Source organism: Commensalibacter sp. M0268 (assembly GCF_016101925.1).
Classification (GTDB): Bacteria; Pseudomonadota; Alphaproteobacteria; order Acetobacterales; family Acetobacteraceae; genus Commensalibacter; species Commensalibacter melissae.
Window position 1 is genome coordinate 115,343 of the sequence record NZ_JACFPQ010000004.1, and the last position, 57,671, is coordinate 173,013.

The 57,671-nt window shown below is 35.0% G+C and carries 54 protein-coding genes, 2 tRNA genes and 1 pseudogene (1 of these 57 cut by a window edge); 35 read left to right on the top strand and 22 right to left on the bottom strand.

Annotated elements, in window-relative coordinates:
* Positions 1 to 312 precede the first annotated feature (312 nt).
* The 8 genes from H3R28_RS07695 to H3R28_RS07730 all read left to right on the top strand — a co-directional run bounded on the left by H3R28_RS07695 (position 313) and on the right by H3R28_RS07730 (position 8,792).
* Positions 313 to 1,938 carry an NAD(P)/FAD-dependent oxidoreductase gene (locus H3R28_RS07695; RefSeq protein WP_198210567.1) on the top strand — a complete coding sequence of 542 codons (1,626 nt, stop codon included), beginning with the start codon at positions 313 to 315 and terminating at the stop codon, positions 1,936 to 1,938.
* 169 nt (positions 1,939 to 2,107) lie between these two features.
* The gene (locus H3R28_RS07700; protein WP_198210568.1) at positions 2,108 to 2,620 is read left to right on the top strand and encodes a GNAT family N-acetyltransferase; all 513 of its coding nucleotides are present in this window, start codon (positions 2,108 to 2,110) and stop codon (positions 2,618 to 2,620) included.
* A gap of 9 nt (positions 2,621 to 2,629) precedes the next feature.
* Positions 2,630 to 2,953, top strand: coding sequence for a YnfA family protein (locus H3R28_RS07705; protein ID WP_198210569.1), 324 nt, complete (start codon positions 2,630 to 2,632; stop codon positions 2,951 to 2,953).
* Between the two features lie 1,394 nt (positions 2,954 to 4,347).
* The gene (locus H3R28_RS07710; RefSeq protein ID WP_162988538.1) at positions 4,348 to 4,659 is read left to right on the top strand and encodes a DUF3892 domain-containing protein; all 312 of its coding nucleotides are present in this window, start codon (positions 4,348 to 4,350) and stop codon (positions 4,657 to 4,659) included.
* A 714-nt stretch (positions 4,660 to 5,373) separates the two neighbouring features.
* Entirely contained in the window at positions 5,374 to 5,682 is a 309-nt protein-coding gene (gene gatC / locus H3R28_RS07715; protein WP_198210570.1) for an Asp-tRNA(Asn)/Glu-tRNA(Gln) amidotransferase subunit GatC, read from the top strand.
* Entirely contained in the window at positions 5,682 to 7,163 is a 1,482-nt protein-coding gene (gene gatA, locus H3R28_RS07720) for an Asp-tRNA(Asn)/Glu-tRNA(Gln) amidotransferase subunit GatA (protein WP_198210571.1), read from the top strand. Before gatC ends, gatA begins: the two co-directional genes overlap by 1 nt.
* Entirely contained in the window at positions 7,160 to 8,611 is a 1,452-nt protein-coding gene (gene gatB, locus H3R28_RS07725) for an Asp-tRNA(Asn)/Glu-tRNA(Gln) amidotransferase subunit GatB (RefSeq protein WP_198210572.1), read from the top strand. Before gatA ends, gatB begins: the two co-directional genes overlap by 4 nt.
* 89 nt (positions 8,612 to 8,700) lie before the next feature.
* Positions 8,701 to 8,792, top strand: a tRNA-Ser gene (locus H3R28_RS07730).
* Between the two features lie 952 nt (positions 8,793 to 9,744).
* Here H3R28_RS07730 and H3R28_RS07735 read toward each other — a convergent pair.
* The 4 genes from H3R28_RS07735 to H3R28_RS07750 all read right to left on the bottom strand — a co-directional run bounded on the left by H3R28_RS07735 (position 9,745) and on the right by H3R28_RS07750 (position 15,957).
* Complete coding sequence (locus H3R28_RS07735; protein ID WP_198210573.1) at positions 9,745 to 10,953, bottom strand: GIY-YIG nuclease family protein; 1,209 nt, start codon at positions 10,951 to 10,953, stop codon at positions 9,745 to 9,747.
* Positions 10,954 to 10,963: 10 nt separating this feature from the next.
* Complete coding sequence (locus tag H3R28_RS07740) at positions 10,964 to 12,982, bottom strand: DEAD/DEAH box helicase (RefSeq protein ID WP_198210574.1); 2,019 nt, start codon at positions 12,980 to 12,982, stop codon at positions 10,964 to 10,966.
* A 3-nt stretch (positions 12,983 to 12,985) separates the two neighbouring features.
* Positions 12,986 to 15,730, bottom strand: coding sequence for a DNA methyltransferase (locus tag H3R28_RS07745; protein ID WP_198210575.1), 2,745 nt, complete (start codon positions 15,728 to 15,730; stop codon positions 12,986 to 12,988).
* An 80-nt stretch (positions 15,731 to 15,810) separates the two neighbouring features.
* On the bottom strand, positions 15,811 to 15,957 hold the full coding sequence (locus tag H3R28_RS07750) for a hypothetical protein (RefSeq protein ID WP_198210576.1): 147 nt from the start codon (positions 15,955 to 15,957) through the stop codon (positions 15,811 to 15,813).
* 189 nt (positions 15,958 to 16,146) lie between these two features.
* Here H3R28_RS07750 and H3R28_RS07755 point away from each other — a divergent pair, with 189 nt between their 5' ends.
* Entirely contained in the window at positions 16,147 to 16,455 is a 309-nt protein-coding gene (locus H3R28_RS07755; RefSeq protein ID WP_198210577.1) for a hypothetical protein, read from the top strand.
* A 30-nt stretch (positions 16,456 to 16,485) separates the two neighbouring features.
* On the opposite strand, the gene H3R28_RS07760 is transcribed toward H3R28_RS07755, so the two are convergent.
* Both H3R28_RS07760 and H3R28_RS09085 read right to left on the bottom strand, forming a co-directional pair.
* A complete protein-coding gene (locus tag H3R28_RS07760; RefSeq protein WP_198210578.1) occupies positions 16,486 to 16,851 on the bottom strand; it encodes a hypothetical protein in 366 nt (121 codons plus the stop codon).
* Positions 16,852 to 17,576: 725 nt separating this feature from the next.
* Complete coding sequence (locus tag H3R28_RS09085; RefSeq protein WP_198210611.1) at positions 17,577 to 17,771, bottom strand: helix-turn-helix domain-containing protein; 195 nt, start codon at positions 17,769 to 17,771, stop codon at positions 17,577 to 17,579.
* Positions 17,772 to 17,836: 65 nt separating this feature from the next.
* Here H3R28_RS09085 and H3R28_RS07770 point away from each other — a divergent pair, with 65 nt between their 5' ends.
* Positions 17,837 to 18,025 carry a hypothetical protein gene (locus H3R28_RS07770; protein ID WP_198210579.1) on the top strand — a complete coding sequence of 63 codons (189 nt, stop codon included), beginning with the start codon at positions 17,837 to 17,839 and terminating at the stop codon, positions 18,023 to 18,025.
* A gap of 269 nt (positions 18,026 to 18,294) precedes the next feature.
* Positions 18,295 to 19,848, top strand: a complete 1,554-nt coding sequence (locus tag H3R28_RS07775; RefSeq protein WP_408869246.1) for a S8 family peptidase — start codon at positions 18,295 to 18,297, stop codon at positions 19,846 to 19,848.
* A gap of 118 nt (positions 19,849 to 19,966) precedes the next feature.
* On the opposite strand, the gene H3R28_RS07780 is transcribed toward H3R28_RS07775, so the two are convergent.
* The 3 genes from H3R28_RS07780 to H3R28_RS07790 all read right to left on the bottom strand — a co-directional run bounded on the left by H3R28_RS07780 (position 19,967) and on the right by H3R28_RS07790 (position 21,034).
* Entirely contained in the window at positions 19,967 to 20,104 is a 138-nt protein-coding gene (locus H3R28_RS07780; protein WP_198210580.1) for a hypothetical protein, read from the bottom strand.
* 37 nt (positions 20,105 to 20,141) lie between these two features.
* Entirely contained in the window at positions 20,142 to 20,291 is a 150-nt protein-coding gene (locus H3R28_RS07785) for a hypothetical protein (RefSeq protein ID WP_155566442.1), read from the bottom strand.
* A 125-nt stretch (positions 20,292 to 20,416) separates the two neighbouring features.
* Complete coding sequence (locus tag H3R28_RS07790; protein WP_110439447.1) at positions 20,417 to 21,034, bottom strand: LysE/ArgO family amino acid transporter; 618 nt, start codon at positions 21,032 to 21,034, stop codon at positions 20,417 to 20,419.
* 447 nt (positions 21,035 to 21,481) lie between these two features.
* On the opposite strand from H3R28_RS07790, the pseudogene H3R28_RS07795 reads away from it, so the two are divergent.
* The 3 genes and pseudogenes from H3R28_RS07795 to nrdG form a co-directional block, all read left to right on the top strand.
* A pseudogene (locus H3R28_RS07795) lies at positions 21,482 to 23,536 on the top strand (anaerobic ribonucleoside triphosphate reductase); the annotation flags it as partial.
* A 27-nt stretch (positions 23,537 to 23,563) separates the two neighbouring features.
* On the top strand, positions 23,564 to 23,731 hold the full coding sequence (nrdD, locus tag H3R28_RS07800) for an anaerobic ribonucleoside-triphosphate reductase (protein WP_198185489.1): 168 nt from the start codon (positions 23,564 to 23,566) through the stop codon (positions 23,729 to 23,731).
* Complete coding sequence (gene nrdG, locus H3R28_RS07805; RefSeq protein ID WP_198195125.1) at positions 23,718 to 24,224, top strand: anaerobic ribonucleoside-triphosphate reductase activating protein; 507 nt, start codon at positions 23,718 to 23,720, stop codon at positions 24,222 to 24,224. The genes nrdD and nrdG overlap by 14 nt, the downstream gene beginning before the upstream one ends.
* A gap of 77 nt (positions 24,225 to 24,301) precedes the next feature.
* On the opposite strand, the gene cynS is transcribed toward nrdG, so the two are convergent.
* Entirely contained in the window at positions 24,302 to 24,745 is a 444-nt protein-coding gene (gene cynS, locus H3R28_RS07810; protein ID WP_110439450.1) for a cyanase, read from the bottom strand.
* 328 nt (positions 24,746 to 25,073) lie between these two features.
* Here cynS and H3R28_RS07815 point away from each other — a divergent pair, with 328 nt between their 5' ends.
* Genes H3R28_RS07815 through H3R28_RS07835 form a run of 5 tightly spaced genes read left to right on the top strand, consistent with a single transcriptional unit; the run spans position 25,074 to position 28,528 of the window.
* Positions 25,074 to 25,991, top strand: a complete 918-nt coding sequence (locus H3R28_RS07815; RefSeq protein WP_155565034.1) for an FAD-dependent oxidoreductase — start codon at positions 25,074 to 25,076, stop codon at positions 25,989 to 25,991.
* A gap of 5 nt (positions 25,992 to 25,996) precedes the next feature.
* A complete protein-coding gene (gene thiS, locus H3R28_RS07820; RefSeq protein WP_155565035.1) occupies positions 25,997 to 26,194 on the top strand; it encodes a sulfur carrier protein ThiS in 198 nt (65 codons plus the stop codon).
* 2 nt (positions 26,195 to 26,196) lie between these two features.
* Positions 26,197 to 26,961 (top strand): thiazole synthase, encoded by a 765-nt coding sequence (locus H3R28_RS07825; RefSeq protein ID WP_198185492.1) that lies wholly within the window; start codon positions 26,197 to 26,199, stop codon positions 26,959 to 26,961.
* Positions 26,961 to 27,566, top strand: coding sequence for a thiamine phosphate synthase (locus tag H3R28_RS07830; RefSeq protein ID WP_232342216.1), 606 nt, complete (start codon positions 26,961 to 26,963; stop codon positions 27,564 to 27,566). The genes H3R28_RS07825 and H3R28_RS07830 overlap by 1 nt, the downstream gene beginning before the upstream one ends.
* Positions 27,563 to 28,528, top strand: coding sequence for a HesA/MoeB/ThiF family protein (locus H3R28_RS07835; RefSeq protein ID WP_198185493.1), 966 nt, complete (start codon positions 27,563 to 27,565; stop codon positions 28,526 to 28,528). Before H3R28_RS07830 ends, H3R28_RS07835 begins: the two co-directional genes overlap by 4 nt.
* Positions 28,529 to 28,915: 387 nt before the next feature.
* Here H3R28_RS07835 and H3R28_RS07840 read toward each other — a convergent pair whose 3' ends face one another.
* From H3R28_RS07840 to H3R28_RS07850, 3 genes are all read right to left on the bottom strand, one after another.
* Positions 28,916 to 29,227, bottom strand: coding sequence for a MarR family winged helix-turn-helix transcriptional regulator (locus H3R28_RS07840; protein WP_198185494.1), 312 nt, complete (start codon positions 29,225 to 29,227; stop codon positions 28,916 to 28,918).
* A 174-nt stretch (positions 29,228 to 29,401) separates the two neighbouring features.
* A complete protein-coding gene (locus H3R28_RS07845) occupies positions 29,402 to 30,142 on the bottom strand; it encodes a LexA family transcriptional regulator (protein ID WP_198185495.1) in 741 nt (246 codons plus the stop codon).
* A gap of 250 nt (positions 30,143 to 30,392) precedes the next feature.
* Positions 30,393 to 30,911 (bottom strand): flavin reductase, encoded by a 519-nt coding sequence (locus H3R28_RS07850; RefSeq protein WP_110439457.1) that lies wholly within the window; start codon positions 30,909 to 30,911, stop codon positions 30,393 to 30,395.
* A gap of 510 nt (positions 30,912 to 31,421) precedes the next feature.
* Here H3R28_RS07850 and ssb point away from each other — a divergent pair.
* From ssb to H3R28_RS07870, 4 genes are all read left to right on the top strand, one after another.
* A complete protein-coding gene (gene ssb / locus H3R28_RS07855) occupies positions 31,422 to 31,817 on the top strand; it encodes a single-stranded DNA-binding protein (RefSeq protein ID WP_198210582.1) in 396 nt (131 codons plus the stop codon).
* A gap of 16 nt (positions 31,818 to 31,833) precedes the next feature.
* Positions 31,834 to 32,376, top strand: coding sequence for a hypothetical protein (locus H3R28_RS07860; RefSeq protein ID WP_198210583.1), 543 nt, complete (start codon positions 31,834 to 31,836; stop codon positions 32,374 to 32,376).
* A gap of 448 nt (positions 32,377 to 32,824) precedes the next feature.
* Positions 32,825 to 32,974, top strand: coding sequence for a hypothetical protein (locus H3R28_RS07865; RefSeq protein ID WP_156188443.1), 150 nt, complete (start codon positions 32,825 to 32,827; stop codon positions 32,972 to 32,974).
* A 307-nt stretch (positions 32,975 to 33,281) separates the two neighbouring features.
* Positions 33,282 to 34,721 (top strand): glycoside hydrolase family 32 protein, encoded by a 1,440-nt coding sequence (locus tag H3R28_RS07870; RefSeq protein ID WP_198210584.1) that lies wholly within the window; start codon positions 33,282 to 33,284, stop codon positions 34,719 to 34,721.
* A gap of 89 nt (positions 34,722 to 34,810) precedes the next feature.
* On the opposite strand, the gene H3R28_RS07875 is transcribed toward H3R28_RS07870, so the two are convergent.
* Complete coding sequence (locus H3R28_RS07875; protein ID WP_122123136.1) at positions 34,811 to 36,355, bottom strand: phosphoenolpyruvate carboxykinase; 1,545 nt, start codon at positions 36,353 to 36,355, stop codon at positions 34,811 to 34,813.
* Positions 36,356 to 36,836: 481 nt separating this feature from the next.
* Between H3R28_RS07875 and H3R28_RS07880 the strand changes: the two genes are divergently transcribed.
* Positions 36,837 to 38,117, top strand: a complete 1,281-nt coding sequence (locus tag H3R28_RS07880; protein WP_198210585.1) for an O-acetylhomoserine aminocarboxypropyltransferase — start codon at positions 36,837 to 36,839, stop codon at positions 38,115 to 38,117.
* 52 nt (positions 38,118 to 38,169) lie between these two features.
* On the opposite strand, the gene H3R28_RS07885 is transcribed toward H3R28_RS07880, so the two are convergent.
* Both H3R28_RS07885 and H3R28_RS07890 read right to left on the bottom strand, forming a co-directional pair.
* Entirely contained in the window at positions 38,170 to 38,556 is a 387-nt protein-coding gene (locus tag H3R28_RS07885; RefSeq protein WP_155568924.1) for a VOC family protein, read from the bottom strand.
* A gap of 217 nt (positions 38,557 to 38,773) precedes the next feature.
* A tRNA-Tyr gene (locus tag H3R28_RS07890) sits at positions 38,774 to 38,859 on the bottom strand.
* Between the two features lie 133 nt (positions 38,860 to 38,992).
* Here H3R28_RS07890 and rlmB point away from each other — a divergent pair.
* Both rlmB and H3R28_RS07900 read left to right on the top strand, forming a co-directional pair.
* On the top strand, positions 38,993 to 39,745 hold the full coding sequence (gene rlmB / locus H3R28_RS07895; protein WP_155568925.1) for a 23S rRNA (guanosine(2251)-2'-O)-methyltransferase RlmB: 753 nt from the start codon (positions 38,993 to 38,995) through the stop codon (positions 39,743 to 39,745).
* A 62-nt stretch (positions 39,746 to 39,807) separates the two neighbouring features.
* Positions 39,808 to 40,953, top strand: a complete 1,146-nt coding sequence (locus H3R28_RS07900) for a DUF563 domain-containing protein (protein WP_155567771.1) — start codon at positions 39,808 to 39,810, stop codon at positions 40,951 to 40,953.
* On the opposite strand, the gene cysE is transcribed toward H3R28_RS07900, so the two are convergent.
* On the bottom strand, positions 40,946 to 41,782 hold the full coding sequence (gene cysE / locus H3R28_RS07905; RefSeq protein WP_110439502.1) for a serine O-acetyltransferase: 837 nt from the start codon (positions 41,780 to 41,782) through the stop codon (positions 40,946 to 40,948). The genes H3R28_RS07900 and cysE overlap by 8 nt on opposite strands.
* 388 nt (positions 41,783 to 42,170) lie before the next feature.
* Here cysE and H3R28_RS07910 point away from each other — a divergent pair, with 388 nt between their 5' ends.
* Together H3R28_RS07910 and H3R28_RS07915 are read left to right on the top strand one after the other, a co-directional pair.
* A complete protein-coding gene (locus tag H3R28_RS07910; protein ID WP_198210613.1) occupies positions 42,171 to 43,493 on the top strand; it encodes an ammonium transporter in 1,323 nt (440 codons plus the stop codon).
* Between the two features lie 99 nt (positions 43,494 to 43,592).
* Positions 43,593 to 44,114 (top strand): hypothetical protein, encoded by a 522-nt coding sequence (locus tag H3R28_RS07915; RefSeq protein WP_196424091.1) that lies wholly within the window; start codon positions 43,593 to 43,595, stop codon positions 44,112 to 44,114.
* Between the two features lie 186 nt (positions 44,115 to 44,300).
* On the opposite strand, the gene H3R28_RS07920 is transcribed toward H3R28_RS07915, so the two are convergent.
* From H3R28_RS07920 to H3R28_RS07935, 4 genes are all read right to left on the bottom strand, one after another.
* On the bottom strand, positions 44,301 to 46,496 hold the full coding sequence (locus tag H3R28_RS07920; RefSeq protein ID WP_198210586.1) for a peptidase domain-containing ABC transporter: 2,196 nt from the start codon (positions 46,494 to 46,496) through the stop codon (positions 44,301 to 44,303).
* Complete coding sequence (locus H3R28_RS07925) at positions 46,493 to 47,803, bottom strand: HlyD family efflux transporter periplasmic adaptor subunit (protein WP_198193941.1); 1,311 nt, start codon at positions 47,801 to 47,803, stop codon at positions 46,493 to 46,495. Before H3R28_RS07925 ends, H3R28_RS07920 begins: the two co-directional genes overlap by 4 nt.
* Before the next feature lie 210 nt (positions 47,804 to 48,013).
* On the bottom strand, positions 48,014 to 48,373 hold the full coding sequence (locus H3R28_RS07930; protein WP_198193943.1) for a hypothetical protein: 360 nt from the start codon (positions 48,371 to 48,373) through the stop codon (positions 48,014 to 48,016).
* A 152-nt stretch (positions 48,374 to 48,525) separates the two neighbouring features.
* On the bottom strand, positions 48,526 to 49,314 hold the full coding sequence (locus H3R28_RS07935) for a phosphatase PAP2 family protein (RefSeq protein WP_198210587.1): 789 nt from the start codon (positions 49,312 to 49,314) through the stop codon (positions 48,526 to 48,528).
* A 425-nt stretch (positions 49,315 to 49,739) separates the two neighbouring features.
* Between H3R28_RS07935 and H3R28_RS07940 the strand changes: the two genes are divergently transcribed.
* Together H3R28_RS07940 and H3R28_RS07945 are read left to right on the top strand one after the other, a co-directional pair.
* A complete protein-coding gene (locus H3R28_RS07940) occupies positions 49,740 to 50,711 on the top strand; it encodes a GlxA family transcriptional regulator (protein WP_198210588.1) in 972 nt (323 codons plus the stop codon).
* Positions 50,712 to 51,197: 486 nt separating this feature from the next.
* Positions 51,198 to 51,452, top strand: a complete 255-nt coding sequence (locus tag H3R28_RS07945) for a hypothetical protein (RefSeq protein WP_198210589.1) — start codon at positions 51,198 to 51,200, stop codon at positions 51,450 to 51,452.
* A 77-nt stretch (positions 51,453 to 51,529) separates the two neighbouring features.
* On the opposite strand, the gene H3R28_RS07950 is transcribed toward H3R28_RS07945, so the two are convergent.
* Positions 51,530 to 51,802 (bottom strand): hypothetical protein, encoded by a 273-nt coding sequence (locus H3R28_RS07950; RefSeq protein ID WP_155566463.1) that lies wholly within the window; start codon positions 51,800 to 51,802, stop codon positions 51,530 to 51,532.
* Positions 51,803 to 51,948: 146 nt separating this feature from the next.
* On the opposite strand from H3R28_RS07950, the gene terL reads away from it, so the two are divergent.
* The 5 genes from terL to H3R28_RS07975 all read left to right on the top strand — a co-directional run.
* Entirely contained in the window at positions 51,949 to 53,382 is a 1,434-nt protein-coding gene (terL, locus tag H3R28_RS07955; RefSeq protein WP_198210590.1) for a phage terminase large subunit, read from the top strand.
* A gap of 471 nt (positions 53,383 to 53,853) precedes the next feature.
* Positions 53,854 to 55,149, top strand: a complete 1,296-nt coding sequence (locus tag H3R28_RS07960) for a DUF1073 domain-containing protein (RefSeq protein ID WP_198210591.1) — start codon at positions 53,854 to 53,856, stop codon at positions 55,147 to 55,149.
* 128 nt (positions 55,150 to 55,277) lie between these two features.
* Entirely contained in the window at positions 55,278 to 56,546 is a 1,269-nt protein-coding gene (locus H3R28_RS07965) for a DUF2213 domain-containing protein (protein WP_198210592.1), read from the top strand.
* A gap of 2 nt (positions 56,547 to 56,548) precedes the next feature.
* Entirely contained in the window at positions 56,549 to 57,028 is a 480-nt protein-coding gene (locus H3R28_RS07970) for a hypothetical protein (protein WP_155565058.1), read from the top strand.
* An 11-nt stretch (positions 57,029 to 57,039) separates the two neighbouring features.
* A protein-coding gene (locus H3R28_RS07975; RefSeq protein ID WP_198210593.1) for a major capsid family protein crosses the window boundary here: on the top strand, positions 57,040 to 57,671 show its 5' portion. 412 nt of this gene lie beyond the right edge of the window; the window shows 632 of its 1,044 coding nt (coding positions 1-632); the start codon lies at positions 57,040 to 57,042; its stop codon lies off the right edge, out of view.

A 57,671-nucleotide genomic window follows, 5' to 3' on the forward strand; every position in this document is an offset into this window, starting at 1 on the left:
AAGTCAATTAATCATTATTTATATGACAAGATTGTTGATATGTATAATGGATTATTATTATGGACAGCATAAATATTTCGATACAATATGAAATAATGTTTGATGTAAAGTGTGGATGGAGGACTTTGTGTCTTTGATTGGTCATTTCCCTGTTTTGTCAATCTGTGGAAATTGTATTGAATATGGGTATTTGAATCCTAATTTTAATGATTGTCTTTTAGGGATTATTCAGGATATAAACAGCGACATCCTGCAATCAGGGATTTAAGAGGATAAGAACAATTAGGATGAAAAGAAAATCTGGTTTTAAAGATGATTAGAGTTACAGAAGTGAAACTGCCCTTGGATCATGATGAAGCAGATTTGAAACAGGCCTTGTATAATCGTCTAAAACAATTTCCCAGCGAGTATCAGGTAATAAGGCGGGGATATGATGCACGCCGACGGGGGGACATTCAACTGGTGTATACCATTGACTGTTCCATTGATAATGAAGAGGAATTTTTACGTAATCATTCCCTGGATCGCAATTTATTAAAAACACCAGAGGTTCGGTATAAGTTCGTGATGTCCCGGCAGACTGGTGAAAAAATTGCTAGTCAGGCCAGCTATGTTCGTCCCGTCGTTATTGGTGCGGGGCCTTGCGGGTTTATGGCGGGATTGTTACTGGCACAGATGGGCTTGCGTCCTTTGATTCTTGAACGTGGAAAACCGGTCAGGGAAAGGACAGTCGACACTTTTGCATTTTGGCGTCAGTCAAAATTCAATCCTGACAGCAATGTCCAATATGGAGAGGGAGGTGCGGGAACTTTTTCCGATGGCAAACTTCATACGCAGATCAGTGATCCGTATCATTATGGTCACAAGGTCTTGACAGAATTTGTCAGGGCAGGTGCACCAGAGGAAATTCTTTATGTATCCAAACCCCATATTGGTACATTTCGGTTGGTCAGTATGGTTGAGAAAATTCGTCAGGAAATAGAATCTTTTGGTGGTCAGTACCGGTTTAATACTTATGTACAAAAGATTTTGATGAATAAAAATCGCCAGATTGTCGGGATTCGATTGGTGGATGGGCAGGAAATACAGACAAATCACATTATTCTTGCGACTGGACACAGTGCGCGGGAGATGATGCATGCCCTTTATGAAGATGGCGTGGAGATTCAGGCAAAACCTTTTTCTGTTGGTGTTAGAATTGAGCATCCGCAAACCCTAATTGATAAGGCCCGTTTTGGTTCACAGGCGGGACATCAGCTGTTGGGGGCGGCCGATTATAAATTGGTGCATCATGATGCAGACAAGCGGGGGGTTTATTCCTTTTGTATGTGTCCGGGGGGGACGGTGATTGCGGCAGCCTCGGAAGAGGGTGGAATAGTTACAAACGGAATGAGCCAGTATTCCAGGGCGGAAAGAAATGCCAATGCTGCAATCGTGGTGGGTGTTCAGCCGGAACGGGATTATGCAGGCCATCCCTTGGCAGGTATTGCCTTTCAGAGAAATCTGGAGCGGAAAGCTTTTCAGCTGGGGGGTGCGAATTACAAAGCACCGTTTCAGCGGGTGGAGGATTTTTTGCTTGGAAGGGCAACCCGGACATTGGGTTCGGTTGTTCCCTCTTATAAACCGGGGGTGGAACCCGATGATCTTGCGGAGATATTGCCTTCATTTGTTATCAATGGAATACGGGAGGCATTACCTGCATTTAATCGTAAATTGTCCGGATTCAATTTTGCTGATGCTGTAATGACCGGTGTGGAAACGCGAACATCCTCGCCAGTTCGTATTCCAAGAATGGATGATGGGCAAAGTGTCAATACTTCCGGACTTTATCCTGCGGGAGAGGGGGCTGGATATGCGGGCGGTATCATGTCTGCGGCCATTGACGGGATAAAGATTGCCGAAAAAGTTGCCCAGAATATCCACGACAATCATCAGTAGATCCGGGGATTACATCCCTACAGACAAACTGTTGGCTTGGGATGTGATCCGGATTCATCTTTGCAACCTTCATAATTAATGTTTCAATGTTCACTTTGATGATTTTTGAATATTGGGTTAAAGTCGGATGATGGGAATGATGAGACAATAAAGGAAAGAAATCTGCATAATGAAAATTCATGCCGCTCAATTGGCTGATCTTGATCAGATAATGGCCATTCAAATGTTATGTTATTATGCGATTGAGCCTGAATCACGGCTCTCTATGGTTTCAAAAATCATTGCCAGTCCGGATACCTGTTTTGTGGTGAAAGAGCGGGACATGGTCAGGGGGTATTTGCTGGCCATTCCCGTCATGTCGGGTGAACCTCCCGCCCTGGATAGCGAAGCTTGCGATTTGGCAGAAGGGGCGGATTGCCTTTATCTGCATGATTTGGCCGTTCATCCAGAATCAAGAGGGCTGGGAGTTGGATGTATTTTGGTGCGGCAATTCATGAATATTGCTCATAAGAAAAAATTTCGTCATGCATCCCTTGTTTCCATTCAGGATTCCTTCCGCTTTTGGCAGAAACAGGGATTTGGAGCAATTGTTCCCTCCGAAAAGTTGCAGAGTAAATTGATGACCTATGGTCAGGATGCAATTTATATGGAAAAACTTCTGATTGACATTCCTCAGGAGTAGGATGATTTTATGAAATCCCTGTTTTTTTATTGTATTGCGGCCTTTGCCGAGATTGCCGGTTGCTTTTCTTTTTGGTTATGGGCACGATTGGGGAAGTCGCCCTTGTGGCTCGTACCCGGAATGGTCAGTTTGGTATTTTTTGCCCTGATGCTGACGTTGGTGGAGGTTGATCTGGCGGGGCGTGCCTATGCTGTATATGGTGGAATTTATATTTTATGTTCCCTGTTCTGGTTATGGATTGTTGAAAATACACGACCGGATCGGTGGGATATTCTGGGAATGCTGATTTGTTTGGCTGGGGTATCCATTATCTTGTTCATGCCCAGGGGGTGATCAACTGCAGGGATCAATGGAATGTGGTTTTGGGACAAAGCGGGTTGAATATCTAAACTTAAAAAAATCCCAGGCAAATAATAATAAAATGCCTGGGTAAAAAAGTGCTTAAAATAAATATCAACGTAATAAAAGATATTTCACAAAAGGTTATTAATGAATTCAGTTATAAGAAATTTCTCGATGAAAAAATCAGCCTATAAATTTGAACTCAAACAATGAAATACCAACTACTATGAGCTAATATATGAAATCACATGACTTTTATACAATTTATGACCAGTTGCGTCAATATTGATACCCATGATTTTCCTATAAAAGTTAGTAAAATAAAAGAGATAACGCTTAGAAAACAATGGTTTTTTTTATAAAAATGTCAAAATTTCAAAAAAAATTGATCGTTTTTGAAGCAATAATAAATATTTCGGAATCGAAAAATAACAGGGTCTTTTATACCACAAGATTTTATTGAAAAATGATGGGAACTGATATCCAGATTTTCAATTTTATCCAGTGACAGGATCATGTCGGATTTATCAAAATAAATTCCTTGAAAAAAAGATTTTATGAAATGAAAAAGGAAAATCTGGAGACAAAATTCTGGTCAATACAATATTTGCATGAATGAAAATAACACTGTTTATAAAAATATGGAAAAAACCTGAAAATCATTGAAAAATTTCATATATCCCCCCGGTAGAAAATGGCTTCTTCAGGGTCATAAAACCAGGGGAAATAAAATTTTTGTATTTTAAAAACAATTAAGCAAGGGAACGGCCACTTACGTGAATCCTGATGGAAATGGTAAATATACGGGTAAATTCATTCGTTGGTTTTCCTTAACAATTTAATGGAAATTAAATAAATGCGGCAACCAGCGAACAAACGGCCCTGTTCCCCAAATGTGCAGTAAACTGCAGAATGAGAGGATTGGTTTCTGAATAAAATTTATTTTTGGTGATAGCGAAAGGGCTAACAGTGTGATATAAATTCAAATCAGTCATTGTAGATTTCGTTCAAAACTTGGTCTGTGATGATTAGGTTGGGTAAGATGTTGTCGCATCTTATTCAACCGCATCAAGGCGTTATTCGCCGGATGCTCCTGTTACCATACGTGTAAAATTCCCTTTTGCAAATAATTTTTTAAACGAATTAAAATTTGTCCCGTTCACTTTATTGCGGATAAAAAGATTATTCGTGTTGGAATAGATTCTATATCTGAAATTCGAATTAATGAATTATTTCAAATATATATTAAAATCTGTTTAATTATTGTCCATTCAGTTTAATGGCGCAAATGTTATTTCTCCTAACAAAAATTTGATAATTTCGTGATTTGATCGTTTCATGTAGTTAATATATTGTTAAAGATCGTTATATTTATGGAGTATTTTATGATGAATAAATGGGTGGATTACGTAATTACCGAAGTAAGATACAATAATGAACGTTCACATATCGTTGCATTCAAGTGCTGGCGACATATCGGAGCCGAACTGATTGGCCCGGATATACGGTCAAGGGCTGATATCATTAATGCCATTGACAATGAGAACCTGGTTTTTATCACCGAATACAAAGGTGAGGATGGGAAATGGGAAAAGGGCGGTGATGTCGGTATTGTAACGGTTGGAAATGAAAAATTTCTGCGAACCGATGCCAATCCGGAAACCCGTGACAATCTGGGAAATTTGCCCGAATTGTAATGTTCACGTAAATATGTCCAATACATCCAGTTTATCCATTTATCGGTTATTTTCATTTAAGCAAATTTTATTAATTTTACCTAGTTATAATGTTAAACAGTTGTGATTAGATCGTTGCGGTGAAATAATGTATTATTTAATATCATTAATTTAAGGAGTATTTATCATGAGTAAATGCACAAACTAAATTTTTACAGCATTAAGTTACAATATTGATCATTCTCATATTGTCAAATTACAAATCTGGGAATGTGATAAAAACTTTGTAACTAAAAGATAATTTAGGTAATTTACCTGAATTTTGATTTGATTTTAATGTAATTGTAATTTATTACTTTAATTTCTTAGGTTATTTAACGTTAATTTTATATTTATAGATTCAATATTATCATTGATACAAGGGATTTGTACCTAGCATTAATGGAAATATTTTTATCAATAAATTTCAGGCTGGATGATTTTGCTTATTAGGTATTCTTGAATCAGATTCTGGAATATCGAGTGAAAAAATCATTCAGTTTTTTTATCCTTTTTGCACGGTCTGGTTTTCGCAAACCGTTATTCTTTTGCCCCCTTTAATATTGTAATCCCATCCGGCCAATTTAAATAACTAATATGAATATTTGGGAAAAAGGTTTGTTTTGATCTTTTGATATAGATGGATTAAAATTGATTTTTTCATTTTGAAATTTTATTACTATTGTGAGGGAAGAAATGACTGATAAGCAAAAGGATGATTCCTTGGACATGAAGATTGTCCAACGGGTCGCTAAATTATCTGCACTTGCCGTCAAGGAAAAAGAACTGGCAACCTATGCCCGGGATTTGGGGGGTATAATACACTGGGTTGAGCAGTTGAACGAGCTGGATGTTTCTGCGGTTGAACCAATGGTTGGGGCAGAAAATGCACAATTGAGAATGCGTGATGATGAGGTTACCGATGGCAATTGCCGTGAGGCTGTTTTATCCAATGCTCCAGAACGTATCGCCGATTTTTATGCTGTTCCGAAAGTGGTTGAATAATGCTGACAGAAATGACGATTACAGACGCGGTCGAGGGCCTGCGTCAAAAGAAATTCAGCGCGGAGGAATTGACACGGGATCATCTGAAGGCGGTTGGTCAGTTAAACAGCCGGATCAATGCCTATATCACGGTAACGGAAGAGGTCGCCCTTGGTCAGGCCAGGGCGGCAGATGAAAAACTGGCTTCGGGGGATGCGCCGGTACTGACCGGTATTCCTTTGGCGATCAAGGATCTTTTTTGTACAAGGGACATTCCAACAACCGCCGCCAGCCGTATCTTGGAAAATTTTGTTCCACCCTATGAAAGTACGGTGACCTCGAATTTATTGAGGAATGGAGCCGTTTTTTTGGGCAAGACCAATCTTGATGAATTCGCGATGGGATCCGGCAACCTGAATTCGGCATTCGGTGCCGTTGAAAATCCATGGAAACGCAAAAATGATGATGCGTTTCTGGTTCCCGGCGGCTCTTCTGGTGGTTCCGCGGCTGCCGTGGCGGCGCGGATGGCTCTGGGGGCAACTGGAACGGATACGGGTGGCTCCATTCGTCAGCCGGCAGCATATTGCGGTATCACCGGAATCAAGCCAACCTATGGACGGTGCAGTCGTTGGGGCATTATTGCCTTTGCCAGCTCGCTTGATCAGGCTGGGCCCATGGCAAAAACTGTTGAGGATTGTGCAATCTTGTTGCAATCAATGGCCGGTTTTGATCCAAAAGACAGCACAAGCGTGGACAGGGCGGTTCCGGATTATCGTGCGGCCTGTAACCGTACATTGAAGGGGTTGCGTGTGGGTATTCCAGAAGAATATCGCGCTCCTGGCATGTCATCTGAAATAGAGGCAATCTGGCAGCAGGGAATTGACTGGTTGAAAGAGGCCGGTTGCGAGATCGTGGATGTTTCCTTGCCTCATACTAAATACGGATTGGCCACCTATTATATCATTGCCCCTGCTGAAGCCTCATCCAATCTGGCCCGTTATGACGGGGTGCGATATGGTCGTCGTGTCAGTGGAAAAAGTCTTGAGGAACTCTATGCGAATACACGCGGAGAGGGTTTTGGTACAGAGGTGAAACGCCGTATTTTGATGGGTACTTATGTGTTGTCGACCGGTTATTACGATGCCTATTATCTCCGGGCGCAGAAGGTTCGCAAACTTATCTATCAGGATTTCATGAATGTCTATGAAAAGGTGGATGTTCTCTTGACACCAACGGCACCATCAGCCGCTTTTGCCAAAGGTGAACATCAGGATGATCCCGTACAAATGTATCTGAATGATATTTTCACCGTTCCCGCCAGTATGGCCGGAGTGCCTGGTCTGGCCTTGCCGGCCGGGTTAAATGACCAGGGTCTTCCCCTGGGTTTGCAGTTGCTGGGTCGTCCATTTGATGAGGAGACCCTGATTGCTGTTGGGTCAGCAATGGAAAAAGCTGCCAATTTCACATATAAACCCGCCATTCGTTCTGGAGTTTCCCTATGAGTTATGTGATTGAAGGGTCAACAGGATCCTGGGAAGTTGTTATTGGTCTTGAAGTCCATGCCCAGGTTATCAGTAAGGCCAAATTGTTTTCAGGTGCCTCCACGCATTTTGGTGGTGAACCCAATACGCAGGTCAGTCTTGTTGATGCCGCTTTTCCCGGTATGTTGCCCGTCATCAATCGTGAATGTGTTGATCAGGCCATTCGTACAGGATTTGGGTTAAATGCCCAGATTAATCTGGTAAGCCGTTTTGACCGCAAGAATTATTTTTATGCCGATTTGCCACAGGGATACCAGATTTCTCAATTTACGCATCCTATTGTTGGCAAGGGTGAAATCGAGATTGAACTGGATGACGGTACGGTCAAGAAGATTGGTATTACCCGTTTGCATCTTGAACAGGATGCGGGAAAATCCATTCATGACCTTGCCCCAAAAGAGACCTGTATTGATTTAAATCGTTCTGGTGTGGCTTTGATGGAGATTGTCAGTGAGCCGGATATGCGCTCACCGGAAGAGGCAGGTGCCTACTTACGCAAAATCCGTGCGATTGTGCGCTATTTGGGTACTTGTGATGGAAATATGGAGGAGGGATCAATGCGTGCGGATGTGAATGTGTCTGTCCGTAAGCCCGGTGAGGAATATCGTACGCGTTGCGAATTGAAAAATATCAACTCCATTCGGTATGTCATGCAGGCAATTGAAATTGAAGCCAAAAGACATGTGGAAATTTATGAAAATGGGGGAGAGGTGGATCAGGAAACCCGTTTATTCGATGTTGCCAGGGGGGAAACCCGTACGATGCGCAGCAAGGAAGACGCCCATGATTACCGTTATTTCCCAGATCCGGACTTGCTGCCTCTGGTCGTTGAGCAATCTCATGTTGACCATCTCAAGGCAACCCTGACTGAATTGCCGGATGCAAAACGAGACCGTTTCCAGAATGAGTATGGATTGCTCCGTTATGATGCCAATGTTCTGGTAGCTGAAAAAGACATTGCCGATTTTTTTGAAATTGTTGCAAAGGGTCGGGATGGGCGTTTGGCCGCTAATTGGGTCACAGGCGAACTGTTTGCCGTATTGAATAAAAAGGGGCTGTCAATCCATGAAAGTCCTGTAAAGGCTGAGGTAATTGGTGCTTTGTTGGACTTGATCGCTGATAAAACCATCAATGTTAAGATTGCCAAGGAGGTTTTTGAGGATATGGTTGAAACAGGTGATATGCCTGCGGATATCGTGGAACGCAAAGGTTTGAGACAGGTAACGGATACTACGGCAATTGACAAAGTGATTGCGGATATCCTGTCAGCCAATGCAGATAAGGTTGAACAATATAAATCAGGTAAAGACAAGCTTTTTGGTTTCTTTGTCGGACAGGTTATGAAGGAAATGAAGGGTAAAGCCAATCCCGCAATAGTCAATGAGCTTTTAAAAAAGCATTTATCTTGATAAAAATTAAAAAAGGAAATTGACAGTCCTCGAATAAATGATTAGAAACGGTAAAAGCAAACGTCGTGTTATAGGTAGGCTCTTCTTGCGGAGGGGTGGCCGAGTGGCTGAAGGCGACGGTTTGCTAAACCGTTGTACGGTGTAAGCCGTACCGTGGGTTCGAATCCCATCCCCTCCGCCAGTCAACAAAACATTATCCCACATTATAAAACATTTGAATGCATTTAATATTGGGGTATATCGATGTTAACGGATAAAGCCATAAAACAGGAAATATGTATCTTTATTAAAAAATATTGATAAAGACGTAAATCTAGAAAATTTGTCAGAATTATTTGGTGTTTCTAAAAATGCGATGTATTTTCGTATGAAAGATTTGGGCTTTGTCTGATAGTACAGAGTCAAAATATTATAATCGTGAACTAAGACGGCTTTCGAATATTGATAGCAATAAAGAAAATGATAATATCAGTAAGGAATATAAATGTAGGAAATATATTCAAGAATTACAAGTTGAACTTAATTCTAAACAGAAATATTATGAAGAACAATTTTAACAATTGATAAACAAAAATAAGATTTGGGGATTGAGTCCAAGGGAAGAAAAGATTTCTATAAGTTACGTAAAAATTGGCCCAAAACGATTATTACATGGATACCAATCCTTATAGGATTCAATATAGTATTAACATGTTTTATTGGTGGCATTTTTTTGATTTTGAAAAATATTAATGGTTTATAGTTTTAGTTACTGTAGAAACGTTTTTGAAGATAGTTGGATTGGGATATGTAGCGATTCATTTTTTTCAAAATAGGATAATTTTATTAAGTAAAGACCAGAGTTGGTGATACATAATGATCACATTTATTTATATTCAAAATTAATATTAAGATTTTCCATCGTCATATATTAATTAATTTATCCATTTTATATTTATAAAATTCAATAAAATAAGAATATGTCTAAATTTATGGGGACATAAGGTGCGTTAGGCTCTTTCTTCGGCCCTCCGCAACAGGAGTCATTCGCAAGCTCGATATATCTCTAGCTATTAGATTTAATTTTGTTATATATTTTTCTAAAAGTTAAACCTAACCCAATATAAAACCTATATTAGAGAATTTATCGAATTTTACTTCCTTACAATGGAATTTGTTTTTGAATCGTATCTATATTGATGAATCGTGGAATTGGATAATAATTTAATAGCTTGCTCAATAATATCTAAAGAAAGCACAAACCATTCTTTTGGTTTTATTATTTTTCCAAAACGATCTTTAATATCTATTTCTAATTGGGCATGCCCAAAAAAACGATGTAATAAATTTTCAAATGAAGCTAAATTAATATTTTTAACTTTATACTTATGCACAAGTTGTACGGGTGCCAATAGATATGTAGCCTCATATTGTGCGTTCTGGATACGTTGCTGCACGTCATTTGACGTTGTATATCCAATTTTAAATAATCCACCGTCTAACTCTTGAATGATTTCATTTTTAGAAAGGCTTTTTAAAATATAAATATATCCAGAAATTTCTTTTTCAGGAATGGTTATTATATGGTTTGAGCTAAAGATTTCTGTTTCAGGTTTGGAAATACGTCTTCCTTGTGGATCTTTATACAATTCAGTAGCCAAAGAGCGTAATAAATTTTCACCTTCCATACCATTACTAAAAATCAATCTTAAACGTGCGTTTTTTCGTCCATTTCTGATTTGACGCTCTGTTACTTCTGCAACTAAAACCATAATTCCGTTTAAGATAAAGAAATCACCAGTATCAATTTCTTGCTCTCTACGAAAACGTATACTGACTCTTTTTCCACTCACGAGATCATTAACACAAGAATCAAATAAGGGTTTAAATTGATTAAAATCATGGCATTTAATGCGCTTTGAAACGCGATCTGTCTTGGAGATAAGTCGTTTAGGTGTTTTTGTAGAATAGAAAATATCTGTTGCAGATGAGGTATCTGTTGATAACAAAGCATGTTCTTTATTAAAAATATCATCCAAAGAATTTGGAATATCTTCTATTTCTTTTTCCTCTTGATAGTTCAGTAGAAAATGCCGATCCTGTGTCTTTAAGATACGAGCATATTGATTATTTTTATGATATTGTTCCAATCGTGCAGCCAGTTTACGTTCATTTAAACTTAATCGATGCCCATCATTCACATCACCTGGTGCATAACCATTAGCATCAATAAAAAGATTAATCTCTTCAAAATCATGCAAGATTTTATCATCTTCACTTGGACGTTGATTTCTTTTTTTCTGATTGGTTAATCCCATTGCTTGCATGCGGGTGAAAATTTCATCGAGGGTTGCTTTAGTCATTATATGATACTTAATTTTCTGGAGTAATAGAACGTTTACGTTGTGCTTCTTTTAACCAAGCCAAAGCTTCAGCCAAGCGTCGTTCGATTGGATTATTACTATTGATATTCGGCTCTTTTTGATGCTCGTTATAAAATATTTCAATTTTTGGCCATAATGCAATTGCCTCGCCTTCGGTCATGCTTATTTTGGAAGATATAATATAAGTATGCAGTGCGTTCAATGTTTTTGCATCCAGGGTTTTTGATAAAATTTCATAAGCACGCTGAAAAGGATTAATCGTTTCAATGAGATCAATATCCAGCTCTGAAACATGAATTAACTTGTTGGCCATGCGAATGAACTGATCTCTTTTAACCATTGCCTGAGGGTATTTTTGTCTAAGTTCCTGCTCCTCCTCTGGAGATAATTCGGGTTCCATTTCTACAGAAGGAGAACTTATCACCATTTTTGTGGCCAGGCGTTGGCTGATTGCTTCTACTTCTTTCTCATTACAGTTAGGGTATTTTTCTCTGATAATTCCAGGTAAAACGGTTTGCATTAAAATTTCTGGGGGATATTCTTTGATATTCATTCCAGCTTTTAAAACAATGCTATCTTGTAAAGTAATGGCGACTAAATCATTCAAATCATTTTCGCAAATTTCTTCGGCACGTACAGAAGGATAAGGGGCAAGTCCCTTGATAGATAAAATAGACCCTCCATCTAGGCTATTTTGGATAAACCCTTCGATTGTGTCGCTGTCTGTACGGTTTTTAAAACTATAGGAAGGAGCCAGAACTTGTTCCATTAATAATGAACAGGCAATGGCTTTAAGGAAATTATTGACGGATTCCTGCACACGATCATCCTCGGCATCAGGTTGAGCGATAAGGTTGGTAAATTGCGCATGGTTTTTACCAGGGGCATCACGGGTTGCCCGTCCAATAATCTGGATAATTTCAGTAAGAGATCCACGATAACCCACCGTCAAGGCATGTTCGCACCATATCCAGTCAAATCCTTCTTTGGCCATAGCCATGGCAATGATGATATCAACGTCATCTCGTCCATCGACATTACGCAAAGAGGCAATAACCTTTTCACGTTTATTGGGATCATCATCAACCAAATCAGCAACCTTGAGTGTTCTTCCATCGGCGGCAGTAATCCGGTAAAACCCTGTTGCCTCATCAACCCCTTGATATTCACCAATAATATCGCAAATTCTATCAACCTCTTCATATTTGTTTTCAGTTGCTTCGGCTGAATTGGTATGCGGAATATGGATAATGGTTTTCAGGTTCAGATTTAAAACCTCACCAATGGCATCCAGATATCGTCCCCGATAAAAATGATATCCCATACCCAACGTTTTTAAATAATGATAGCCATTGAGCTGCTCGTAATAGGTGTATGTCACACGGGTAAAACGTTCTTCGTCCTCTGGGGACAGGATGGATTCCGTATCTCCACGAAAATAAGAGCCTGTCATGGCAATAATATGGGCCTTATCGCGTTCAATCAGTTGATGCACGACATCGCCAAGGCGGCTTTCCTGTTTCGAGGAAACATGGTGGAATTCATCAATGGCAATGAGACAGTCATCAAACCCCTCCACCCCAATTTCATTATAAGCATATCTTAACGTAGCATGGGTGCATAACAGGATTTGATCATCGGATGCCAGGAAATGTTGTAAAGCCTTGGTTTTGGCATTGTTACTGGAAATATCGGTTAAATCCCATTGAGGATTTAACACCCAATCAGCAAAAAAACCATTGGTTTTTAAATCAGTAGAGGCAAAAGATTTGCCAATAGATCGTTCAGGAACGGCGATAATGACTTTCTCCAATCCCTGGTGATGGAGTTTATCCAAACCCAAAAACATCAAAGCACGTGATTTTCCTGATGCGGGTGGAGATTTGATCAGCAAATATTGAGCATGACGCGCGGCATAGGCACGCTTTTGCATTTCCCGCATACCCATAGCGTCCAGTTTCTGGCTGCTTCCGGTTTGATGATAAGCAATCGTGGTAAAATCAACCATTTTTTATCCCTTTTTGTTCTTTTGTGATGCTCTGGTAGAAGTTTTTTTTGCCGCTTTCTTTTTGATATCTGCTTTTAACAGACGTTCATACTGTTTGAATAAAAAGGTCAAGCGTTCTGTATCATCAAGAAAAACTTTGCCATTATAGAAGGTTTCCAGGAGTTCATCACATTGTTGATGGGCTTGCAAAAGATTGGCAGGCATGGTTTGGGGATTATAGAGGGTGGCAATGGTCTTGCCTGGATGTTCCTCTCTGGCAGCCAGAATATTCCCTGCACATTCAGCCAATTGCTCTTCCTGATCAGACGTTAAGGGAAGAAATGGGAAGGTGTTATAGACAATGGTGTTGGAGTAACTGTAACTCATACCTAATCTTCCTCCAATATTGGCTAACCATACTGCATGTAGACGAGAAGATAAAATGGCAAATAAATAATCAGGTGGATCAAAAATAATAAAATTACGATCACTAATAATAACATCAGCAGGCATAAATCCGATGGATAAATAGCGGCGTTGCTCCGAAGAAACGCGAGGGATTAAAAATGCATGACTTTGAACAGTCTGTTCATTAATAAATTCAAAACGATGTGGTATTCTGGCAAGTTCGTGAGTTGCTTGTTTAGGACTGGCTAGACGGGATTGTTTAACTTTTTCAAATCGTTCCATAATTGGAGAAATAGATTGTGCCAAAGGTAAATCCTGATCATGAATCCACAAGCAAAAACGTTCTTCCCCACGAATAAATTCCTGTGATCCATAAATACGTTTGACCAAAGGTGCAGTCTGAGGATATTGAGTTAATAACTCCTTTTTTTCTTGTGTGGATAACATTAAATGCCCGCCGTCAGTGGGCTTATTACCAAAAATCATAATAGGCACTTTTCCCAAAGGTTTACTGCGTTTTTGTACAATAATATCATTATTGACAGGCAATAAATAAGGGGAAATATGAGGGATATCATTACTATGATTCTCGAAATATAATGTCTTTATAGTTGATGATGCACGGCGTAATCCCACAATAATACAAGTCACCCCCGCATTATGGGTGGCATTATTTTTCCATTTAAAGGATGGCCAGGCAAAGCCAATTTCAATATTAAGGCCTAAAATTAACGGCCAAAGAAGCTCCACTTGGGTTCCTTGGCAAATCGAATTGGTACTGACCAATGCCCCTCCACATATCGTGGTATTTTCGTCAAGTAATTGTGCTGTTTTGAAAAACCATCCAGCACTATAGTCCAGTGTTTTATATTTTTTAGTATGTGGAGAGAAAAGTTGGGCAATATCTTCCTTTTGTTCTTTACTTTGCCAGGTGCTGCCATGAAATGGCGGATTGCCCGCTATATAAATTTCTGTTTTCGGATCAATATCTTTTACAGGACAGATCTTTGTCCAATCCAATTGTAACGCATTCCCACAAATGATATGACCATTTTCTGTTAAGGGCAAGGTTGCTGGGGAATCCCCGAATATTTCTTTCATCTTGGCATTCATCTGATATTGTGCAATCCATAACGATAATCGTGCTGTTTGTGTCGCAAAATCATCCAGCTCTATTCCATAAAAATGATCCAGTTGAATAGATGTAAACCCCAAAGGTGCCGCGATTTGTTGTTTTAACCGCTTTAATACCTCGAATTCCAGTTCTCTTAACCGACGATAGGCAATAATTAAAAAGTTACCTGATCCACAGGCTGGGTCAAAAATACGAATACGTGCCAAATGATCGTGAAATTTCTTTAATTTTGATAAATCATCACCAGCCTCGGTTAATTCTATGTTTAATTGATTAAATAATAACGGATTGAGTAACCTATTAATATTCGGAACCGAGGTATAATGCATCCCATTATCTTTGCGTAACTCTTTGTTCGCAATGGCTTGCATCATTGATCCAAAAATATCAGGATTAATTTCTTTCCAATCATAATTTCCGCAATCACTGAAAAAGCGTAATGCTTGATCTGAAAATCTGGGGATACGAATTTCATCGTTAAATAATCCCCCATTCACATAGGGAAAATCCAAAACCCATTTCGGAAAATTCTTCGTTTGTCTTTGGGTTGGGCTGGTCGCCATTCCCTCAAAAAGCTGGTGCAAAATATCTGCTGTGTTTAATCCATCTGATGATGAATAAGTCATTACTGTTTTAGTAAATTGATTTTTTGGAAAAATGCTAGTATCTTCGGCAAAAAAACAGAATAGCAACCGCATTATAAACAGATTTAATTCATGTTCTGCCCTGGGGTTGTTAATCCAGTCCATATTTTCATCCAGTAATGCTGTATAAAGTTTGTTAATCCGTCCGGTAGCCTTGATATCAGCAATATTTTCCTGCTCAATCTCGTATCGCTCTATCCCAGCCAAATATGCAAAAAAATCAAAATAATCATTTAGCTTTGCAAATGGAATGTCCAAATACTGATCCTGTTTGCTGTTCCATGCCCTGATCGTTTTTCCATTTGTCACCATGAATAAACGGGGTATGTTTTTGTGCTTGCTATATTTCTCTTTTAATTTATCTTCGACCAATAATAAATCATCATGATCAATGGCTATAAAGGCTAGTTTTTTAGGAATAAAAACCGGGGCGTTAAATTGATAGGATTTTTGAATTTCCGTAATGGTCTTTTGTGGAATGTTATAAATCTCTAGAAACTTGGTAATAAAAGCAGAGCCATCTTCAAAAGATTGCTCTGTCAATAATTTTAGCTCTGGTTCAAGTTCGTAAAGGTTTAACATTAATATCTTCCGTATGATAATTATGATTAGCTATATCATCAACAAATTATATTTAATTTTAATGATTATATCTAAATTTTTTATTGAATATTAATAATTTTAAAACGGGCGAGTGGGGAACGCGGGATTTGTATGGTAACATATTGATATATAGTGATATTTTGTTCTCTTGTTTTCTTTCGCTCGTTTTTTTTGTTCGGGATTAGTGGGGGTTGGTTTTCTGCCATTCTCCCGCTTTTCCCGTAAATTCCGCTGTATTTTGATGGTTTTATTTTTTATTCATAATTTAGGATATCACCATTGTTGATGTATCACCGAATATCTCCATTTAATGGAATTGTTACTTTTTTGCTTTATTTAATCAGGTCGGGAAAAATCAAGGAAGTGATGATCTCTTAATATTCTAGCCCTTTGTAATGGATCAAACCCTTTACAAACTTTTTTCCAGGCTTCAGATAAGATTAAATAATCGAACACGTCGTTGGTATTTTCTTTTTATATCCAACGCGGTAGGGAGTTTGGTCAGTGTCTGCAAAGATGATATTGATAAAGTGATTGGTTCCATATGTTTCAAGGTAATGTTCGATATGCAAGATCATGTGTATTTCTTCATGTTCTTGCATATTGGGATTATGAATGATCCAATCTTTGAAACATTGTTCTATACTCTGGGTAATGGTTCTAATCGTAACCCCTTTGCTCGTTATATTATGGTTTTATTATGAGCTCTTGCGTGCGTTGTTTTATAGTATCGGTTAATTCTCGTTTGAATTGTTCTTCATTATTTTGACGTGCTTTACATAGAGCATCAATAAAGAATAATTAAACTGTGTTATATATTCAGAGGATTGTGTTTGTAGGTAAGAAGCAAATAACCCAGCCTCTTTAAACGCGTGAACATTCTTAAATAATCCCATATTTGTTCCAGCGTCAGCAAGGATTTCTATAATTCTGACTTTTTGCCCTATTTTACTGGATCGTTGATCTTTTCCCATTTTTTGGTCAAGGATAATTTCTCCAGAGGTTAGGAATATTGACCATGTTTTCACAGAACATGTATTACCTAATTGATTGGTTCTGCCTTTATCAAGCCATTGGTCAACATATAAAAATATCCTCAATCTCTTTGGTTAAGGTCTTTTCAAATTTATCCAAGATCAAACAGAGATCAAAATTTTTATTGGCAATCCCTTTTAATCCATACCTGTATGTTGTCAGCTCCTGATTTGCCTATCTCTTGCACTTTTTCTCCAAATTGATGCTGCAACAAATAAAGTTGTGCTTTTACCTAATTGGCTTTTTACCAATCAGATGCCATCCATTCCCAGCGATATCGGTTAGTTCTAATAAACTCTCTGCCAGTGATGCACATGCAAAGAAGAGTAATCGAGAATTGCCAACTAAATATTGTCTGATCTGATCTTGCTAGTTTGATAAAGTGCCGTTTGGATAAAGATGCCCTTAATGAATATTCTATGTTTGTAGGGTTAAGCTATCGCCTGTCTGTGGTAATGAACCTATAACATTTTCATTAGACATCATAAACAAAGTTTGGTTGCTTAAATGGTGCCAATCTGTTAGTGGAATGATTTAGATAAGCCAGTAATGCAATTAAATTTTCACTATAATCAGAGGTTGCTAAATCTGACCAAATTCCAGAATGTATATTAACTCTAAACAATCCTAAATGCTGATCATGTATAGTAGAATTTAACACAATATATTTATACGCTTTTACAATTCCATTGGATATTATAGAGTTAAGAGAGAATGATTATTGATTCTTTTCTTTTTTTTGATTTCTTTATAATCAATCAAAGATTTATAAGGTGTAGTTCTAAAGTTATTAGTTTTTACATAAATGCTCATGAAGTTTAGGTAAGCTATGAATGTAAGCTTTAATAGACGCATAAGGGATGCGGGTATTGCGTCTTTTTCTGATGACTTCTAACTTTTCAGCTTGTAATAAGCGATACAGATTCGCCTGTGAAGTGCTTAAGTAAGCACATGTATCTTTGATGCTAAATGATAAAAAGTTTATATATTGCTATAATTAATTTACTCTTTTATTATTAACAGATCGTTATAAATACAAGAGGCATAAACATGCATTTTCTTCAAAAATCTGCAAAAAGAACAAAGAGAAAAATTAGTAAATATCCAAGTAACGCTAAATATAATTTCATAAAGGGCGTTTGGCAATATAATGATGGATGTTTGGTTATAGAAGGTAAAGATGGCCCATGCACCAAAAAAGAAGATATAGAAACGGGAGAAGATCAAAAAGGATTTTGATATCATGCGTAATGTAGATGTATTAATTTTATCTAGCTTACTTGATTTATCCACAGATAAAATTTGCAATCTTTTAAATAAAAAAAACATTTCTTTCCTAAGAATTAATAGAGATAATATAAAAGACAATATATTTAACCTTAGATCCTTTGACTTCATGTATGACATGTCAATATGATAATGAGACGTGGTATTCGAGGATGATTTAAGATCAGTATGGTGGAGAAATCCAACTTTTTTAAGAAATACATCCTTTATTAAAATCTGCAATAGGAGATAGTTATAATTTTACACAAACTCAAAACGCATTTGATCAGTGTGGTCATGGAACTGCTGTTGCAAGTGTTGCATTATATGGAGATCTAGAAGCATGTAATGAAAGTGGTTTATGGAGACCAGAATTATTTATTTTAAATGGTAAAATTCTTGATGACAATGGCGATTTTGATATTTCGTTAGCTGAAAATACTATTGATAAAGCAGTCCGATATTTTGTTGAGGAGTATGAATGTAAAATATTTAATTTTTCTGTTGGTAATGAAAATGCACCATATAGTGGTTCTCATATTCGTGGAATAGCATATATTCTAGATAAATTAGCCAGAGAATTAGATGTGCTTTTTGTAGTCTCTGTAGGTAATTTTAGTGATATTTTTTGTCACAATACAGTGCAAAATTTTTCGGATAGATATCCAGAATATTTACTCGAAAATGAAACGATTATTATTGATCCTGCTCCTGCGGCAAATGTGTTAACAATAGGAGCTATATCTAGGCATGAAGCAACAGACAATGCTCAAAAAAGGATTAATGATATATCAGGAATACCCATTGCAAAATCTGGGCAACCTTCTCCGTTTACTAGGCACGGTCCATCTAACCAGGGTATGATCAAACCTGATTTAATTGCCATAGGTGGAAATGTAGCTGTTAATCGTGGAAATCGGGCAACGGATAGACGATTAGGAGTATTGACTTGCAAATATAACTTTACAGAAAATACTATATTTAATGAAATGAGTGGAACTAGTTTTTCAGCGCCTTATATTGCTCATTTGGCAGGACGTTTATTAAATAATTATCCAAATGCGTCGGCTAATTTATTGAGAGCATTATTAGTTAATCATGCAAATGTGCCTCAGATAATTAAAGAAATTTTTAATAAGAATAATGTTGATAACAATAAAGATGATAAAAATAAACAATCAGAAGTTTCGTATTTAGATGTTGCAGGTTATGGTTTAATTGATGAAAGTGAATTATTTAAATCAACAGATAATGTTGTAGGATTATTGGCTGAAGAGCAGATTGAAAATGATAAAAGTCAATTTTATGAATTGCCTATCCCTGATGATTTTATAAAAGGTAAAAGAAGAATAAGAGAAATTCGAGTGACTTTGGCCTATTATTCGGAGGTCAGAACGACTAGAAAAAATTACATTGCTAGTCGAATTTCTTTTAGAGTGGTCACGGGTAATTCATTACAAGAAATTACAAATGCATTTAATAATGAAAATAAAAAGACGGTATCTTCTATAGAGGAGATAGATACAAAAAAAACAGTTCCTATCGGACGTAGAGGTAAAGGAACAGTTCAGTCTACTACTTTTAGTATGATCCAGAAGAATAAATATATTAATAAAAAGTATTTTTTTATTGTCGTAACAAGACAAGATTCAGATTGGGGAAAAAAAATTAGTAAAAAATATGAAAATTATGCTTTGGTTATAACCCTTGCAGATAGAGAAAATGAAAATGCACAATTATATACGCAGATAAAAGAACGTTTAGAACTTAAAAATCAAACAGTTATTAGAGTTTAATCATGTAAAAATAATTTAATTAATCATATTAATAATGTTTATAATACGTTGCTTTTTTTAATTTTAAATACAAATAAAGGGAATTAAACAAGACGACTTTATTTGTATTTAATCAGGTTTATTTATTTTTTTTGTTGATTTTGTCAACCAAAGGTTTATCAGGAATCAGCTTATCATTTTTATTATTATTGGGCATGTTGTCGGTTTTTTTTGAGGGGGCAATTTTATCTACTTTAGGTTTTTTATTTTTGGTCATGATTTGAACTTTCCCAACGAATGAATAGATCAAGAGTTTATTTCTGAACTAATGGATGTGTTTTAAAATCAATATCAAAGGACCAGCCATTCTCCTTTTGTGACAATGTAATTGTGGCTTTGCCCAGTCGGTAAACCAATAGAACAAATAAAGTAAATAAAATAAGTTTTTCCAGTTTTCTTAGCATAATTGAATTCCTTATATTATGATACAGTTACATTATAATGCTATTTCGTTAAATTAATAAGTGTTTTATCATTTATATTAAATGAATTACGGTTTTTATTGTGATCAATCAGATTTCTGGATTTATCAGTTTGTTGAATGAAAAATTAACATATAGCTCAAGAAAAACATAAGCAATGCAATAAATCCCTCAAGCAATTTCCAGGTCAGGGGATTTTGAAAAAAGGGTTGTAAAAACTTTGCGCCATATCCAAGCAATGTAAACCAGGTGACACTTGCCATACAGGCCCCCATGCCAAAGAACCATTTGCCAATACCTGCAAAACGTGTTGAAATGCTGCCGATCAGAATCATTGTATCTAAATAAACATGCGGATTTAAAAAGGTAAACGCCAAACAGGTCAATATTATTTTATTTCGGCTTGCCGTTTTTTCTTTTGTCGGATTTAGGGTTTCAACGGTTGACAGAGCTCTTTTGGCTGCCATTAAACCATAGGCAGCCAAAAACAATGCCCCTCCATAACGGAAGAATTGAAGCAGTTGAGGGCAGGTTTGAACAATCTTGCCAATTCCTGCAATGCCTGATGAAATCAGTAAAATATCGGACAGGGAACAGATAATGATGATTAAGCCAACAAAATTCTGTTGCAATCCCTGTCGCAGTATAAAGGCATTTTGCGCACCAATTGCCATAATCAGACTGGCGGTTGTAAGGAAACCAGATATGACAGCTGATAAATTCATGAACGGTCTCTTAAGGATAATAATCAATAGATATAATGATGTATAAAATGAGGTTGGATCTGGCCAGGATTATATATATCTGGAAAATTTTATCCATGTGTCTAGGTCAAATGAATGAATAAATTTTCAATATTTAGTCGCTCTGGCAGAGGTTTCAAATAGATCAGATGGATAGGATAAAATGAAATTCAACAGTCAAGTAAAAATAGATAATTTAATAAAAAATATCTATAAATAGTTCTTTAAAAATTTTTACATACAATATATAGTATTAAAGAAAGGTTTCGAAAATATTTATATAAAAGGGTTCAATTGTTTTTTGAGTTATTTTTCTGGTGAATTCGGTAGACTTGAATATACAAAGTAGGCCTGTTTGAATTTTTAGTTTCGATCCCACAAAATAGGAATTGATTATTTGTAGAGTAAAATAAATACCAGGGAGTTGTTTGGAATATGTTAACGCGTTATGAAGATGTCAAAATTGCGATGAAGCCTGTTCTAAGCACCCAGAAACCTGATCCGGTGTTCTCAAATGAAACTGGATTGATGGATATTTATAAGAAATTGACTTTTACAGCGGCCCAGGATGAAGATATTAAGCGGGAAAATGCGAATATTGATGGGGATACCGCCATGGGCACAATGTTGAAATACGGTTCCGAAGGATCAAAATTCTTTATAGATCAATACATATTGCCTGAAGAAATTGCACATGCCCATCAGAATGGTGACATTCATATTCATGACAAGGATTTTTACATGTTGACCGAAACATGTTGTCAGATTGATTTGGTTAAATTGTTCAAAAAAGGCTTTTCAACGGGGCATGGTTATTTAAGAGAACCTAATTCAATCGAGAGTTATTCAGCTCTTGCCTGTATTGCCATTCAGGCCAATCAAAATGAAATGCATGGAGGGCAAAGTGTTCCCAACTTTGATTATGCAATGGCAGATGGAGTTAAAAAAACATTCAGACAAGAATTTTGGAAGGTTTTTTCAATTTTTTTGCAAATTGAAACACAATTGGGAAATGTGGAAATTGATGTTTTTCAAGATCAGGTTGAGCATCGGATAGGTGTTATTGGCCTTCAATTTTTAGAATCTTATGGAGAAAAATTATATCAACTTGGGAATTTGGGTGTTGATTTAGAAATAATAAGGAAAGCTTATAACTTTGCATGTAAAAAGGCGCTCGGTACAACAGAGAGACGCACTTATCAGGCGATGGAAGCGTTTATACATAATCTGAACACAATGAATTCACGTGCTGGGGCACAGGTTCCCTTTAGTTCAATTAATTATGGAACGGATACTTCTGAAGAAGGTCGCATGGCTATTCGAAATCTTCTGCTGGCAACGAAAGCGGGGCTTGGTAATGGTGAGACACCTATTTTCCCTGTCCAGATTTTTAAAGTAAAGGAAGGAATCAATTTTAATCCGATAGATAAAAACTATGATCTATTCAAATTGGCGATGGAAACGTCCGCTTTACGTCTTTTTCCAAATTTCAGTTTTATCGATGCTCCCTTTAATAAAGTGTTTTATAAACAGGGTGATTATAAAACGGAAGTTGCATATATGGGATGTCGTACACGTGTTTTGGGAAATGTTTATGATCCGGACAGACAAACAATATGTGGCCGTGGAAATTTAAGCTTTACGTCAATCAATTTGCCCCGGCTAGCTCTGAAAGCAAAAGGTAATACAGATTTATTTTTTCAGTTGCTTGATGAAATGATTCATCTATCTTTTCGTCAACTTATACATCGGTTTCAAATTCAGTGTCGTAAGAAAGTGAAAAATTACCCTTTTTTAATGGGACAAGGGATATGGATCGATTCAGAAAATTTATCAGAAAATGATGAAGTTGCTGAAGTTCTAAAGCATGGCACTTTAACGGTTGGTTTTATTGGTTTGGCTGAAACCCTGAAAGCTTTGGTGGGTTTTCATCACGGGGAAAGCGAGGTTGCGCAGGAGTTGGGGCTAAAAATTGTCAGTTATATGCGTAAAAAAACAGATGAGGCGGCAAAAAGAACAAAACTTAATTTTTCATTGATTGCCACGCCTGCCGAGGGTCTAAGTGGCCGTTTTGTTTTTATGGATCGTGAAAAATATGGTGTCATATCTGGGGTGACAGATCGGGATTATTATACGAATTCTTTTCATGTTCCTGTTTATTATCCAGTAAAAGCGCATGAAAAAATTCAACTTGAAGCACCCTATCATGAATTAACCAATGGTGGTCACATAACCTATATCGAACTTGATGGTGATATATGTAAAAATTTGGATGCGTTTGAAATAATTATCCGTTACATGAAACAATCTGGAATTGGTTATGGGGCGATTAATCATCCTTTAGATAGAGATCCTGTTTGTGGGTATGTTGGTGTTATTGATAATGAATGTCCACGTTGCGGGCGTAAAGATGGTGAGGAGGTCAGTATCGCGAAACTGAACGAATTAAGACAGATTTATTCGAATGTTCCAGATTATAATTAGAAAGGGTTAATAATGGGCAAATGCAATATGGTTAAACCTATAGAACATGTTCAAAAAAATTTAAAAATGATGGGAAAAGATATAAGTTTTGCCAGGACACGCCGCATAACGGGATATTTGGTTGGTACATTGGATCGTTTTAATAATGCCAAACGTGCCGAAGAAAAAGATCGTGTCAAGCATGGCTGTAGCTAAACTGCGTATCAGTGGTATAGAAGCAGAATCTATCGTGGATGGGCCTGGGTTGAGGTATGTTGTTTTTACCCAGGGTTGCCCTCATCAATGTTTCGGATGCCATAATCCTGAAACACATGCACTAAACAGTGGTTATGAAATTTCTATTCAAGAAATTATCAATGACTTTTTGAATAATCCACTTTTATCAGGCATGACGTTTTCGGGTGGGGAACCGTTTTTGCAGGCGGAAAGTCTTGTTTTACTTGCCAATATTGTAAAGAAAACAGGAAAAACGCTGGTTACTTATACGGGTTATACGTATGAACGATTATTGGAACTGGGAAAATGCAATCCTTTAATTATCCATCTATTGGAATTGACTGATATTTTGATTGACGGTCCATTTCAGATCAGTCAACGGGATTTGCAATTGTCTTTTCGAGGCAGCGCCAATCAAAGAATTCTATATAGAATGGATCGGCAACGAATAAAAGATCAATTAAAATATTGATTTAAATTAATGAAAAATGATCCTCGATAGATGGATAAAGGATCATTTATAGTATAATACTGATATTTTTGAAAAATCTAGTATTTTTTATAAGGTAAGAATTTACCGCTAAGTTGAATATTAACACGATCCCCATTGGGATTAGGTTCTCTGGTTATATTCATTGAAAAATCAATGGCGCTCATTATACCATCTCCAAATTCTTCGTGAATAAGTTCCTTGATGGCTGATCCATATACATTAATTAGTTCATAAAAACGATATATTGTTGGATCAGAAGGAATGGCAGTTGGAAGACTTCCTCTATTGGGTGGAACGGTCAACCAATTGGTTTCCTCCTCTGTCAGATCAAAAATAGAAGCGATCAGAACGGCCTGTTCTTTATTTAAAGGCATTTGCCCGAGACAGGCGGCTGTAACATATTCCTTACTTAATCCTAAGGTTTCGGCAACAAAAGACCATTTAATGTCTTTACTAATTTTGGTTTGAATTATTTTTTCTGTGATTTGTAGACGGTTCATGATAATTTCCAAATAAAAAATGTTACATTGAGTTGAATATTCTTAAATTTGATAATCTAATGACATGTGATATTTGGATATTTTATTTTTACTATCAATAGTTTTAAAGTATATATTTTGTTTTTTGTTATAATTATGTGTTATAATTTTCAATCTATAATTATATAATTAATATTATTATTTTATAAAAATTTAATAATATTTAATAATAATAAAATTTTTTTAATTATTGTTTATACTCACTTTCTTGTTCCTTTTCTATTTATCCATTTCATATGATAATCAGTTGAATATTGATTATGAGATCAATTTATATAAGGTAGGATAAATGGCTTGGTCTATTCTTGGTAGTGGTGTTACAGGATTGTGTATTGCAACAGCTTTATGTGAAAAGGGTGAAAAACTAGAGGTTGTTGAAAATCCAAATATTCAGGCCGCATCATATTTTGCTGGCGGTATGTTGGCACCATTTTGTGAAGGGGAAAGTGCGCCAGATATTGTCGTAAAAAATGGACAATTATCTGTTGAGTGGTGGGATAATCATGTCAGCAATGTAAAAAAAACCGGAACCATTGTCATTGCGCCGCCTCGAGATATGTCTGAATTAAGACGGTTTGCCAATATGACCATTTGTCATGAATGGGTTGATCCAGGTAAGATAGAAAAAGATTTGAAGGGTCGTTTTTCTGAGGGACTGTTTTTTCCTTCTGAGGCCTTTATCGATCCTCGCTTGGCCTTGCAGGAACTAAAAGAAAATTTAAAAAATAAGGGTGTTAGTTTTCATACGGGTTCGCCCAAAGGAAAGATCATTGATTGCACTGGTATGGCGGCAACCAGTTCATTAAAAAATTTACGGGCTGTTCGTGGTGAAATGCTGATTTTTGAATGCCACGAAGTTAATTTTTTACGTCCAATTCGTTTATTGCATCCGCGGTTTCCCTGTTATCTTGTACCTCGGGCAAATGGCCGATTTATGGTAGGGGCAACAATGGTGGAAAGCAATGATGATAGTCCCATAAGTGCTAGGGCCCTGATAGAAATGCTGAGTTCAGTATATGCAATTCATCCAGCCTTTGCTGAAGCAAGGATTATAGAAACAGGAACAGGATGCAGACCCTCCTTTCCTGATAATATTCCACAGATTATTGAACAGGATGGTAAATTTTATATTAATGGCATGTATCGACATGGCTTTTTACTTGCTCCGGTTCTGGCATTAGATTTTGTGAAGAAAATTTTGGGATAATGAAAATGAAGTTATATTTAAATGGCGAATTCATTACAACACAGGTAAAGACTTTGGCAGATTTGCTGAAGGAAAAAAATATGGATGTATCTTGTGTTGCCAGTGCGATCGACGGAAATTTTATTCCTCGGGCACGTTATGAGGAGACCCAGCTGCAGGAAAATATGAAAATCGAAGTTGTATCACCAATGCAGGGAGGTTAGTTGTGCAATTTTATAATCAAAATCTTCATTCAAGATTGTTATTGGGTACTGCCGGTTACCCTTCGCCAGATATCTTGATACAAGCCATTCATGCTTCAGAGGCAGAAATTATAACTGTCAGTTTACGCAGGGAAGGGGTGGGAGGTTCTGAATTTCGTCAGTTAATAGCAAAAACAAAAAAAAGGTTTCTGCCAAACACGGCAGGATGCCATACCGTGAAAGAGGCCGTGACAACAGCGCAGATGGCATGTGAAGTTTTTGAAACAAACTGGATTAAGCTGGAAATTATCGGTCATGCGGATACTTTACAACCAGATCCTTTTGCAACAGTTGAAGCTGCCAGGATTTTGTCAAAAGAAGGGTTTGAGGTTTTTCCTTATACGACCGAGGATTTAATTGTTGGTGAAAAGTTATTAGAGGCAGGTTGTCAACTTTTGATGCCATGGGGGGCACCGATTGGATCTGGACAAGGTTTGCGTAATATTGAAGGATTAAAAACAATGCGTCAATATTTTAAAAATATTCCCCTTATTATTGATGCGGGGATTGGAGCGCCAAGTCAAGCAATCCAAGCGATGGAAATAGGTTTTGATGCAATTTTACTAAATACGGCAATTGCGAAGTCAAAAGATCCTATTCTAATGGCGGATGCTTTTAACAAAGCTATTTTAGCGGGACGGATAGCATATAAAGCGGGATTAATGGAAAAGCGTAATATGGCCTACGCCTCAACACCAGCATATGGATTGGCGGATCTATCATTATAATGGAAAAATTTTATTTAGTTACAGAGTCTGTTTCATTAATTAAAAAATTATTGCCTGTTGGGGTTAAATTGATTCAATTGCGAATTAAAAATATGTCTCAACCGGATTTGAGGCAAAATATTATGGAAGCAAAAATCTGTTGTGAACGTTATGGTGCGCAATTGATTTTGAACGATTACTGGGAATTGGCTTTAGAATTGGGTATAAATTTTGTTCATTTAGGACAAGAAGATTTATTAAAAACAGATTTTAACAGAATACGAAATGCAGGAATTCAATATGGGATTTCCACACATGATAGATCAGAGTTGGAAATTGCGTTGAAGCTTTACCCTGACTATATTGCATTGGGACCAATTTATCCGACTGTATTGAAGAAAATGAAATGGCACCCGCAAGGGTTATCAAAACTGAACAGATGGAAACAGAGAATAAGAAATATTCCTTTGGTTGCTATCGGGGGATTAACAGTTGAACGGATTCCTTATGTTTTGAAAGCGGGTGCAGATAGTTTGGCAGTAGTAACAGATATTAAGACTGCGTCAGATCCAATCAATCGTTATAATGCTTGGCAAAGACAGATTAAAAAGGTCATCAATCAATGAAAAAACGGTTTAAAAAACAGATAATGTTATCTGAGGTTGGTATCGAAGGTCAGGAGAGATTAAGAAAAGCCCGTCTATTAGTTGTAGGATGTGGTGGATTGGGTAATACGGTTTTACCATTACTTAGTGCAGCGGGGATAGGTTTTATAAGGGTTTATGACCATGATATTGTAGAGGAATCTAATTTACATCGACAATATATGTACTCTAAATCTGATCTTGGCAAACATAAAGCTTTGGTAATGCAGAATATTTTATATCGTCAAAATCCAGAGTGTCATATTGAGGCTTATGCTCAAAAATTAAGTTTTTCATATATTTCTGATGCAATGCGTGAAATTGATCTGGTTATAGATGCGGCTGATAATTTTATGGTGACGTATCTTCTTTCTGATAAATGTTATGAAATGAATATTCCCTTTATAAGTGCTTCTGTTCTGGAATTTGAGGGATATGTAGGGGCTTTTTGTGGTGGTGGGCCAAGCTATCGCTCGGTTTTTCCAAAACCTTCGTTTTCGAACAATAATTGTAATAATATTGGAGTAATGGGACCTGTTGTTGCGATTATGGGATCAATTCAGGCAGAAATGGCTATAAATATAATATTAAAGCTTTCCAAACCGACATTAGGAAACTTGTTCCATATAGATTGCATTAACTGGAGAGTTGGTCAGATTTGTTTTGATGATGCGGAAGAACCTGAACAAAAAACAATTATTTCATTATTGGATAGGGAAAGTCTCAAAGTTGATGATTATTTGGTTGAATTACGGGATGAAATTGAAGCGCCAATCAGTGTTAATTCCCATGTTATTCGGGTGAAACCTGAAAATATAGAAAATAGTAATTTTCCGACCGATCGACGAATAATATTTATTTGTAAAACCGGGATAAGAGCTATTAAAGCAGCATATCAGTTACAATTTAAGGGTTATACAAATTTGGGCATCATAGCGGATTAACTTTTTTAAAATATTATTTATATTAAATTCTAATAAATTGTAATTTAATAATACAAAAAACGTTATATTTTAATTCAATCAAAAAAAAATTTCAGCAAATTTAACGATTATTGTTTTTAAATATAATTGTAATGATATTCTTGAATATATCGAATGTTTTTAATAATAATAATAATAATAATAATAATAATAATAATAATAATAATAATAATAATAATATATCATTTTCAGTTAAATATAAGATTTAATTAATTAAATATTAAGATTTAAATATGCGTTTTTAAAATATTTTATTTAAAAATAAAGGGGAAATATTTTACGGTAATGTATTTTTTTATAAGAGATAAAGAAGATGCGTTTAAAATTATATAGTTTAATGTTTAAGGATTAACAGGCATGATATATAGAATAAGGTATAGTTTGAATTTGTTGAATATAATTCTGACCAATTAATGTTGATGAAACGATTACTTTACGTCCATCTTGTGTATCTGGTTTACGTTTAACGAGTTTTAATTCTTCTAAACGGTTAATTGCCTTGGTTACAGCAGGTTTAGAAAGATTTAATGTTTTAGAATAATAATCGACACTCGCTTCAATCGCTTCGTTATAAACCAAGGATAAGATTGCAAGTTGACGAACGGTAAGTGCAAAATGACTACTGGCAGAATTTTTAATAATTTGAAAAGAAAGATTCATTTTAATTAATATCCTTTTTGAAAACAAATAAATAAGGTTTTTCAATTAAGTATTGATATAACAATGATTTTTTGTGTTATGCTTTTATTTTATAGGGAAAAAACCCGTCGTCAACAATTTTTGGTAAAAATCCCGCAAATGCAATGAAACGAATCGTTAACAATAATAAATCTTTTAATTCTGTAATTTTATTCTTCGTATAGTGTTATGATAACAACCAATAACAAGACTTCGAATTGTTACAGATGGTGTAACATTATTTTTTGAGTGAAAAGGATTTGAACGTGGTAAAATTATAGGGTGTGTAAAATTAGGATTGTTACTATAAGGCCATAGGAAAATTTTTCCATTTTCTTTTATTTCAACTATTTTAAGGGTTTGCTCATAACAATTTGTTAATTTATCATAACGAATGATAACAACACATTCACCATCTTTAGGAGCTCTTTCTAAATCAGAAAAGTTGACAGCAATGATTATAGACCCTTTAGGGTATAACAAATTCATTGATTCATCCATGATATTCAGGGCAAAGCTTTTTGTATTTTTAAATTCAGGATTCTCAGGAATGGGAAAAATAATCCATTCGGATCGTGGCCATTCTATTTTCTGAATCCATTGACAGGCTTCTATGTTTCCTTTGATATAGATTATTTTTAGAGAAATAAAAGGGTTTTTTAAAGTTAAAGATGGAGGGAAAGATTGTGGATTCAGGGCGTTCAGAAAATAGTCAATACTGACATTTAATGAATTTGCTAACTTGATTAACTTGTCAACTTTGGGAAAATTACCATTTCTCCGCATATCTCTAATGAAATCTGGACTTATACCAGCATTAATACATGCCTTGCGTTCACTAATATTTTTTTCTTTTATGATGTTTTCAATGTTAAATAACAGTTTTTTTATGTTCATTTTTAAAGAATAATACCATACTAATTAATTATATGTGGTATTTTAACCGGAATATAAATTATAAAGGTTAAAATACCATACGTTTATTCATTATTGCAATTTAAATTGATGAAGGATAGCAATTTTTTATAGAGAGAATTTAATTATTCAAATTATAGGATATGATCTACATAACTTATTGATATTAAATATATTTAATGAATGAATCAAGTAGAAGCTAAATTATGATCTTTCATGATATTATTATAATTTATTTTATATCTAATATTTTTGAAGTTGAGCAAAAATTTCTATCATAATAAACAAGATTATCGTTTTTATTGTTGATATTAATTATATTAATATTTGTGAAAAAAAGTGAATGTGTACCGTATTCTTTAATTTCATTTATTTGACCTTTCAAATAAACCAATGCATCTTTAAGATATGGTGGGTTTTTGTCAGTTTTTTGCCATTCATCTTGTAAAAATCTATCTTGCATACTAACCTTTGTAATTCCGGCAAAATGTTTTGCTGCATCCAAATGTTTGGAAGAAAGAATATTGATACAAATATTTTGATTATCTTTAAATATTTGATTTACTTTACTTTTTTTATTGATACAGACTAATATTGTTGGAGGGGTGTCGGTTATGGAACAAACTGATGTTGCGGTAATCCCGTGTGGACCAGTATTTCCATTAGTAGTTATAATGCAAACACCTGCAGCTAATTGCGACATAGCATCACGGAAATTTTTCTGCTCTTGATTTAAAATAGATAAGTTCATTTAATATCCTTTATATAAAATAATAATTAATTATTTCATTTATAAAAAATTAATAAAATATCTATTTAAAGGCAAATTAAATTATATATACATTTAAAATTTTAGTTAGTGTAATAAATATAATTGCATAAAAAATTTTTAAAAATAGATTGTTAATAGATTAAAAAATTAATAATTTATCAAAATATTATTTATGCTTGATTTTTTTTTAAACAGTGTTAATTGATTGAAAAGATAAGGAAGGTGCTGTTTTAAATAATGAATATTAATAAAAATTTATGAATATGGAAAAGCAGTTATTTCTTAAAAGATGGTTTAGTATTATATATCTAAAATAATTTTAATATATAATAACAATTAACATTTTATTTGGATTAGTTATTATTAGAATAAAGGAATAGTAGTAGAATTAATAAAAGGTTTAATTACAATATATAGTCATTCATCAATTTAAATAAAATTTATGAGAATATGTCATTAATGGCAGAATTAATATGAATAGGAACTGAAATGAGTGGCTTTATAAATAAAGTTGTTTTGATTGGTATTTTAGCCAAAGATCCAGAAATAAAATTGATTCAATCTGGTGATAACATAGCGACTTTAGTCTTAATGGTAAATGATAGCTGGGAAAATCGACGTACAGCTCAACAAATTAACAAAATTGAGTATTTTAAAGTTGTCGTTTTTAGTAAAAATTTGATTAAACAAATTGAAACTGTCATCAAAAAAGGGGATCAGCTATACATTGAAGGACAATTAAAAGTTCGGAAATGGTACGATGAACAGAAAAATAATCATTATAGCGCAGAAATTGTTCTTTTCTCTCACAACGGAATATTAGTATTGTTGAATGATAATAATATAAAAGAGGAATTATTAATTAATCAAGAGGCTTCATCATAATTAAAGAAGGCCTTTTATGAAAAAAAGTATAAAAAAACGGATTAATAAAAAAAAATTACCTTTTATTGTACGTAAACATCATCTGGAAGCGCAATATAATTCAGGAAAACTAATAATTGATGTTGGTATTGATCCTCAAAATATAAATGAAAAAGTTACACGATTACGACGTAAATGTGTTTATGATGAGATGATGAATCGTGGTAGTATAAGTATTACCCAACGTAATTGTGCTGAACGATATGCCATTTTGTGTGAAAAAGCTTTCGGACAGAGCAGTTCAATTTACGCACGTATAAGTCATTGGTTGAAAGAGGGAAAAATAAGTGGTAGAAATTGGGAACCAATACCTTCACAACATGATGCATACAGTAAATTATTATCTATATGGCAAGAAATTGGGCGTTATCATCTTGATATTTTGAATATGATTATTTTGGGAAATATGAAATGTAAAGAAATATCCCAATTACTTAAATTGAATTTGAATTTGAATTATACTATGGGTCAGGTTCTATCAGCTTTTATTTTATTAGAAGAAGCTTTGGAAAAAAAATAATTTTACGATAAAATTATAACGTATATAATTAGTAATTTAATCAGATGGAAAAGTTTTAATAATTCTTTATTAGGCAGCCTTTAGGCTGCTTTTTTATGCCTAGGTATAATGATACGTGTTACAAGTATTTATATAATTATCATACATGGGATAAGCTCTAATTCAATTTATTGTTAAAGTATATTTTTATATATTTTCGAAATGATATTGAGCTCATCTTGACTATGTAGGAAAAACATCTGGTGTTTATATATTGTCCAAGATGAATGTAACCTTCATGTAAAAGATAGGCTGAAATAAAATGTTTTTTCAAATTGATGGTTGGACATCAATTGGATCTGATAGTTAGTAATGATAGTTTGTATCCGGATGGAAGAAATTCTTGTTTAAGCTAGGATATTAATACGGAAGATGCTTTTAATGAAAATTTAAAAAAACTATTCGTAAAATGCAAAATTCAAGAGCTTTTTATGATGATAAGGTTATCATTAAAACATTCCCTAGAGTTGAAGAGAAAATTCCCAATCCTGAAGCTTTATCTATTCAAGTATTTTTTTATAAGGATAATGATTTGGCTGATGTGCAATATTTTCAATAGTATTATAATATAATAGATATTTCGATTTCGATTGTAAATATGGTGCAAGATACAGAAGTAGGCAATATAGAATTTTATTATAATTCACATGACCAATTGATCGCAGGTTGTTCAAAATAAAGCTTTTCAATTTAATTCGTAAAAATTTCATTTTATTTATTTTGTAAAGAAATTTTGAATGAAATTATGATATCATACAAATAATCTTAAAATTTCTGTTACGGAATTATCGATTTATGGATGGATCTTGTTAGATCGTCTATTTAACTAAATAATATTGGCATTCATATTTTGAATGGAAATCATTATGAGATCTTTAAGTTCAGCTGATAATTTTGTTAAAGAAGCGATGAAGAAAAGGGGTGATAATTATTATCCAAAATTTCATATTGCCGCTCAATATGGTTGGATTAATGATCCAAATGGTTTAATTTATATTAACGGGAAATATCATTTTTTCTTTCAACATTATCCTTATAAACCTATATGGGGGCCTATGCATTGGGGGCACGTTGTCAGTGATGATATGGTTCATTGGGAGCATATGCCAATTGCTTTATATCCTGATCAGGAATATGATCGGGATGGTTGTTATTCAGGTTCAGCTGTAAATAACAATGGTATACTAACCTTATTTTATACAGGCCATAGATTTTTTGAGAAAACCGGTGAAGATTCACGAATTTGTCAAGTCCAATGCATGGCGACCAGTATAGATGGAATTCATTTTACCAAACATGGACCTGTTTTATATCCTCCAGAAGGAATAGTTGATTTTCGGGATCCCAAAGTATGGCGAGCTCGGGAAAAATGGTGGATGGTTGTGGGGGCAAAAGTAAATGATTTGGGTCAAGTGAGGTTATATCAATCGGATAATTTAAAAGAATGGCAATTTAGATGTATCCTACATCAGGCAAAAGATAGCGTAGATGGTTATATGTGGGAATGTCCTGATTTTTTTAGTGTTAATAATAAAGATGTGTTAATTACTTCACCTCAAGGTATGCCTGCTCAGGAATATGATTACCGTAATTTACATCAAAGTGGTTATTGTATAGGTCAATGGGAAAAGAATGGAACTTTTTCTATTGAAACTTCATTTAGAGAAATTGATCATGGTCATGATTTTTATGCCCCCCAGACATTTGAAGCTGCTGATGGGCGTAGAATTATGGTTGGATGGATGGAGATGTGGGATGTGCCTCTTCCTAATCAATCCGAGGGTTGGAGCGGCGCGTTAACCTTGCCTAGAGAAGTTTCATGTAATGAGATTGGTAAATTATATTGTAAACCAATTGTAGAATTGGAATTACTTAGAACAGATTATAAAAATTTTGAATTGATTGCTTTAAATAATGAGGTTTATTCATTGGATGAAACATATCAAGAGCTGAAGCTATCGATTGATTTGACTGCTAGTTCAGGTAGGTGTTATGGTTTAAATATTGAAAGTGCTGGAAGAATTATTGTTGATTCAGCTTTGAAGCGGTTAATATTTGAGCGATATAGTTCTGATTATGAATTACAATCCTGTCGAAGTATTTCTTTAAAGGGAATGTTACGAATAGACTTACATATTTTTATTGATGCCTCTTCTATAGAAATTTTTGTTAATGAAGGTGAATATAGTTTAACTAGCAAGATTTATCCGATTTCTGACCAAAAAAAGTTAACGTTATTTGCTGAGAAAGGGACCGCAATTTTTAAAAATATAAAACAATGGAAATTGGATTCAATTTTTAAATAATCTGAAAGTTACAATTTTGATGATGAGAATAATTTTTCAAACTATCTTCTCATCATTATGTTCAATAAAATTTGTTAAAAAATTATTATCTAATATTTTAATTTGGGTCCTGCTTGATAGATAGTTTCAGAGACGTTAAATTTTTTGAAATTATCAATAAATTGTTGCGCTAAATTTTGTGCGGCTTGATCATAAGCTTGTGGATCTTTCCAACAGTTGCGTGGATTTAGAATTTTATTTTCAACATTAGGTATTGCAGTGGGAATATCCAGATTCATAATTTCAAGATGCTCTGTTTTTGTTTCGTTAATAAGGCCATTTTGTATCGCATGGATAATTGCTCTCGTTGTTGGAATTTTGAACCTTTTACCTACACCATAACCACCTCCTGTCCATCCTGTATTAACCAAATAAACATGCGAATGAAAATTCTTAATTCGTTTGATTAAAAGTTCTGCATAGACTTGTGGTGGACGTGGAAAAAAAGGTGCACCAAAACATGTTGAGAATGTGGATTTGATTCCTGAACCGGATCCTATTTCCGTTGATCCAACCAATGCGGTGTATCCAGAAAGAAAATGGTATGCAGCTTGTTCATGATTTAGAATGGCAACAGGTGGCAAGACGCCGGTTAAATCACAAGTCAAAAAGATAATTGCATTAGGTTCGCCCCCTTTGTTATTTTTTGCTCGTTTCACAATGAAATCACGAGGGTAGCAAGCTCTTGTATTCTGAGTGAATTGTTCATCATTGTAATCAGGCTCACGTGTTGCTTTATCTAATACGACATTTTCAAGAACACTTCCAAAACGGATGGCTCGCCAGATAACGGGCTCATTTTTTTCACTAAGATGAATACATTTTGCATAGCATCCTCCTTCAATATTAAAAACTGTTCCTGCACCCCAACCATGTTCATCATCTCCAATCAGGTAACGGTGTTCATCGGCTGAAAGTGTTGTTTTACCTGTTCCTGACAATCCAAAAAATAAGGTTACATCATCTTTTTCGCCAACATTTGCTGCACAATGCATGGGTAAAACGTCTTGTTCAGGCAAAAGAAAATTTTGCACAGAGAACATGGCTTTTTTCATTTCCCCGGCATAAGGCATTCCTGCAAGTAAAACTTTTTTTTGAGAAATGTTAATGATGACAGTTCCCTCAGAATTGGTACCATCTCGTTCAGGATTGCACTTGAAACCGGGAGCGTTGATAATTTGCCATTCAGAAAGTTGTTTTGGATTATAAATATCAGGATTGATGAAAAGGCATCTTCCAAACACGTTATGCCAAGCGGTTTCGGTAATCATTTTGACGGGTAGATAATAATTTTGATCAGACCCGACATGAACATGAGAAATGAAACATGCTTGTCGATTGATATAATCCTCGACATGTTTCCATAAGGTGTCAAATTTATTTTCGGAATAAGGTTGGTTAATTTTACCCCAATTAATCGCATTTTCTGTTATGGCTTCTTTAACAATAAAACGATCAGCCGGGGACCGTCCGGTTCGTTTGCCCGTTTTTACTGTTAACGCACCATTAGCGGCCAATTTTCCTTCATTGCGTTGAATGGCTAACTCAACAAGTTCTGCGATGCTAATATCTGTATAATGTTTAACGTGATTCATTCAATATTTCCAACGGCATTATCAGGTTTAAAGATAAAATTATGAATTATATGCAGTCGGTTGTTTAATCACATATATGCTATTATTTATCTATTTAAATTATCAAAAAGGGTTTGTCATGATTATAATTGTTAAAATTCTTGATCAGGATCGTTATTTTTGGAAAAAGCATATGAATGTATTCAAGGGTTATTGAAGAACGATACAAATAGATCCTTTTATCTGTTTAAATCAATATTTATTTAAAAAAATATTATTCTGATTTTATTATCACTTAAATTTGAATATAATTATGAAATTATATCGATTTTTTTTAAAAAAATTCGATTATTCGATTCGATTTTTAATAATGATTGTCGATATTTTTGAATTGTATTACATTTATTTCGTAATTTTCGATAAACAGATAATTTAACGAAAAACAAATCATCATAAATGATGATTTGGCATCATTTTTCATTTTTATATCGGATCATAAATAATGAGTAAAAATACCAATTTTGAAACCTTGGCTATTCATGCGGGGGCAACACCTGATCCAGTAACAGGGGCAAGAATAACACCGATTTATCAGACTACAGCTTATGTTTTTAAAGATGTTGATCAGGCAGCCAATCGCTTTGCCTTGACAGATGCGGGAAATATTTATGGTCGGATTACGAACCCAACCCAGTCTGTATTGGAAGAACGGGTGACAGCACTGGAGAGAGGAAGTGCAGCATTGGCAACTGCTTCTGGACATGCTGCAGAGTTTTTAACCTTTCATACCCTGATGGAGGCAGGGGATAATTTCATCGCCGCCCGTCAATTATATGGTGGTTCAATTAACCAGTTTGCCCAGTCTTTCAAATCATTTGACTGGCATGTTCGTTTTGCCGATATTGACGATTTATCCACTTTTGAAAAAGCAATTGATGGTCGGACAAAGGCGATTTTTATTGAAAGCTTTGCAAACCCTGGTGGTATAATTGTTGATATAGAGGCCATTGCAAAAATTGCTTATGCCAATCATATCCCTTTGATTGTGGATAACACCATGGCGACGCCTTATCTGGTTCGCCCTTTTGCACATGGTGCCGATATCGTGATTCATTCCCTGACTAAATTTATGGGGGGACATGGAAATTCGATGGGCGGCATTATTGTTGATGGTGGTAAATTTGATTGGAAAAAAGATAACAAATATAAAAAAATTACAGAGCCACGACATGATTATGCAGAGTTGGTTATTGCGGATGCGGCAGGTTCATCGGCTTTTGCAATTGCTGCGCGTGTATTGGGTATGCGTGATTTTGGTCCAACAATTTCTCCTTTTAATGCATTTTTGATCTTAACGGGAATTGAAACCTTACCTTTGCGTATGCAGCGTCATTGTGACAATGCAAATGTGGTAGCTCATTATCTGGCTAATCATGAAAAGATTGCGTGGGTTTCGTATGCTGGATTGCCTGATAATAAATATCATGATTTGCAGAAGAAATATGCGCCTAAAGGGGCTGGATCAGTATTTACCTTTGGAATAAAAGGAGGATATGATTCAGCTGTCCGGTTTGTCTCTTCGTTAAAAATGTTTTCTTTATTAGCTAATATTGGAGACACGCGTTCCTTAGTCATTCATCCTGCATCGACTACACATCGTCAATTAAGTTATGAACAAAAAATTGCTGCAGGAGCGGGACCCGATGTGATTCGTCTATCGATTGGTATCGAAAATGTAAATGATATTATTCAGGATCTTGAACAGGCCTTGGCACAAAGTTAAGATAAAATATAGAATAAGAGTTATTGATTTTTAAAAATACCCCTTGTTTGATTCAGGGGTTTTCAATATATCGTGCAATCTCGATTAAATTCAGATCAGGGTCACGTAGGTAAATGGATTCAATGGCCCCCTGCGCCCCTGTTCGGTTGACAGGACCCTCAAGCGGTTTAATTCCATGTTTCTGTAAATGAGCAAGAATTGTTGCTGGTTTTTCTTGAGTAACAAAACAGATATCTAAAGAGCCTGGTACGGGTAAATGTGCCTTTGGTTCAATTTCCTTACCATATTCATGAACATTGATCTTTTGATTGCCAAATTTAAAAGCTATTCGATCTTGTCCAAAATGTTGCAGGGAAAATTGTAAAACCTGAGTGTAAAAATGGATACACGCATCAAGCCTGTATGTTGTCAGCACAATATGATCAATGGAATTAATCATAGTTTACATTGCTTTCTAAATATAACGAAAATGAAACAAAGATTATTTGGATATGGATTGTTTTGCAAGTAAAAATTGTTTTTCGTTATGGTTTTGCAGACGCTTATTATTATTTTTTGTTTTTTGGTGGATTAACTTTATAAAAACTACAAAATAAATTTAACGATAAATTGATTTTTTTGAAATAAATAAAAAATGAGAATTCAATTATTTAATATGGTGGAGGGGGTTGGATTCGAACCAACGTAGACGCACGTCAGCGGATTTACAGTCCGCCCCCTTTAGCCACTCGGGCACCCCTCCTTTGGAAGATGGAAAACAAATAACAGGTTCTTTTGATAGATGTCAACACAGTTTTTAACTTTTCTTTGTAGATTTTTTTGATTTTCTCTATAATCATTTGATTTTTAAATATATAGAAAAGATTGAATCATATATGAGTAAAAAACCTGTTTCTAATTCTCATCAAAAAGAGGGTGGATATTGGTTATATGGTTTGCATTCTGTGCAAGCGGCTTTGAAAAATCCATTACGTCAAAAAAATCGTTTGTTGGCTACACAAGAGACATTTGACACTTTAATGACCAAATTGGAACGGCCTTTAAATATATCTTATGAAATTGTTGATCGTATGATGTTGGATAGGTTTTGTGGTCGGAATGCTGTACATCAGGGCGTTGCATTACAGGTTATGCCACTTCCCGACCCAGATTTAGAGGATATAGTGAAACGGCATGGACCCGTGCTCATCCTTGATCAAGTTACAGATCCTCGCAATGTTGGTGCTATTTTACGTTCGGCAATGGCATTTGGGGCAGCTGGAATTATTATGCAGGATCGTCATTCCCCAGAAGAAAGCGGGGTTTTGGCCAAGGCGGCATCGGGTGCTCTTGATTCTGTATTGGTAATGAAAGTGGTTAATCTTTCACGTATCATGAAGCAGTTAAAGGAAAAAGGTTTTTGGGTTCTTGGAATGGATGCGCAGGGTGAGGTTCTAAATGGTCAAAATTATAAGAAAAGAAAAGTGGCATTGGTGTTGGGTGCCGAAGGTAAGGGACTGCGACAGCTTGTCCGTCAAAATTGTGATGAAATTGTTTCATTATATATGGCCGGGGATATTGACAGTTTAAACGTATCAGTTGCGGGTGCCATTGCCTTGTACGAAATAATCCATTCTAATTTAATCTAGAAATTTTATGTTAGTTTATTTAAAATTGTTCTTTTTATGCAATATTAAAGGTAAAGATCAGCTTGTTTAGATTGTCTGTATCAACGCGTGAAAAAATAAAAGATTTAGTTTTTCATCAGCAAAATCGTATAAATCACCATTCTATTGAAACTGTTAAGATTGAAAAAACGATTGGATGTTATGGCAGCCCGCGATGGAAGAATATTCAGGAATTTGCAAACAATCAATCATATCCTTTTTTGCACTGGAAACATCCAGCCGAGACAATTTACCGTTATCATCTGAAAGATATAACCCTCGATGTTTATCATATGGTATATTTCAAACAAAACCGGGTTATCACCAACAGCAATTATTACTTATCGGAAAATTTGCTCAATTCCATCCACATTCAATCGGATAAACTGATTGATGCGCGAGATCAGGGAGCTGTATTCTGTTGTTCTGATCATTGGGAAAACAATTATTTTCATTGGATGATGCATGCCATTCCAGCTTATTATGCGGCAATGCAATCAGGAATAAAAGCCAAATTTCTTTTGCCTTACCCATTGATGTTATGGCGTAAACGCAGTTTGGAATTGCTGGGACTTGACTTATCCATGTGTTATCCCATTGAAAAGGAAAAACAATATAGATTTTCAGAATTTTATTATTTTGATTATCTCTCACAAAAATTTGGCTATTCCTGTTCAAAGCTTTCTGAGCAGGCATATGTCAAAATGAAACAGAATGCTGTTGTATCTATTCAGTCAATAGCGAAATATGACAAGATATATATTAGTCGCGTAAATAAGAATAATCGGCATTTACCTAATGAGGAAAAGCTTGTTGAAGCGTTGGAGAAAAGAGGATATTTTATTTTAAATCCTGAATTATACAGTCTAGATGAACAAATCATGCTTTTTCATTATGCAAAAATTGTGGTTGGTTTGTTGGGTGCAGGTTTATCAAATATCGTTTTCTGTCAAAAAGACACTTTGATTTATGAATTGATTCCAAGTCATCATATCAATCCATGTTTTCTGGTCTTGTCTTTACAAAGCGGATTGCGTTATTGGGCCGATCAATTTGACAGTGGTGTTGATCATGGGGCGCCAGATCATCTTAGTGCCTGGGAAAAACCAATTGATGTAGCATTTGTCATGAAGAGACTTGATGAACTTGAACCTTATATGCGTTCTGTTGATAATGCAGTTGTTAAATAACGTAATCAATAGGGGGAAGACTTAAATCCATTGATACTCCAGGTAAATCTTTATGACGTACCCCGATTTGTCGGGCAGGGTTGCCAACTACGGTTGTGTAAGGTTTGACTGCTTCTAAAACAATTGACCCTGCACCAATCTTGGCTCCTTCTCCAATTTCCACATTTCCCAATACTTTTGCACCTGCACCAATCAAGACTCCCCGACGGATTTTGGGATGACGGTCTTTTTCATCTTTGCCCGTTCCCCCAAGGGTAACTTCTTGTAAAATTGAAACGTCATCTTCTACAACAGCGGTTTCCCCAATAATAACAGAAGTGGCGTGATCTATCATGATTCGCTGTCCCAGACGGGCGGCAGGATGTATATCAACCCCAAACACTTCCGAAATACGGCTTTGTAAATGAAGTGCCAGATAGCGTCTTTGATTATGCCATAGCCAATGGGAAATGCGATGGGCCTGAATGGAGTGGAATCCCTTGAAAAATAGAAATGGTGTAATTAAATCGGAGCATGCTGCGTCTCTCATCATAACCGCGATCAAATCGGCTGCAGCTATGGAAATGAGAGGCGGATTGGTTCTGTACACCTGTTTGATTAAATCAGTTAATGCCTGATAGGGGATGGAGGCATCCTCTAATTTGCGTCCTATCATACAAGTCAGGGCGGTTTTGAAATCATGATGGCTGTGAATGCATGTATCAAAAAAACTGGATAATAAAGGATCACAACATCCATTGCTTTCTTGAACCATTTTTTCCCACAAGGCTTGAAGGTTTATTTCGTGGCTGTCGGGGCCGCTCGCTAATAGGTTATTCGGATCATTCATTGCGTTTTGAGTAGGTGCAATTGGATGAAGAGATTGACCAAATTTTTTTTTCATCATGCCCTCATGCAAATTTATCAGTATCCTTAGGGAAAAATGTGACTTTGGTTAACAAGACATATAAGGAAACTATATTTTTATTCAAATGACCAGATTTTTTTTACATGTAAAAAAAATCATATAATTTTTTTTGCAAAGGATTGTGCTTTGTCTAACAATGTTTAATAGTTGAATAAGGACTAAAACAATAAGATTTCATTCTATGTATCATAAGCATAAACTATTGATTTGATAGAATAAAGTGGGTTTTACTTGGATTGTACGGGAATAGTTTCCAATGAAATGTAAAAATAAAAATTTTCTGAATATTCAAAAAATTTTTCTGTATCTGATGTGTATAGTTGGATTAATTCCAGACTCTGCATTAGGGGCTTTGCCAGTGATGCCTGTTTTGGATAGTGGTGATACGGCATGGATGTTAATCAGCAGTGCATTGGTTTTATTAATGACAATTCCAGGATTGGCCTTATTTTATGCAGGGATGGTTCGCAAGAAAAATGTTCTTGCAACAATGATGCAATCCTTTGCTATATGTTGTCTTGTTACTTTAATATGGATAACAGTGGGATACAGTCTTGTATTTACGACAGGGAATTCTTTTATTGGTAATTTATCACAATTTATGTTGAATGGAATTCTTGGCAACTATCACATGGGTGTTGATAAGGGGTTCATATTAGGAGCCAATGGAAACAATCCTGTCATTATGACTATCCCACAAAGTGTTTATGTTATGTTTCAAATGACATTTATCATTATTTCTGTGGCAATTTTGGTTGGATCGGTTGCAGAACGTATAAAATTTTCTGCCCTATGTATATTTTGCATATTATGGGCATTATTTTCCTATGTTCCTGTTGCATATTGGGTTTGGAATCCGACGGGCTGGTTGGCCAATCTAGGGGCAATTGATTTTGCAGGTGGAACGGTTGTTCATATTAATGCCGGTATTGCTGGTTTAATATGTGCTCTGGTTGCAGGAAAACGGTTAGGGTATGGTCGAAGTGATTTGGCACCGCATAATGTAGGTTATGCTGTTATGGGCGCTTCCCTATTATGGGTTGGGTGGTTTGGTTTTAATGGAGGATCTGCCTTGAGTGCAAATGGTCGAGCAGCCATGGCGGTACTTGTAACACAGATTGCTGCCGCCGCTGGTGGTATTGGCTGGATGTCGATCGAATGGACTATTCGAAAAAAACCAACAGTACTTGGTATTGTTTCTGGAGCAGTGGCTGGCTTGGTAGTCATTACCCCAGCAGCTGGTTTTGTAATGCCTGGCCCGGCCTTATTGATGGGATTTCTAGGCGGGTTGATTTGTTTTTGGAGTTGTTCTTATTTAAAACGAAAATTGGGATATGATGATTCTCTTGATGCTTTTGGTATTCATGGAATGGGGGGAATTATCGGGGCAATTTTAACCGGTGTTTTTGCCTTTGGTCCATTGTCCGCTACAGAGACAGATCCAGTGGGTATTAGTGCATCTTTGCATCTTGTTATTGCCCAGATTGAGGCGGTTGCTGTCACAATAATCTGGAGTAGTTTTGTTTCATTTGTTTTATTGAAAATAATTGATTTTTTGATTGGATTGCGTGTGGATACAGATTCAGAAAGGCAAGGGTTGGATATGGTTTTACATAATGAACAGATAAATTAAATATTAGCAATTATTTTTGTTTACAATTTTTAACAAAAAGCGCTTTAATACTATTGGTTTAAGAATATTAAACCTTTTATTTATGTAAGGGTATTATAAATGATAAAATCCATAGTTGCGCGCTTTCCTGTTATAGGTGCCGGTTTAGCTATTACATCTTTTGTCGGAACCTCTTTGCTGGTAAATAATGCTGTCCATGCTGTTACATCCAAAGAATGTCATCAGCAGTTTACGGCAGCTAAAAAAGCTGGAACCGTCAAAGAAAAAACGTTTAGAGAATTCAAGGCAGCTAATTGTAAAGATGAAAGATCTGTCAAAGATGAAATGCATCAGCAAGATGCGAAAAAATCTGATACATCCCAGAATAAAGCTTCTTCTAAATCTCCAGCTAAACAAGATGCTACAGCATCAAGTATAGCAGCAGGTGATGCAGTTTTTCCAAACGCGGTTGATAGTAAATATTCAAATGAGAAAGAAGGTACTGCTCGGATGCATACCTGTTTGGATCAATATAAAGCGAACAAAGCCGATAATAAGAATGGCAATTTGAAATGGATTCAAAAAGGCGGCGGTTATTATAGTGATTGTATGAAACATTTTAAATCTGGTTCAGCACAATAATTTTTCCACAGTTTATAAAAGCCTGTTTTTTTAATTAGAACAGGCTTTTTATATTTAAATTATTGAAATAAATTGTAACAGGGTTAATTTCCTGGTTTTCTGATTGTATTATAACCAAACTGATTAATATATAAAATTATGTTCTTTTAAAAAACCGTATCCGGAATTATCTTTTGAATTGAAGGTTTATGATGTTTTATGCTGTTGGTGTCTGTGAATAAGTTCTTGTCTTTCAACAATTTCAATTTTTCCAGATTGTGCATTTTCAACATCCATTACAATAACATAATCACAATGCGCAACTGTTGCAGGCCGGTGTGCCACAATAATGCGTGTTATATTCATTTCATCTAGTATTGTCGCAATATGGGCTTCTGTTGGTTCATCCAGACTGCTGGTTGCTTCATCTAAAAATAGGATTGCTGGTTGGCGATATAAAGCTCTGGCTAAAATAACCCTTTGTTTTTGTCCTCCTGACAAGGAACTTCCCATATCACCAACAAATGTTTCAAATTTCATGGGCATTGCCATTATATCTTGTAAAATTGCAGCTTTCTGTGCACATTCAATAATTTTTTCCTGATCAGGTTTATCATCAAACCCGCAAATATTATCTGCAATTGAACCAGAAAACAGTCCATCATCCTGTAAAACACCAGCAATTTCTTGTCGGTAATTGTCTAGAGATTCTTTTAATATATTTCGACCGTTAAAGTAGATATCACCTTCCTCTGGATGGGTTAAACCCATCATTGCTTTTAAAATTGTTGACTTTCCACATCCTGATGCGCCTACAATAGCAATACTTTTACCCTTTGGAATTTTCAGGTTTATATTACGAAATACCCAAGGTTCAGCAGGAGAGTATCTAAAACCCAAATTTTTACACACAAGATGGTTTTGATCATTAATATGAAGTTGTTCCGTCAATCTGTTATTATTCGATATAGATATTATAGCATTTTCTTCACTTTCTGTAGGTGTTAAGACTATATCTGAAATACGATCACTCTGGATAGAAAGCATTTTTAGTTTGAAGGCGGCACCGATAAGATTGCCTATGCGTCCGGTGAATTGGTCTTTGTAGGATAGAAAGGCAACCAGCATTCCAACTGTCATTTTATTATCCATGACGTAATGTGCCCCGATTACCAACATTATTAACCTGTCAATAGCGAAGATGGAATCATTTATACGTCCAAAAATAAGGTCATAACGTTGTGTTTTTAATCCGACATTGATTGCATCAACCAATAAATTTAACCAGCGTGCACGTCTTCGCTCCCGCAATCCAAGTAACTTGATACTTGCCATACCTCTCAAAGTTTCAATAAGATGTGAATCCTTTTTAGCATTATAGACAATACCCTCTTCAGAGGCTTGCTTGTAAGGGCGATAAGCCACAAGACGGCTTATACCGTCAAGGATTACAGCAATTAATGTTACAAGTGCCAGCCATTTACCATAGATGATTAGCATTACAAACATACCAATTGCCATTAAACCATCCATGACTGCTTGTACCATATCAGTTGTAATGGTTTGTTGAATAATACCTAATGAACCGAAACGGGATAATATATCTCCAACATGTCTTTTCAAGAAATAATCCAGCGGTAATTTGGATAAATGTTCAAAAAGACTGGCGTTCCATTGAACAGATACACGGGTGCTGAAAAGCATGACCATCCATGTTCGGGCTGTGGAAATAAGCATTTGCAGCAAAATAAGAATGGCAATTCCAACTGTAATTGTTGTTAGCAAGCCGTTATCCAAAGTCACAATGACTTCATCAATAATGACTTGCGAGGCCATAGGCATGACAATTGAAATAGCTTCCAACCCAAGAGATGTTAATAAAAGATAAAACAGGGTTGTTTTAAGACCGTCTGTTTTTCTGAAAAGATCACGTAAATGAAGATTGTTGCGCTCATCTTTTCGGGTAAAATTTTGGTCGGGAGCAATCTCAAGTGCCACTCCTGTAAATTCATTATTGATTTCACCCCAAAGTACCTTACGTTTTCCACGGGCGGGATCATTAATCATAATTCCATTGGTTTTTACATCTGTTAACACGACAAAATGGTTTAAACTCCAATGAAGAATGCAAGGTAAGCGTAATTTGTTTAGTTCTTCCATTTCCAAACGCAAAGGACGTGTTGTCAAGTTATTCCGTTGCGCAATATCAACAATATTCTGTAGGGTAATTCCCTTGATAGAAATAGATTCTCTTTGTCTAAATGTTGTTAGATCAATATAATTTCCATAATAACTCATAATCATGGCAAGACATGCCAGGCCACATTCGGAAGCTTCCACTTGTAAAATTACGGGAACAGTTTGGCGAAAACCAAAATTTAGTCTTTTCAATGTATTAATCATGAGTTCGGTTTCGTTAATCTTGTTTTAATAGTATCGTTAACCTCAATAATGGGTTGGAACATCCATTGATAAAGGCGACGATAATCAACGGCAATATCAGCTTCAACTTGCATTCCGGGCTGCAAAAAATATTTTTTATTGGGATAAGCTGCAATGAAGTTTTTTTCAGGTTTTACCCGAATTCTATAAAAGTTACGATCAATCTTACTGTTTGGACCAATTATTTCATTTTTTAAATTGGGATTGCTGTCTTTACCCATTATATCCGATGTAACTGGTGTATAAGTAATTTCGGTAACAGTCCCGTTGTATAGACCAAATTTTTGATATGGAAATGCTGCATAACGTAAGATAACATTGCTATTTTTCTTTAAAAGTCCCACGGCTGAACTAGGAACATAAAGTTCAGCTTCGATTGCTTGACCTTCTGGAACTATACTTGTTAAGGCGGAATCTTGTGAAACTTGCTGACCGATATATCCCCGAAGCGCTGTTATGGTTCCATTTATGGGGGCTGTAACAAAAATAGTTTGATTACGTTCTCCCAGTATGATTTTCTGATCAATATCATTTATGCTTTTTTTAATTTCATTTAGATCATGTTGGTAATTGGTATCGTACAGTTGATATTTTGATGCATTTTCTAATATTTGGCCTTCAATCGATGTTTGATTTTGTAAGAACTGTGCATGAGTACCTAGAATTTGGGCATATGTATATAATTGATTCTGATATTCCTGATTTGTTGCCAAAGACATTTTCTTGGCTTTTTCAATCATCAGTAACGATTGTTGGACCAAGGGGATTATTTGATTGTCATTTTCGATTTGCTGGGTAACTTTGTCATGCTGTTTGTAAAGATTAGAGAGTGTTTCTTTAATATTGTTTTTTTCAATGGGAGCGGCCTTTTCTTTGAGTGCAAGCTGTTTTTCAAGAATATTTTTTTGTTTTTTCAACAAGTTATTAGTTAATTGTTGTGTGGGTCCATTGATAGAGGTGTTTTCGAGACTTATCGTGAATAATTTATCGCCTTTATGAACAAATTGGCCCTCTATAACGTTTTTTTCAATAACAATGCCATTTGTTCTTGATCCTATAGTGATTAACCCTTCTGTAGGCATAATGCTGCCGGAAGCATGTATACGACGCGTATAACCACCGAAAATAGTATATAATATGATAATAATGACACAAATGAATGAGATAATCGCGATGATTTTTATAGGAATAGGTTGTACATCCTGTACGCGACCTAACCATGTATCTCGTTTTGCTTCTAAAACTTCATGCCTGAAAAGAGAATTCATGGATAATAATCTTGATAGATTAAATAAATTTTGTAAGAATAGTGAGAAACATTACTTCAATCATAAATGTTTATGATTGAAGTATCATATATTCTCTAAAGATTTTTTATATTTATATTAATTTAGGTGAATCAATTTACACGATAAAAACAACTTATTTTAAATAATATAATGAATAGTTGCAGGAAAATATCATTATGTATGTTGAAACTAATGGAAGAGATTAGAAATTCCCTGCGATATTCCATTAATAATTCCAACTGTACCTAATCCTATCCCAGAAATTGCATTGTTAACATTGCTACTTATATCGGCGGCATTTTTTGATTTGGCTGCGTCAACAATAGATCCAATACCACTTCCAAGTTTACTTCCGGCATTTGCTTCATTGTTGGTTTTAATTCCTGTTAAGCTACCATAAAGATTATCGACAATTCCTCCAATTGAAGCACCTATGAAAGAGCCTATTAAAGCGGAAGAAACGGGAAGTGTAATATTGCCCCCAATAATATCACCCAAAAAAGATCCACCTGATACGCTATTGATTTCATGTGATGTAATTTCTCGCATTTTAATATTCCTGAATAGAAGGGGTTATAATTTATTTCAATAACCTATCATCAAATTATTAACACATCAAATCAAAAATACAATTGTGATTTATCAATAGTACTTAATCATTGAAAATGTTAAACGATAATTGCATTTTTATTAGAAGTTTGTTAATTTTTATTAAAATGGGTTTCCCGTGACTTTTTGAGGAGTTCCTGTTTAACTTTTTTAAGTTTTTCTCTGAATTCTTGATTTGCATGTAAACGAGCGACGACTTCAGCTCCGATCAATCGGCCTGCGTCTACATCGCTTTGCCAGTGTGCACCACAAATAACGCGACTTTGTCCGAATTCATAACCTTCTTTCAATATCTGGTCTTGTTTATCTGGAAAAATTTCGGATAGAAATAAGGCGGCGGACCATCCAAAAGCTGCGTGACCCGAGGGGTATGAACCATCCTTACGCAGTAGGTTCTCATCCTCTGGAGTACAGCTGTGTGTGTGATAATACATAAAGGGACGAATTCTTTGATAGTGTTTTTTAGCTTTATCAGTTCCAAAATTACCGCTCATGATTAACAGATCCTCTAAAAAATCTTGAGTGATAGGGGTATTTTTTTTGGATATTTCAATACCGATGGTTTTAGAAAAGTTCTTTCCGATTGTTCCGTTAAAAATAGCGGCTTCTTCAATGGCTTGGATCCATCGAGATGTATTTATAAGTTTGCGTGTATTGAGATATATTTCTTTATCAATTGCGAATAGTTGACTATTTCTATCTGGTGGGGGCGGTAAAAGTTTCAAACTATTTGCGAATTGATCAGTATGCAAGGGTAATTTTTTTGATTTAATAAATAGTCTTTTAATTTCATCTTTTTGTAAATTGCTGGATTGTCCAGTTAAGGGGAATATTAGGATATTTATTAATAATGTAAGAATAATTGTTTTTTTATAATTCATTGGTCTCTATTTATTTGTTATAAAAAAATTAAAGGTAATATATTAAGTAAATTTATCACATGTTTTATGTTTTTATTATATTTATTATTCATGATAGTTTTGATGAATATGTATGGTATTTAAAATTATGGATTGCTTTGTTATAAAAATTAAATATTATTAATATTTTTGTTTTGAAATGATTATAAGGAAAACGTTTTTTTAAAATAAATATTCACAGAGTTGAATATCGTTACTTATTTTTATAAATAATATTTTTTAAGGAATAGTTAATATAAAGAATTATCAGAGCTCACCATAATCAATTAGTTTATGATGTTTAATTTAAATTAATAAATTTAAGACTTCAAATACATTTTACGTAAAAAATTTTAAACAGTTTTTATCGCTTGCTTATGTAATAAAAACAGTATGGATAATGATATATGAAAAAAATAGATCTTATTAATATTGGTCTTTTAATGTACCCTAATGTTCAACAAGGAGCCATTTTCGGTTTAATTGATTTTTTTTCTGTAGCCAATCAGTTGGTCAAAGAGAATTGGAATACTAACCTTCCCATACCTCAAATTAAAATTGTAAAAATTGATAAGCCAACAATGAATTTTGACCTGCCTTCATTTATTGTTAAAAAAAATGACTTGAATTTTTCTGTTATTATTGTCCCTCCTTGTACAGATGAATTTCCATCTGGAAGTAAATATAATACGCATATTAATTTTTTAAAACATTCCTTGAAACAACCTTGTACAATTGCCTCTATTGGCAATGGCATTTTTTTATTGGCAGAGACTGGACTATTGGATGGTTATACAGTAACGACTCATTGGCAGTTAAAAAATCGATTTAAAAACCAGTTTCCAAATATCTATACTGATTTTGATTCTATGGTCATTGAGGAAAGAAATATTATTACGACGGCAGGTTCATTATCTTGGATAGATCTTGGGTTGGAATTGGTGAAAAAATTTTTTGGTTCCATAGTTATGGCTGAAGTTGCACGATTTTTTTTGGTCCAACCGGCAAGACGTGCACAAAGTCATTTTAATATTTTTTCACCTAATTTAACGCATGGAGATATTCCAATAATTAAGGGACAAAAATGGATATCTAATCAAAAGAATATGAATATTACATTGAAACAGTTATCGAAAGTAACAGGATTGGAAATACGGACATTGCAGAGGCGTTTTATTAAAGCCACGGGAATGACTGTTACAGAATATATTCAACATCATCGAATTTGCCGTGCTCAATTTTTATTACAATTTTCAAAAAAATTGATTGATGAGATAGGAATTGAATGTGGCTATAAAGATTTAAATGCGTTTCGTAAGATATTTACAAAAATAGTAGGATTATCTCCCAGTCTTTATCGTCGGAATTTTACCGTTTAAAAATTTTTAATATTATGTTGAAAGTAAAATTGTTTTAAGTACAACAACAATTAATTTTATTAAATATAAATAAAAGTCAAGTAGATGTATAACAATAGGTAACATTTTAATGAGGTGACGAAATAATCATTGAAATAACTTAAAAAAAATTATAAATATATTTTATTAGAAAATTAATAAGCACATTCTTTTTTTAGTTAATATATTTTTACAATAATTTTTAATAATACTTTTAATTACTGGTTTTCCCTTAATTATGTGAACTCATAATTAAGGGAATATAAAAAAGAATTAATAATATTAAATTAATATTAATTTAATGGTTAATTTGAAAAACTATTTCATAATATTGTAATATTTTACTTCTATTACATGGTTTAATATTACTAATCATTATTTTAAAATAATGATTTTTTTTATTCTATAAAATTTTTATTCTATAAAAATTTAATTGATATTATTAGATAATATTTTAAGCAAATAATTATGGAAAATCCTCGAGCTAGAAAAATTAAATTTTTAAAAAAACATAAGTTGCCATTAGAAATAATGATTTTAATAATGAACAAAGCTTTGGAGGAAAAAAAATATGAAACAGTTTTGGAAATTGCCTATAAGACAGCACCGTATTGTCATCCAAAATTGAATGATGCAAAAGTAGAAATGACACAAATCAAAACATTAGAAGATATGTCTGAAGAGGAACTAAAAAACTTTATTGGCAAGGTCGCGTTAAAATAGTTTTATTATAAAATTATTAAAATTAATAAATGATGCAACCTTGATGAAGCAATTCTATCAAGGTTGCATAAAGGCTCTTATCTGCCAAAATGATCAACAAAACTATATTTCTCAGCAAAATAGTTGTGAATATTTTTTCCGATTGTGGCCCAATTATCACCGTTTTCTAATCCGGTTTTAATGATATTGAGTTTTGCCAAGCCATCAGCTTTATCATTATGAGGAGGATTAATAACTCTATCATGATGATTATTATTATGCTGTTGATTATTGTTATGATGTTGATGGTTATTATTGTGACCATGACCGCCAGCAACTTTTGACAATTCGTTTGTTTGTAAAATTTTCATTTGTCTATACCTTCATAAAAAATTAATAACTTCAAAACCTTAAGGTAATTTCTAATATAATACTTTTTTCTGAATGAATCAAATTTCGGTTATATAATAATTACGATTATATGATAAAATTTTTGTTAGGTGTAAAAATATAATTTATGATTTTGCAACAAAAAGCAAAAAAATTAGCCATTGAAGAACTAAAAAAACGTCATGATGCGCGTCATTATCTTTCGGCATTTACAATTTATACAAAACCGGATTATCGTGTCGGTCTTCATCTGAATTTATTATGTAAAAAACTTGAAGCAGTTGAACGTGGTGAAGTTAAAAGACTGATGGTTTTTATGCCACCGCGCCATGGAAAAAGTGAATTAATTTCAAAACGTTTTCCTGCCTGGTTTTTAGGGCGCAATCCTACAAAACAAGTCATTACAGCCAGCTATTCAGCTAAACTAGCAGATAAATTTGGTCGTGATGTTCGTAATTTAGTGACATCAAAATATTATCGAAATATTTTTTCTGATGTTGCTCTTTCAATTGATAGCAAAGCAAAGGATTTATGGGAAACCAATCATGGGGGTGTGTTTTTAACAGCCGGTATTGGTGGAAGCATGACAGGTTATGGAGGACATCTTGCTATCATTGATGATCCTGTAAAAGATAGACATGAAGCTGAAAGTCAAATAATGCGTGATAATGTCTGGGATTGGTATAAGTCTGTATTGAGAACACGAATTAAGCCCGGTGGGGCCATTATTATTGTTCAGACTCGTTGGTATGTTGATGATTTGGCGGGAAGGTTGTTATCACAGATGAAAAATGATACAGGTGAAAAATGGGAGGTTATTAATTTACCAGCTATTGCAAATGAAAATGATGTTTTAGGACGGAAAAAAGGTGAGCCTTTATGGCCTGAAGCGTATGATAGAAATGAGCTTGAACAGATTCGAAAGGCTGTGGGTGAACGAGACTGGTTTGCTTTGTATCAAGGTGAACCAACGCTATCAACTGGATCAATTTTCAAAGTCAATATGCTAAATATTATTGATGCAGCACCAAAACCAGTCCAGATTGTCAGACGTTGGGATTTTGCTGCTTCCAGAGATATTGGCAAATATGATTCTGACTGGACCGTGGGGGTAAAGATGCAACGGAATGTAGATAGTGGATATACAGTGCTTGATGTTGTGCGACTTCGTGGTTTGCTAGATGAAGTTATTAAGACTGTCAAGGCTGTCGCCAGTCAGGATGGTTTTGATGTTAAAATTGTAATTCCACAGGATCCTGGACAGGCAGGTGTGGCTCAGGTGCAATATTACCTCAAAATGCTTGCCGGGTATAAAATAAAAGCGATACGGGAAACGGGGAATAAAATTGCCAGAGCTGACCCATTTGCATCACAGGTTAACATAGGAAATGTATCTTTATTGAGAGCTAATTGGAACAGATCATATTTAGATGAACTTTCTGACTTTCCTAATGGTTCACATGATGATCAGGTTGATGCTTCTTCTGGCGCTTTTGAAGCTAATTCATTACAAAGAAAATTACCGAAAATGCCAAATTGGCAAGAAATTATGAATATTTAATTAAATTTCGTATTGATAATCAAATAAAACAGCGGAATAGCCTATAAAGCTAATTCCGCTTTGATGAACTAAAATATTTAAATGATTTAAATAACTATGATTAATAAAATTATAAAATAATCTTAATTGAAATAGTCAATGATTTTAATAACATATAATTAAACATTACTGATTGCAATTATTTTAAGACCTTAAAAAATCACAATTTTGTTATAAGCAGTAATATAATGTTAAATTTTTAAAATCAATTTAGCGTAGTTACATTTTAAATAAATTAGATTTAAATTTATAAAAACAACAAAACCGATAGTTGAACAGCGTATTAAACTTTCAATCGAGATATTTAATAATGAAAGATAAATTCGGTTATGATGAAAAAAACCAAATTAAGGAATATTAATATTCCTAGACAAAATCCAGAATTTTTTGGAAACAAACAGGATATATATACCATATCAAGTTCCAGAAGGAGTGGTTGGCGATTCTTATAATTCTGTAACTGTTAACGACAGCTTGTTTTTTAATCAATTTCATAGTTTCAATGTTGGAAATTGTCCGACGAAGACATTATTTGAAGAGGGAATTGGATTTCCCGGATATCCATATCTGGCACAATTATCCTTACGTGGTGAATATAGAATAATTATTGAAACGAGAGCAGAAGAGGCTACAAGAGAATGGATAAGGTTTAAACATATCAAAAAGGAAGGGTATGATTCATCCATTATAAATAAAATAAAAGCGGAATTTAAGCGTTTAAATATTCAAGATTTAATTAAAAAATCATTATGTACGGAAGGTTATTTTGGGCTGGTACATCTTTATATTGATTTAGAAACGGCTAATCATGATGATGAGGAAAAACAGGCGCCTTTATACCTAACTTCAAAAAAAATTAGAAAAGGTGAGCTGCGTGGATTCAAGCTTATTGATCCGACCTGGGTAACCCCTGTTTCATATGATACAACAGATCCTTTTACAGAAGATTTTTATAAGCCTTCGATGTGGTGGGTATTGGGAAAACAAATTCATGCCAGCAGGTTGATTACAATCATTTCTCAACCAGTTCCTGATATTTTGAAACCAGCTTATAATTTTGGTGGGGTTCCATTTGCTTTTATGGCTAAACCTTATGTTGATAACTGGTTAAGGACGCGACAATCAGTATCGGATTTAATCAAGTCTTTTTCAACTATGGTTTTGAAAACGGATTTATCTCAGTTATTAAGTCCTGGTTGCGAAGAATTGACGCAAAGAGCTGCCTTAATGGCGGCTTACCGTGACAATCGTGGTTTGCAGATTGTAGATAAAGAAACAGAAGAACTTACAAATGTTGCTACACCCTTGACTGGATTGGCACAATTACAAGCTCAGGCTCAGGAACATATGGCCGCAATTTCAGGTATTCCTTTGGTAAAATTATTAGGTATTACACCATCAGGTTTGAATGCATCTTCCGATGGAGAAATACGTTGTTTTTATGATAGAATTGCCGCTTTTCAGGAAACGGTTTTACGTCAACCATTGCAGAAAATTCTTGAAATTGTTCAACTGCATTTATTTGGAAAAATAGATCCAGATATCACTTTTGATTTTAATTCCTTGTGGCAATTGGACGAATTGCAGCAATCTCAAGTTAATATGAACATAGCAAAAACGATGTGTGATTATGTTTCTAATAATATTTTAAGTCTTTCTCAAATAAAAGACTTATTAGAAAATGAAGATCAATCTGCTCTGTTTTCTTTTATAAATTTTAAAAAATAGGTTTTATATAAAAAATATTAGGTGCAGTAAAATGTTCATGAATATCAAAAGTTGTATAAATCTACATTTTTTATTTTATAAGTTTTTAACCAAAAAACCCTTTTGATATCAAATATATAGGTAAAATTATGGGTAATTTATGGAACCGAACCTTGACTTTTGATGCAAAAACAATGCGTTTTGAGGACTGGAACGGACATTTACGTGTAAAAAAAACAAATTTAACCAAGGCTAATATATGTGAGTATTATAGATTCGAGATAAAAAATCATATGAAATATGGTTTGGAACCAGAACGTAAATATCGTTTTCTTCGATCACCGGATGCTTTAAAAAAAGCAGTCTTTTCTTTTAAAGAACGTCCCATTCTTTACGTGCATAAAGCCGCAGATGCGGATCAGCTTGATAATTCAAAAGTCATTGGAACGACGGGTTCAGACCCGTCTTTTTCTTATCCTTATATTCAGGCTTCAATTACGATTTGGGACGGGGATTATATACAGGCAATTAAAAACAATACACAGGCTGAATTATCTGCTTCTTACGCTTTTACACCTGTAATGGAGACCGGAATGTTTGAAAATGAGCCTTATGACGGAATGATGACGGATATTAATGTGGATCATATTGCTTTGGTTGAACAAGGTCGTGCAGGACATGATGTTAGAGTTGCAGATGAAAGGTTGAACATACAAATGTCAAAACTTAATAATTTAGGGCAGAAATTAGCTTTAGTCCTTGCTGATTTTTTAAATCAGTCAAAATCTGATAAAGTCAATTATACACAAATTACAGATGCGGTTGCCTCTGTTAGTGGTGCACGTCGCAAATATATTGGAAAGTTATTGAGAGCGGTCCTTTCTGATTGTTCTATGGCAAAAGATTGTAAAGATGGGCAACAGGCAGAAAAAGTTGTTGGTCTTGTTCATAAGATATTATCTGAAAATGATCAGAATTCATCGGTAAATGATGATGATTCAATTGATACTATATCGACCTCAGATGATGATATGAATGCATCAGGTGGTTTTGATGTTGAGGATGGCTTAATTAAAAAAACAGGACTTAAAACCCAAGCTTATGATGCAGTTTCCCTAGAACGATTAATAGAACGTCGGATCATGACAAAAGCTAAACAGGCCCAAGAAGCCAGAATTCTGGTAAAACCCTTGGTTGGTGAATGGGCTGGTACAGAAGATAGCGGGGAAGTAATTCTACGAACGGTGTTGAGTGAAGTTACAGGAAAAAATCCTCCAGAAAACATGGGATACGACCAGTTAAAATATACTGTTGATATGATACTTGCACATAAACAACAAATCAGGGCCAATGATGCTGGATATATTCGTTCCAAAGAACAGCATCGTTTTGGTGTTACACGATTACGGAGTATTTAATTATGTCTTTTCAAAATAAAGTTAACTTGAACCCTGCCCAAGGTTGGCATGGTGATTTTGCGTCTGTAAATCCACGGGTCAGTTTATTGGGTAAAGATGGGGCCTTTCAGGTTGGAGCAACAGCAATTGAGGCTGGTTCCTTTGTATGGACTGATGAACGGGAAGGATTGATTAGCAATAAAGGAAATGCAAGTCCAATTGGTTTTGTCGGACGCGAATGGGCAGGAATCAATCTTCCAGATGCACGAGAAGGAAATATGGAAATTTCTCCGGGAACAATGGTGACTGTTTTCAGTAAGGGGGAATTTATTATTGAATTATCTGAAATGATGTCCCAGGTTCAACAAGGTGAAATGGTCTATGCGTCAAAGGAAACAGGTAAAATTGTTGTATCAGATGACAAAAATGCTGTCGCAACAAATTATAAATATGCTGAAAATGCAAAGGGCGGGGATATTGTCAAAATCTCTGCATGGATTTAAGAGGAACAATTATGACCATTCAAACGAAATCATGGGTACGTGATCGAGCAATTTTGGAAAACCAATTTGGAATTCACTTGCCCAATGTTGTTGATTATACAGATAATATAAGGGTAGGGGATAGTTCGACTTCACCTGTAACAAGGGCAAATAATTCCATTCCGGGTCAATTTACGACTTATATAGATCCAAATATTATTGATGTCTTAACGGCCCCATGTAAGGCAGCTTCTATATACGGGGAAGCGAAAAAGGGGGATTGGCTACATGATACAATGATGTTTACAGTCGTTGAACCAGCTGGTGATATTGCTGCTTATGGAGATTTTAATCAAGCAGGATATAGTGTCCTTAATACCTCATTTCCCCAGCGTCAACAATTTCTGGTCCAAACTTTTGCAGAATGGGGAGATCGTGAAGAGGGTCGGGCTGCTTTATCTAATATTGATATTGCATCACGTAAAAGAATGGCGGCCGCTTTATTATTAAATCATTGGCAGAATCAGTCTTATTTTTTTGGAGTTTCCAACCTGCAAAATTATGGTGCCTTGAATGATCCCGCTTTACTACCTCCGATTGCGCCCACAATAAAAGGTTCTGGCGGTACGGTTTGGGAGAAGGCTTCAGCTAATGAAATTTATGA

Excerpts from the sequence above, each read along its gene's own strand:
- H3R28_RS07885 (WP_155568924.1), bottom strand. The coding sequence starts at position 38,556 with ATGATTAATTCCATTGATCATATTGTGCTGACAACATACAGGCTTGAT.
- H3R28_RS07710 (WP_162988538.1), top strand. The coding sequence starts at position 4,348 with ATGATGAATAAATGGGTGGATTACGTAATTACCGAAGTAAGATACAAT.
- H3R28_RS07755 (WP_198210577.1), top strand. The coding sequence starts at position 16,147 with ATGGATCAAACCCTTTACAAACTTTTTTCCAGGCTTCAGATAAGATTA.
- cysE (WP_110439502.1), bottom strand. The coding sequence starts at position 41,782 with ATGAATGATCCGAATAACCTATTAGCGAGCGGCCCCGACAGCCACGAA.
- H3R28_RS07840 (WP_198185494.1), bottom strand. The coding sequence starts at position 29,227 with ATGAATCTTTCTTTTCAAATTATTAAAAATTCTGCCAGTAGTCATTTT.
- terL (WP_198210590.1), top strand. The coding sequence starts at position 51,949 with ATGATTTTGCAACAAAAAGCAAAAAAATTAGCCATTGAAGAACTAAAA.
- thiS (WP_155565035.1), top strand. The coding sequence starts at position 25,997 with ATGAAGTTATATTTAAATGGCGAATTCATTACAACACAGGTAAAGACT.
- gatB (WP_198210572.1), top strand. The coding sequence starts at position 7,160 with ATGAGTTATGTGATTGAAGGGTCAACAGGATCCTGGGAAGTTGTTATT.
- H3R28_RS07790 (WP_110439447.1), bottom strand. The coding sequence starts at position 21,034 with ATGAATTTATCAGCTGTCATATCTGGTTTCCTTACAACCGCCAGTCTG.
- gatC (WP_198210570.1), top strand. The coding sequence starts at position 5,374 with ATGACTGATAAGCAAAAGGATGATTCCTTGGACATGAAGATTGTCCAA.
- H3R28_RS07965 (WP_198210592.1), top strand. The coding sequence starts at position 55,278 with ATGGGTAATTTATGGAACCGAACCTTGACTTTTGATGCAAAAACAATG.
- H3R28_RS07815 (WP_155565034.1), top strand. The coding sequence starts at position 25,074 with ATGGCTTGGTCTATTCTTGGTAGTGGTGTTACAGGATTGTGTATTGCA.
- H3R28_RS07830 (WP_232342216.1), top strand. The coding sequence starts at position 26,961 with ATGGAAAAATTTTATTTAGTTACAGAGTCTGTTTCATTAATTAAAAAA.
- cynS (WP_110439450.1), bottom strand. The coding sequence starts at position 24,745 with ATGAACCGTCTACAAATCACAGAAAAAATAATTCAAACCAAAATTAGT.
- gatA (WP_198210571.1), top strand. The coding sequence starts at position 5,682 with ATGCTGACAGAAATGACGATTACAGACGCGGTCGAGGGCCTGCGTCAA.
- H3R28_RS07935 (WP_198210587.1), bottom strand. The coding sequence starts at position 49,314 with ATGAATTATAAAAAAACAATTATTCTTACATTATTAATAAATATCCTA.
- H3R28_RS07925 (WP_198193941.1), bottom strand. The coding sequence starts at position 47,803 with ATGAATTCTCTTTTCAGGCATGAAGTTTTAGAAGCAAAACGAGATACA.
- H3R28_RS07745 (WP_198210575.1), bottom strand. The coding sequence starts at position 15,730 with ATGTTAAACCTTTACGAACTTGAACCAGAGCTAAAATTATTGACAGAG.
- H3R28_RS07735 (WP_198210573.1), bottom strand. The coding sequence starts at position 10,953 with ATGACTAAAGCAACCCTCGATGAAATTTTCACCCGCATGCAAGCAATG.
- H3R28_RS07705 (WP_198210569.1), top strand. The coding sequence starts at position 2,630 with ATGAAATCCCTGTTTTTTTATTGTATTGCGGCCTTTGCCGAGATTGCC.
- nrdG (WP_198195125.1), top strand. The coding sequence starts at position 23,718 with ATGGCTGTAGCTAAACTGCGTATCAGTGGTATAGAAGCAGAATCTATC.
- H3R28_RS07835 (WP_198185493.1), top strand. The coding sequence starts at position 27,563 with ATGAAAAAACGGTTTAAAAAACAGATAATGTTATCTGAGGTTGGTATC.
- rlmB (WP_155568925.1), top strand. The coding sequence starts at position 38,993 with ATGAGTAAAAAACCTGTTTCTAATTCTCATCAAAAAGAGGGTGGATAT.
- H3R28_RS07770 (WP_198210579.1), top strand. The coding sequence starts at position 17,837 with ATGCATTTTCTTCAAAAATCTGCAAAAAGAACAAAGAGAAAAATTAGT.
- H3R28_RS07750 (WP_198210576.1), bottom strand. The coding sequence starts at position 15,957 with ATGGCAGAAAACCAACCCCCACTAATCCCGAACAAAAAAAACGAGCGA.
- H3R28_RS07860 (WP_198210583.1), top strand. The coding sequence starts at position 31,834 with ATGAAAAAAAGTATAAAAAAACGGATTAATAAAAAAAAATTACCTTTT.
- H3R28_RS07845 (WP_198185495.1), bottom strand. The coding sequence starts at position 30,142 with ATGAACATAAAAAAACTGTTATTTAACATTGAAAACATCATAAAAGAA.
- H3R28_RS07945 (WP_198210589.1), top strand. The coding sequence starts at position 51,198 with ATGGAAAATCCTCGAGCTAGAAAAATTAAATTTTTAAAAAAACATAAG.
- H3R28_RS07695 (WP_198210567.1), top strand. The coding sequence starts at position 313 with ATGATTAGAGTTACAGAAGTGAAACTGCCCTTGGATCATGATGAAGCA.
- H3R28_RS07950 (WP_155566463.1), bottom strand. The coding sequence starts at position 51,802 with ATGAAAATTTTACAAACAAACGAATTGTCAAAAGTTGCTGGCGGTCAT.
- H3R28_RS07915 (WP_196424091.1), top strand. The coding sequence starts at position 43,593 with ATGATAAAATCCATAGTTGCGCGCTTTCCTGTTATAGGTGCCGGTTTA.
- H3R28_RS07870 (WP_198210584.1), top strand. The coding sequence starts at position 33,282 with ATGAGATCTTTAAGTTCAGCTGATAATTTTGTTAAAGAAGCGATGAAG.
- H3R28_RS07920 (WP_198210586.1), bottom strand. The coding sequence starts at position 46,496 with ATGATTAATACATTGAAAAGACTAAATTTTGGTTTTCGCCAAACTGTT.
- H3R28_RS07930 (WP_198193943.1), bottom strand. The coding sequence starts at position 48,373 with ATGCGAGAAATTACATCACATGAAATCAATAGCGTATCAGGTGGATCT.
- H3R28_RS07740 (WP_198210574.1), bottom strand. The coding sequence starts at position 12,982 with ATGGTTGATTTTACCACGATTGCTTATCATCAAACCGGAAGCAGCCAG.
- H3R28_RS07910 (WP_198210613.1), top strand. The coding sequence starts at position 42,171 with ATGTGTATAGTTGGATTAATTCCAGACTCTGCATTAGGGGCTTTGCCA.
- H3R28_RS07940 (WP_198210588.1), top strand. The coding sequence starts at position 49,740 with ATGAAAAAAATAGATCTTATTAATATTGGTCTTTTAATGTACCCTAAT.
- H3R28_RS07780 (WP_198210580.1), bottom strand. The coding sequence starts at position 20,104 with ATGACCAAAAATAAAAAACCTAAAGTAGATAAAATTGCCCCCTCAAAA.
- nrdD (WP_198185489.1), top strand. The coding sequence starts at position 23,564 with ATGGTTAAACCTATAGAACATGTTCAAAAAAATTTAAAAATGATGGGA.
- H3R28_RS07785 (WP_155566442.1), bottom strand. The coding sequence starts at position 20,291 with ATGCTAAGAAAACTGGAAAAACTTATTTTATTTACTTTATTTGTTCTA.
- H3R28_RS07880 (WP_198210585.1), top strand. The coding sequence starts at position 36,837 with ATGAGTAAAAATACCAATTTTGAAACCTTGGCTATTCATGCGGGGGCA.
- H3R28_RS07970 (WP_155565058.1), top strand. The coding sequence starts at position 56,549 with ATGTCTTTTCAAAATAAAGTTAACTTGAACCCTGCCCAAGGTTGGCAT.
- H3R28_RS07865 (WP_156188443.1), top strand. The coding sequence starts at position 32,825 with ATGCAAAATTCAAGAGCTTTTTATGATGATAAGGTTATCATTAAAACA.
- H3R28_RS07850 (WP_110439457.1), bottom strand. The coding sequence starts at position 30,911 with ATGAACTTATCTATTTTAAATCAAGAGCAGAAAAATTTCCGTGATGCT.
- ssb (WP_198210582.1), top strand. The coding sequence starts at position 31,422 with ATGAGTGGCTTTATAAATAAAGTTGTTTTGATTGGTATTTTAGCCAAA.
- H3R28_RS07700 (WP_198210568.1), top strand. The coding sequence starts at position 2,108 with ATGAAAATTCATGCCGCTCAATTGGCTGATCTTGATCAGATAATGGCC.
- H3R28_RS07875 (WP_122123136.1), bottom strand. The coding sequence starts at position 36,355 with ATGAATCACGTTAAACATTATACAGATATTAGCATCGCAGAACTTGTT.